We start from the raw sequence: 57671 nt of genomic DNA on the forward strand, positions 1-57671 counted from the left end.
GCCGAGCTTCAGGCCGTGCTCCTCGCCGGCGGCGAGGATCGCGTTCTTCAAGGCGTCAGTGCTCCACTCGGCGTTGATCAGGTTGGCACGGGCCGTGACGAGCAGGGCGTCGGAGCCTTCCTTCATCGCCTTGTTCCAGGACGCCTCGTCGTCCACCGGCGCGTCGAGGAAGAGGAAGTCGACGTTGGCCGTGATGTCGGAGAGGACCGTGACACGGGTCTGCGCGTGCGGGGCGATCGCGGCGAACTGCTCCGCGTCGAAGGACTCCGGGGCCCAGGGGGCGAACGGGGCCTTCAGCCAGGGGCCGCACGCTTCGGTGAACGCCTTCACGTCCATCTTGCGGATGTGCTCGGCGTTGATGTGCTCGCACTTCTTCAGGTCGAAGCGCGCCGGGTTGGCGTTCACGTCCTCGATGTCGAACGCGGCCACCATCTCCTCGACGGAGAAGATGTCGCGGTCCTCGGAGATCGACCAGCCGAGCAGCGACAGGTAGTTGAGCAGCCCCTCCGGCACGAAGCCGCGCTCCCGGTAGAGGTTGAGGGACGCCTGCGGGTCGCGCTTGGAGAGCTTCTTGTTGCCCTCGCCCATGACGTACGGGAGGTGGCCGAAGGCGGGGACGTCCTTGGCGATGCCCAGCTCGATGAGCGCCTTGTAGAGGGCGATCTGGCGGGGGGTGGAGGAGAGCAGGTCCTCGCCGCGCAAGACGTGGGTGATCTCCATCAGCGCGTCGTCGACCGGGTTGACCAGCGTGTAGAGCGGGGCGCCATTGGCGCGGACGATGCCGTAGTCCGGCACGTTCTCCGGCTGGAAGGTCAGCTCGCCACGGACCAGGTCGGTGAAGGTGAGCACCTCGTCGGGCATCCGGAAGCGGACGATGGAGGTGCGGCCCTCGTTCTCGTACGCGGCGATCTGCTCCGCCGTGAGGTCGCGGCAGTGGCCGTCGTAGCCGGACGGCTTCCCGGCGGCGCGGGCGGCGTCGCGGCGGGCATCGAGCTCCTCGGTGGTGCAGTAGCAGTGGTACGCGTAGCCGCCCGCGAGGAGCTTCTCGGCGACGTCCTTGTAGATGTCCATGCGCTGCGACTGGCGGTACGGGGCGTGCGGGCCGCCGACCTCGGGCCCCTCGTCCCAGTCGAAGCCGAGCCAGCGCATCGAGTCCAGGAGCTGGTCGTAGGACTCCTCGGAGTCGCGGGCGGCGTCGGTGTCCTCGATGCGGAAGACCAGGGTGCCGCCGTGGTGCCGGGCGAAGGCCCAGTTGAACAGGGCGGTGCGGACCAGGCCCACGTGGGGGTTGCCGGTCGGGGAGGGACAGAAACGTACACGTACAGGTGCGTTAGCCACGCTTGATCACCTTGTTGGTGAGAGTGCCGATGCCTTCGATGGTGACGGCGACCTCGTCGCCGACATGGAGGGGGCCGACCCCCCCGGGGGTGCCGGTGAGGATCACGTCGCCCGGAAGCAGCGTCATCGCTTCCGTGATGTGGACGACCAGGTCCTCGATCGAGCGGATCATCTCGCTCGTACGGCCGAGTTGCCGTTGCTCGCCGTTGACCGTGGCCTGGATGGTCAGGTCGCGGGGATCGAGGTCGGTCTCCACCCAGGGGCCGAGGGGGCAGGAGGTGTCGAAGCCCTTGGCCCGGGCCCACTGCTTCTCACGCCTCTGGGCGTCGCGCGCGGTGACGTCGTTGGCGCATGTGTAGCCGAAGATGACGTCCTTCACGCGCTCGCGCGGCACTTCGCGGCACATGCGGCCGATGACCACGGCCAGTTCGGCCTCGTGGTGGAGCTCGTTCGAGAAGGAGGGGTACTCGATGGCGTCGCCGGAACCGATCACCGAGGTGGTGGGCTTGAAGAAGGCGACGGGGACGTCCGGTACCTCGTTGCCGAGCTCCTTGGCGTGCTCCGCGTAATTGCGGCCGATGGCCACGACCTTGTTGGGGAGCACCGGAGGAAGGAGGCGGACCTTGCTCAGCGGGACCTTGGTGCCGGAGAGCTCGAACTCGGCGTACGGGATGCCCTTGATGATGTCGAGGACGAGCCCGTCGGGACCGTCGCCCTCGACGGCGCCGAAGGCGACATTGCCGTCGATGGAGAACCTGGCGATGCGCACGGGATGCTGTCGCCCCTCACTTGCTGGCTGACTGAAGACTGACGCTCCAGGCTAACGCCTCGCCTGCGCGATTCGCCGTGAAGGAGCGTCGTCCGGCGCACGGCCACAAGGCGGCGCGTGCGGTCGCGGGGCGACCGGAAACCCGTGCGGTGGAGCCACCGGGACCGGTCGGCCGACGCGGCGGGCGGGCGGCGCGGACGGACGCGCCTGGCGGGTGGCGAGCGGCGGGCAGTGAGCAGCGGTCGGTGGTTCAGCGGCCGGTGGGCCCGGGTGAGGGGCGGCCGTGCGTACTACTCGGCGGCCGCGGCCTGCACCGGGGCCACCATGAGGATGGTGCGGCGGGGGTTGGCGGTCTGGGAGGGCAGTTCGACGCGGTGCTCCGGTCGTTCCGGCGTCCGCAGCTCGGCGGCGTTCCCGAGGTGCGCCAGCGTGGTGCGGCGGGGGTTGGCGATGTTGCGGAACGTCTTCGTCGTCTTCATCTGTCGCTGCCGGCCCTGTCGGTACGGGCGCCGCCCGGAGGGGCGCCGGTTGTCGGATGTGCCATCCCTGTAAAACGCCAGGCTAAACATCGAATTCCCTTGGAAAGCCCGGATGAGACGGCGAACATCATGTGAGTTTGCTCACCACTCAGGGGATAAATGACTTAATTCGGGCACGTCTTCACGCCGGATAAAACAGGCATTTAGCAACTGAATCGTCCATTCCGCTCCTGATCATGCCGACTGGGACACCCCGCGCCGCCCGTCCATTGGTGATCAATGTTCCGTTTTGTCCATGATCAGCGTCCACCAGTGGTTACCCCTCAGTCACAACGGGTCACCTGCGTCCCGCCCTGGCACAGGGCCCTTGTTGGAGATCCGGCACTGTGCTGGAATTCCACGCACCGCCGCGGGTTCACAGGCCGGCGCGCAGGGGCGCAAGCAGCGCCGAGTGGCGGCGGAAAGGGGGAAGAGCGCCGGTCACTCACGACCGACAGGGGCGGACACCTCGCCCCATGACGCCGACACCGTCCCACCCGCCTCGCGCGGAGGGGCGCCTGGTCCAGAGGTTGCGACGCTAGTGCAGGGACGTTTCAAGAGGGATGGCACCGGGTCTCCCCAGGCCCGCCAGGGCCGAGGGGAAGCCGCGGCGGAGCCGGAGCCGCACGGCGGGACCGACCGCGGCTCCTCGCCCCAGCACGCCCAGGGCCCCGGACCCGCCAGAGCCGACGACGGAAGCGACCGCCGTCCCGGCGCCACGACGGACGGCAGTGGCGGCGGGACGGACACGTCGGCCAAGTCCCGCGAGCCCGTCGGCGCGGGCTCGCGCATGGCCCTTCGCAACTGGCGCATCAGCACGCGCCTCGTCTCGCTGCTCGCGCTCCCCGTGGTCGCGGCGACCACGCTCGGTGGTCTGCGGATCAACGAGTCCATGAACGACATGCAGCAGCTGGACCACATGCAGCTGCTCACGAAGCTGACGATGCAGGCGACCTCGCTCGCCCAGGCGCTCCAGGCGGAGCGCGACAGCTCGGCAGGTCCGCTGTCCCATGGCGGGACCGCCAGCAACTACAAGGTCAGCGTCCCCCGCGACAAGACCGACAAGGCGCAGGCCGCCTTCCTCGACGCGACGGCCTCCATCGGCGACCCCTCCGGTGACGAGGCCCTCGAAGGCATCTACGCCAGCGTCAACCAGATCGCCGGTCAGCTGGGCCAGATCCGCGACATCCGCAAGACGGCGTACGCCAAGGGCACGCCGAGCCTCCAGACCATCGACCAGTACAGCCAGCTGATCACCTCGCTGCTGAGCCTTTCGCAGGACATGGCCCAGGCCACAAGCAACTCGGAGATGATCAAGCGGACCCGGGCGCTGGCGGCCTTCTCCTCCGCCAAGGAGTACGCCTCGATCCAGCGGGCCGTCATCGCCGCGGCCCTGCCCGTCGGCGACAAGGAACCGCACCTCGACGAGAACGACCAGCAGTTCGGCCGCGCGGCGCTGGACAAGGAGGAGGCGGCACGCCGTTCGTTCGCGGCGGTCTACGCGGCCACCGGCAACAACCCCGCCGAGCTGACCGCCACGCTGGACGAAGGCAACCCGGAGATCAAGGCCGCGAACGCCTACGCGGAGAAGGTGCTGAAGAGCCCCACGGGCATGAGCGGCACGGCGCGCCGTTCCTACATGGACTGGTACGACCAGAGCTCCACCAAGATCAATGCCATGACGACCATCGAGGCCACCCTCCTCAGTGACATGGAGAGCAAGGCCCGCGAGCTGCGCGACGAGTCGAAGCGCGAGGCGATCGTCAGCGGTGCGCTCATCCTGCTGGTGCTCGGCGTCTCGCTGGTCGGCGCCTTCGTCGTCGCCCGGTCGATGATCCGTTCGCTGCGGCGGCTCCAGGACACCGCTACGCGTGTCGCACAGGACCGGCTGCCCGAGATCGTCAAGCAGCTGTCCGAGGCCGACCCGCAGGACGTCGACACCTCGGTCGAGTCCGTCGGCGTGCACTCCCGGGACGAGATCGGCCAGGTGGCCGCGGCCTTCGACGACGTGCACCGCGAGGCGGTCCGGCTCGCCGCCGAGCAGGCGCTCCTCCGGGGCAACGTCAACGCGATGTTCACCAACCTCTCGCGCCGCAGCCAGGGCCTCATCCAGCGTCAGCTCTCGCTCATCTCCGAGCTGGAGTCGCGCGAGGCCGACCCCGACCAGCTTTCCTCGCTCTTCAAGCTCGACCACCTCGCGACCCGTATGCGCCGCAACGGCGAGAACCTTCTCGTCCTCGCGGGCGAGGAGCCGGGCCGCCGGTGGACGCGTCCCGTCCCGCTGGTCGACGTGCTGCGCGCCGCCGCCTCCGAGGTGGAGCAGTACGAGCGCATCGAACTGGCCGCGGTGCCCGCGACCGAGGTCGCGGGACGGGTCGTCAACGACCTCGTGCATCTGCTCGCCGAGCTGCTGGAGAACGCGACGTCGTTCTCCTCCCCGCAGACGAAGGTCCGGGTCACCGGTCACGCGCTGCCCGACGGCCGGGTGCTGGTCGAGATCCACGACACCGGCATCGGCCTCTCCCCCGAGGACCTGGCCGCGATCAACGAGCGGCTGGCCTCGCCGCCCACCGTGGACGTCTCCGTCTCCCGCCGCATGGGTCTGTTCGTGGTCGGCCGCCTGTCACTGCGCCACGGCATCCGGATCCAGCTGCGGCCCTCGGACTCCGGCGGCACGACCGCGCTCGTCATGCTGCCCGTCGAGGTGGCCCATGGTGGCAGCCGCCCGGCCCCCGGTCAGGGACCGGGGCAGCAGCCCGTCGCCCCTGGCGGCGCGCTGGGCGCGGGCGGCGGTCCGGGCGCGGCGGGCGGTTCCCGTCCCGGCCCGGGCGGCGCTCCGGCGGCCCCGGCAGGCCGGCCCGAAACGGGCCAGGGCGGCGCGCGCGGGCAGGTCGGCGCGGGCTCCGGTCCGCGTGCGGCGCTGCCCACGCGGGACGGCGGTGCCCGCCGCTCGCCGGACGAGCAGGGCCGGAAGAACGCCGGATTCCCGTCCGAGGGCGGTCCGCAGGACACCCCGCGCCCGGCGCCGCGTCAGGGCGGCGGTCTCGCGGGCGCCTTCGGCAACGCGGCCCGGCTCGGCGCCCGCGGCCAGGGCGGTGACACCGGACGTACGGAGCCGAGCGGGCCCGACCTGTTCAACGAGAACCGCCGTGACCGGGGCCACCAGGACGCGCGCGGCCCGCAGGGCCGGCCGGATCTGGCCGCGTGGCAGCCGCCCCAGGCCCCGCAGCCTCAGCAGGCTCCGCAGGACCCGTTCGGCCGGGCCGGCAGTCCGGCGGAGCCCGGTCGTCAGCTGCCGCCGGTCGGCGGCCCGCGTGCCGAACTGCCCGGTGGCAACCCCCTGCCGCAGCGCCCGCAGCAGGCCGGCTGGGGCACCGGGGATCCGTCGCCGCTGGACACCCCGCGCGGTCACCAGGACCCCGAGACCACCGGCCGGTTCCCGCTGCCGGGGAGCGTGCCGCTCGCGCATCGGACGCCGCTGGACGACGACCGGCAGGGGCCCGGCTCCACCGCCGAGTTCGCGCGCCCCGACTTCTCGGCCCCCGCCCCGCAGGGCGAGGGTCCGCAGGGCCGGTCGCCGCTGGACGGGCCGTCGCAAGGCCCCGCCGACACCGCGCAGTTCGCCCGGCCCGACTTCGCACAGCAGCAGGACCCCGCGAGCACCGGCCAGTTCGCCCGCCCGGACCTCGCACAGCAGCAGGACCCCGCCGGCACCGCGCAGTTCGCCCGGCCCGACTTCGCACAGCAGCAGGACCCGGCCAGCACCGGCCAGTTCGCCCGCCCGGACCTCGCACAGCAGCAGGACCCCGCCGGCACCGCGCAGTTCGCCCGGCCCGACTTCGCACAGCAGCAGGACCCGGCCAGCACCGGCCAGTTCGCCCGCCCGGACTTCGGCCGACAGCAGCCCGCCCCGGTGCGTGACCAGGGCCTGTCGGCGCCGCGTCAGCGGGGCCGGGACGACGAGGACTTCGGTGCCCCGCGTCCGCCCGCCGCGCCCACCACCGCCGGTGACGGGCAGTACCGTCCGGTTCCGCCGTCGCAGCCGCAGCCCGACTCGCTGCCGCCCGTGGCCGGTCGGGGCGACGGCCGTACGCCGCTGTACGACACCCTGGAGACGAACTGGTTCCACGGCCCGCAGCAGGGCGGCCAGCAGCCGCCCGCCGGGCCGCAGGGCCCTGCCTCCCCGGGGCCCGCGGAGCAGGAGGAGCCCGCGGCTCCCGTCGCTCCGGGGCACGCGGGAGACGACCCGGGTTCCCCCACAAGCTCCTGGCGCCCCTCGCCGAACGACGAACTCGTACGGCAGGCGGAGCGGGCCAAGAATCCCGCAGCAGGCGGAGTCACCACTTCCGGCCTGCCTCGCCGGGTCCCCCGCGCGAACCTGGTGCCGGGCACCGCCCAGCAGCAGAACCACCAGTCGGGTCCGCAGGTGTCGCGTGCGCCCGACGATGTGCGCGGGCGGTTGACCAATCTCCGCCGGGGCATCCAGCAGGGTCGGCAGGCAAACAACCAGTCGACCGGCAGTTTTCCACTCGGCCCCACTCACCAGCAGGAGCGTTAGTTGAGCCCGATGAGTCAGGCCGCGCAGAATCTGAACTGGTTGATCACCAACTTCGTGGACAACACCCCCGGGGTGTCGCACACGGTGGTGGTCTCCGCCGACGGACTCCTGCTGGCCATGTCCGAAGGTTTCCCTCGTGACCGTGCCGATCAGCTCGCGGCCGTCGCCTCCGGTCTGACCTCGCTGACCGCGGGTGCCTCCCGGATCTTCGAGGGCGGCGCGGTCAGCCAGACCGTGGTGGAGATGGAACGGGGCTTCCTCTTCCTGATGTCCATCTCGGACGGCTCTTCGCTGGCCGTGCTCGCGCACCCGGAGGCCGACATCGGTCTGGTCGGCTACGAGATGGCCCTCCTGGTCGACCGCGCCGGCACCGTCCTCACCCCGGACCTCCGAGCCGAACTACAAGGGAGCCTGCTCCAATAGGCGGCGACGAACCGGCATCGACCCGATCCGCCAGGAAAACGCCCTCAGACCCTCGCCCGTCCGGCCGCCTAGAGCCCCCACCGGCCCTTCAGACGGCAAGCCGACACTCTGCTGTCACGCCCGGAGGATTCATGACCCCGCCACCCGCCTCATCCGACCCGTACGGCGCACTGCACCACGCGTCGTACGACGGAGAAGGCGACCAGCCGCTGGTCCGCCCGTATGCCATGACCGGCGGCCGGACCCGGCCCCGCTACCAGCTCGCCATAGAGGCACTGGTCTCCACCACGGCCGACCCCGCGCACATGGCGACGCTGCTCCCGGAGCACCAGCGGATCTGCCACCTGTGCCGTGAGGTCAAGTCGGTGGCCGAGGTCTCGGCCCTGCTGTCGATGCCGCTCGGCGTGGCCCGGATCCTCGTCGCGGACCTGGCGGAAGCCGGCATGGTGGCCATCCACCAGCCGGGCAACGGAGAGGCCGGCGGCACGCCGGACGTGACACTGCTCGAAAGGGTGCTCAGTGGACTTCGCAAGCTCTAGCGGCGGAGCGGCCCGGGCCACTACCTCGGCGAAGATCGTGGTGGCGGGCGGCTTCGGCGTGGGTAAGACCACGTTCGTCGGTGCCGTTTCGGAGATCAACCCGCTGCGTACGGAAGCCGTGATGACCTCGGCGTCCGCGGGCATCGACGACCTGACGCACACGGGCGGCAAGACGACGACGACCGTCGCGATGGACTTCGGCCGGATCACGCTGGACCAGGACCTGATCCTGTACCTCTTCGGTACGCCCGGACAGGACCGCTTCTGGTTCATGTGGGACGACCTCGTCCGCGGCGCCATCGGCGCCGTCGTCCTCGTCGACACCCGCCGCCTCGCCGACTGCTTCCCCGCCGTCGACTACTTCGAGAACAGCGGCCTCCCGTTCATCATCGCCCTCAACGGCTTCGACGGACACCAGCCCTACACCCCCGACGAGGTCCGCGAAGCACTCCAGATCGGACCCGACACCCCGATCATCACGACGGACGCCCGGCACCGCGCCGACGCCAAGAGCGGACTGATCACCCTCGTCGAGCACGCGCTGATGGCACGGCTCAAGTAGGTACAAGTCGTTAGAGCGGTACGGTAGTTGCACTGAGCGCCCCGCGGGGGGCGGGACTGTGTCCTTAGACACGATCCGCCCCCGCCTTCATAACGTTTCGACAGAGAATTGCCGCGTATTCAGCACCCGATGCGGTCAATCGGTGCCGCTGCGCTCACATGAGCCTCGCCTTTTGGCGGGGCTCGCTCTGTATGCCCGTTTTATCCGAGGCTTGGACCACTCGGAATGGCTGATTCCGAGTGTTTGGAACGCGACCGCTCCCCGTGCTGGAATTCGACGGACTTCTGAGTAGTACGGCCCTGAACGAAATACGGCACACCGTAGGTGCCGACGCCGAGAGGTTGTTGTTCGAGTGAGGCGAAGCAAGGATGGCTCCGCGGCGCAGCCTGAGCGGGGCAATTTCACCCCGCCGTCGCGCGCCGCCGCATCGCCAGCCGATGCGACCAGGGAGACGGGGCCGGGCGGCAGCACCAGCCGACTGGCCCCGCGCAACTGGCGGGTGCCCACCCGGCTGAACGCCATCCTCCTCGTTCCGGTGCTGGTCGGCCTGGTCATGGGCGGCTTCCAGGTGAAGGGGTCGGTCGACACCTGGCAGGAGGCCCAGGACGCCGAGAAGACCGCGCTGATCGTCCGCGCGGCCTCCGAGTACGGCCAGGCGCTGCTCGACGAGCGCGACCTCTCCGCCCGTCCGCTCCTGTCGAACGAACGCGACGACGCCACGATCGACCGGGTCCGGGCCGCCACCGACGCCGCCGCGGCCGAGTTCGACGAGGCCGTGAAGGACATGCCCGCCAAGAAGGGGCTGGAGCGGCGTCTGCAGCTGTTCCGGCTGGAGGAGCCCAAGCTCCCCGAACTGCGCAAGGCCGCCTACGCCGCGGGCATGGACCCGGTGAGGACGGAAGAGGGCTACGTCCAGGTGCAGCACTCCCTGATGGAGTTCGCCAACGAACTGGGCCTGGGCACCGAGAACGTCACCAGCTACGGCCGCACGGTCTACGCGATCCAGCTGGCCCAGGCCGCAGAATCGCTTCAGCGCTCCATCGGCATGCATCTGCTGGTGCGGCCGAGCCGCAAGAGCGCCACCTTCGACGCCCAGGTGAAGGCGTTCGGCTCGTACAACTACCTGGAGCGGATCGCGCTCGACGAGTTCGCTTCCGGTGGTACGGAGGCCGACGCGAAGCGGCTGCAGCAGGTCATGACCGCCCAGTCGGCCGCCGGGGCGAAGGAGCTGAGGAAGGCCGAGGAGCGGGCCGAGGCCGCGGGCACCCCCTTCGTCGACCCGCCGAGCGTCGACGGCTCGGTCTTCGACGGCATGGCCCAGCAGATCGCGCGGGGCGCGTCTCCCGAGAAGCTGGCCGCGAAGGGCATCACGCCGGAGACCTGGATGGTGGCCGCCACCGCCAAGTTCGACGGCTACGCCACGATCGAGAAGGAACTCGTCGACAAGGCGGTGGCCGAGGCGGCGGGCATCTCGTCCGACGCCCGCAACGACGCGATCGTCGACGCCGCCGTCGTGGTCGTCGCCCTGCTGGCCGCCTTCTTCCTGGCCGGGCTGATGGCACGGCAGATGAGCCGTTCGATGCGCGAGCTGCGCACGGCCGCCTTCCAGATCGCCGAGCAGCGGCTGCCGATGCTGGTCGACCAGTTGTCCAGGAACGATCCGGGGCTGGTCGACACCCGTGTCCGGCCGCTCCCGATCGACAGCCACGACGAGATCGGCGAGGTCGCCCGCGCCTTCGACCAGGTGCACCGCGAGGCGGTCCGGCTGGCGGCCGAGCAGGCCATGCTGCGGGGCAACGTCAACGCGATCTTCACCAACCTCTCGCGCCGCAACCAATCGCTGATCGAGGGCCAGCTGACCCTCATCACCGACCTGGAGAACAACGAGGCCGACCCGGACCAGTTGGAGAACCTGTTCCGGCTGGACCACCTGGCCACCCGCATGCGCCGCAACGGCGAGAACCTCCTCGTCCTCGCCGGCGAGGAGCCCGGCCGCCGCTGGAACCAGCCGGTCCCGCTGGTCGACGTGGTGCGGGCCGCCTGCTCCGAGGTGGAGTCGTACGAGCGCATCGAGGTGTCCGGCGTAACGGAGACCGAGATCCACGGCGAGGCCGTCACGGACCTCGTGCATCTGCTGGCCGAGCTGCTGGAGAACGCCACCACGTTCTCCTCCCCGCAGACCAAGGTGCGGGTGACCGCGACGCGGCTGCCCGACAACCGCGTGATGATCGAGATCCACGACAAGGGCATCGGGCTCACCCCCGAGGACTTCGCCGACATCAACCACCGGCTGGCCAACCCGCCGGTGGTGGACGCCGCGGTGTCGCAGCGGATGGGCCTGTTCGTAGTGGGTCGGCTGTCCGACCGGCACGGCATCCGCGTCCAGCTGCGCCCCTCGGGCGAGCAGGCCGGCACCACCTCGCTGGTCATGCTGCCGGACGCCATCACTCACGGCGGAGGCGGCGAACAGGCTGAGGGACAGGGCGACTTCACCGTCTCCTCGATCATTCCCGAGCAGGAGGAGGCCGAACAGCCCGCGTCCCGGCCCCAGATGCGCACCGCGGCGGAGCTCGGCTTCGACGACTCCCGTTACGAGCAGCCGTCGGCCGGTGCCATGCCGCTGGACCCGGTGGGCCGTTCGCTGCTGCGCGAGGAGCGCCGGGCGGCGCTGGGCTCTCCGACGGCCGGTGAGCAGCCGCGGTTCGCCCAGGAACCGCACGCGGCGGGTCGGCCCGTCGACGGCGCGTACGCGCGGAGCGGGTACCCGGAGACAGGGTTCGCCGGGGACAACGGCTACGCGGACAACGGCTACTCCCAGGAGCCGTACGGGCAGGCGCAGTACGGTCAGGGGCCGGACGCTCAGAAGTCGCATGCTCACGAGTCGTACGCTCAGGATCCGGGACGGCGGCACCACTCCCCGGAGGAGTACGGGCACGAGCAGTACGGGCGGGAGCAGTACGGCCCGGCCCCGTACGAGGGCGGCTACGCGCCGCACCCCGGTGGCGACGGCTCGGCCGGACAGCCCGGTGCCATCCCCCCGGGCGGCTACCAGGAACCGGCCTATCCGGAAGCGGCATATGCGCCCGGCGATTCCTCCGGGCCGGCGCACGAGGAGGCGTTCGCCACCGGCCCGCAGCAGGAGGAGTGGGCGGACCGGGAGGGCTACCCGCAGACGCACGAGCCCTCGCCCCGAGCGGAAGCGGAATCTGCCCCGAGCGCCCCCGCCGAGGCGCCGGAAAGCGTAGGCTTCAACCGTCCGGGACCCACCCCGAACTCCGGCCACGAGCTGACCGAAGCCGGTCTGCCGCGCCGGGGCAGTCAGCAGCACTGGCAGCCCACCGGCCGCGGAAACAACCGGTCGCTCGCCGCGCAACAGCCACAGCGGCAGGACGAACTGCCGCCGCGGCAGTCGCCCCCGCGGCAGGACGAGAACGGCTCCGACGACTGGCATTCGACGAACGACGAACGCTGGGAGCGGGCCGAGAAGCTCCGCGAGCCGAAGGCGGGCGGGGTCACCCCGTCCGGACTTCCCCGGCGGGTACCCAAGGCCAATCTGGTCGAGGGTACGGCGGAGCAGACACCGCAGGGCGGCCCACAGGTCTCCCGCGCACCCGAGGACGTCCGCGGCAGGTTGCTCAACCTGCGGCGGGGCGTACTGCGGGGACGTAACGCGGGTTCGGACACAAGTAACACCTACAACCAGGAGCGTTAGTGTGAGCCCGATGAGCCAGGCGGCGCAGAATCTGAACTGGTTGATCACCAACTTCGTGGACAACACCCCCGGGGTGTCGCACACGGTGGTGGTCTCCGCCGACGGACTCCTGCTGGCCATGTCGGAGGGATTTCCGCGTGACCGTGCCGATCAGCTCGCGGCCGTCGCCTCCGGTCTGACCTCGCTGACCGCGGGTGCCTCCCGGATCTTCGAGGGCGGCGCCGTGAACCAGACGGTGGTGGAGATGGAGCGCGGTTTCCTCTTCATCATGTCCATCTCCGACGGATCCTCGCTGGCCGTGCTCGCGCACCCGGAGGCCGATATCGGTCTGGTCGGCTACGAGATGGCCCTTCTCGTCGACCGTGCGGGCACCGTCCTCACGCCGGATCTCCGAGCCGAGCTGCAAGGAAGTCTTCTCAACTAGCAAAAGGAAGTCTTCTTAACTGATAAACGGACAGTGCGTTTCGCGCCACCGGGCCATAAGGTGCGGTGGCGCGGCCCCACTGGATTGGGACCGGCAGGCGGAGGAGGAATCGTGACAACACCCCCAGACGGGCACCGGTACAACGGCGGCCAGGACGTGCCGGGTGAGCACGGGAGCAATCCCTTCAACTTCCCCTCCGCGCCCAGCGGACAGGGCACACAGCAGCAGTTCCGGCCCTACCCCCATCAGTGGCCTCAGCAGCCGCACAGCGGTCCGCAGGAGCCCGCGTGGCCTGCGCAGCGGCCGTACCGCGACGCCCCGCCGCGGCAGGCCCCCGAGCCGGCCGCCCCCACCGCGCACAATCCGCTCGTCCGTCCGTACGCCATGACCGGCGGCCGGACCCGACCGCGCTACCAACTCGCGATTGAGGCGTTGGTCAGTACCACGGCCGATCCGTCCCGGCTGCAAGGGCAGTTGCCCGAGCACCAGCGGATCTGCCGGTTGTGCTTCGAGATCAAGTCGGTCGCCGAGATTTCGGCACTGCTCTCGATACCCCTCGGCGTTGCCCGGATCCTCGTAGCCGACCTGGCAGAGGCCGGACTCGTCGCTATCCATCAGCCCGGCGGCGACGAGTCCGCCGGCGGCCAGCCAGATGTGACACTGCTCGAAAGGGTGCTCAGTGGACTTCGCAAGCTCTAGCGGCGGAGCAGCCCGCTCCACTACCTCGGCGAAGATCGTGGTGGCAGGGGGCTTCGGCGTGGGTAAGACCACGTTCGTCGGTGCCGTTTCGGAGATCAACCCGCTGCGCACCGAAGCCGTGATGACGTCCGCGTCCGCGGGCATCGACGACCTGACGCACACCGGGGACAAGACCACCACGACGGTGGCGATGGACTTCGGCCGGATCACGCTGGACCAGGACCTGATCCTGTACCTCTTCGGTACGCCCGGACAGGACCGCTTCTGGTTCATGTGGGACGACCTGGTCCGCGGCGCCATCGGCGCCGTCGTCCTCGTCGACACCCGCCGCCTCGCCGACTGCTTCCCCGCCGTCGACTACTTCGAGAACAGCGGCCTCCCCTTCGTCATCGCCCTCAACGGCTTCGACGGACACCAGCCCTACACCCCCGACGAGGTCCGCGAAGCACTCCAGATCGGACCCGACACCCCGATCCTGACCACGGACGCCCGGCACCGCGCCGACGCCAAGAGCGCGCTGATCACCCTCGTCGAGCACGCGCTGATGGCACGCCTGCGCTGAGGACCAGCCCCTCCCGGTGGCGCCCACGGGCGTCACCGGGAAACGAGGCCCGGGAAGAGAGGTCCGTACGACGTGACGATGCCCCGCACCCACCGGAAGACCGGGAGTGCGGGGCATCAGCGCGTCGTGGTGTCCGTCAGCCCTGCCAGGAGTGCGGGGCGCGGAAGCCCGGGGTGCGCTCCAGACGGCGCCACCCGGCGGTGCTGCGGCCGCGGTGGGCGGGGGTGGCGGCGGGCTGCGCGGCGGCGCGGGCGAGCAGGACGGCGGTTATCGCGGCCAGTTCCTCGGGGTCGGCGATGCCCTTCTCGACGCGCAGCACGGATGCTGTGGCAGTGCTCATGGGTGGTTTCTCCGTCTTCTCGACAGGTCTTCTGGGCAGGTCTTCGCGGACTCGGCGGCTTCGCGGTGCTCCCGCGAAGCCGGCCGCGGACTACTGCGGGGGGTTGCCGTGCTTGCGGGACGGCAGATCGGCGTGCTTCGTGCGGAGCATGGCGAGCGAGGCGATCAGCACCTCGCGGGTCTCGGCGGGGTCGATGACGTCGTCGACCAGGCCGCGCTCCGCCGCGTAATACGGGTGCATCAGTTCGGCCTTGTACTCCTTGACCATGCGTGTCCGCATGGCCTCCGGGTCCGCGGCCTCGGCGATCTGCCGGCGGAAGATCACGTTGGCCGCGCCCTCCGCGCCCATCACGGCGATCTCGTTGGTCGGCCAGGCGTACGTCAGGTCGGCACCGATGGACTGGCTGTCCATCACGATGTAGGCACCGCCGTACGCCTTGCGCAGGATCAGCGAGATCCTCGGCACGGTGGCGTTGCAGTACGCGTAGAGCAGCTTCGCGCCGTGCCGAATGATTCCACCGTGCTCCTGGTCCACACCCGGAAGGAAACCGGGGACGTCCAAAAGAGTGATGATGGGAATGTTGAACGCATCGCACATCTGGACGAAACGGGCCGCCTTCTCGGACGCCTCGATGTCCAGGACACCGGCCAGGACCTGCGGCTGGTTGGCCACGATCCCGACGACAGAGCCGTCCATGCGGGCGAGGGCGCACACGATGTTGCGGGCCCAGCGCTCGTGGATCTCCAGGTAGTCGCCGTCGTCGACGAGTTCCTCGATGACCTTGTGCATGTCGTACGGGCGATTGCCGTCCGCGGGGACCAGGTCCAGCAGGACGTCACCGCGCCGGTCGGCCGGGTCGTCGGAGGCGACCGTCGGCGGGTTCTCGCGGTTGTTCTGCGGGAGGAGCGAGAGGAGGTAGCGGACCTCCGCGATGCAGGTCTCCTCGTCGTCGTACGCGAAGTGGCACACGCCCGACGTCTCGGCGTGCACGTCCGCGCCGCCGAGGCCGTTCTGGGTGATCTCCTCGCCCGTGACCGCCTTCACGACATCCGGGCCGGTGATGAACATCTGCGAGGTGTCCCGCACCATGAACACGAAGTCCGTGAGCGCCGGAGAGTAGGCGGCGCCGCCCGCGCACGGGCCGAGCATCACGCTGATCTGCGGGATGACGCCCGACGCCTTGGTGTTGCGCTGGAAGATCCCGCCGTACCCGGCGAGCGCGCTGACGCCCTCCTGGATACGGGCGCCCGCGCCGTCGTTCAGCGACACCAGCGGGGCGCCCGCCGCGATGGCCATGTCCATGATCTTGTGGATCTTGGTGGCGTGGGCCTCGCCCAGGGCGCCGCCGAAGATCCGGAAGTCGTGCGCGTAGACGAAGACCGTACGGCCGTCGACCGTGCCCCATCCGGTGATCACACCGTCCGTGTGGGGCTTCTTCTGCTCCAGGCCGAAGCCGGTCGCCCGGTGCCGGCGCAGCTGCTCGACCTCCCGGAACGAACCCGGGTCGACCAGCAGCTCGATGCGCTCACGCGCCGTCAGCTTGCCCTTGGCGCGCTGCGCCTCGGTCGCCCGGTCACTCGGTCCGCGACGGGCCTGCTCACGCAGCGCCAGCAGCTCGGCCACACGGCCGCGGGTGTCGCTCGGCTCGCCCGGGATTTCGTCCACAACGGTCATGCACCGACCCTACGAACCCCGGCAAGCAAATCCTGCCGTCGACTCCGTACAGTCTCCCGACCCGATTCCTGGCGGAGCCGCACAGTGCGAACGCGCCATGCAAGCGAAGTACCAGCTTCTGACGGTCGGCTGTTGTGCAGTCCCCACAAAGTTCCCCTGTGGTCTGCCGCACACTCCTGTCAGCCTCACGGGGTGCTCCGGTCGGGCGTTCCGCACGAGGGTACGCCCCCCGGGCGGACCGCGGTCCGCGGTGTCCGGGGCCTTCGGGACAGCGGGGGACGGCCAGGACTGCCAGGGCCTTCGGGACGGCGGGGCGAGCGACGCCGTCGGCACGGAGCGGAGCGCTCACTCCCCCGCGTACAGCCTCCGCAGGTCGACCAGAACCACTTCGCCCCGCGCCTCCGCCTTCCGCAGCTCGTCCGTGAATCCGGCGCCGCTGTAGCAGGCGAGCCGTACGGCGGAGGTGTCGGTCCCGCGGGCCGCGAGCAGCGCCGCGATGTGCCGCAGCCGGTCCAGGTGCCCTTCCCCCATGACCTGGTCCCACTTCGCCTCGCCCAGGGAGAGCAGGACGCCGTTGTCCTGCCCCACGGCCCCGCGCACGACGACGTCGACCTCGTGACCGGTACGCGCCCCCGGATCGGCGACCGTCCCGTACGAGACATCGATCGGCATGCCCCCGAACGTCTCCGGTGCCGCGAAGTGCGTCACCCATTCGCGGCAGATCTGCTCGAAGTGCGGCCCGACCACCGCCGACCGGAACCGGGCGCGCGAGCTCTCCCAGACCGGCTCGGCGAGTCCCCGGTCGAGCAGGGGGAGCTTGGTCCGGGAAATGACGTGATCGAACGCGATGAGCGGTTCGCCGATGCGGTACACACTCCGGTTCCTCCGGAAGGCGTCCACTTCACGGCGTACGAGACCGCAGTCCTGGAGCACCGTGAGCGGATGCGTGATGTCCCCCGCCGTCCGGCCCAGACAGCCGGCGATCCCGCCCGCCGTGGCGTTTCCTGCGGCCAGGGCCCCGAAGACTGAGTGATAGAGCGCCCGGTCCCGCAGATCCGCCTCGTCGGCCAGCAGGTACCTGGCCTCACGGTAGAGCGGCGAGCGCGGCGACAGGGCGGTACGGCACACCCACGCGTCGAAGTCGTCGATCCCGTCCGGGACGTCGTCGCGTACGAACTCACGGCGGTAGGCGGGAGTCCCGCCCACCACACTGTGCACGAGCAGCGCGAGCCGGGGATCGTCGATGCCCCAGAAGGCTGCGGCCTGCCGGAAGTCGAGCGGCTGGACGATCAGTTCGAGGCTCGCCCTCCCCCTGAGCGGCGACGTGCCGCTGAGCAACCCGCCCATGAACGCGAGCGAACTGCCGCACAGCAGAAGCCTGGTCCGGGACTCCAGCCGCTCGGGCCGCCGCGGACCGTAGGCCACCTGGACGATGGACGGCAGCGACGGCGTGGCGCGGGCGAGGTACGGGAACTCGTCGATCACCACCGGCACCGGCCGCTCCCGCCCCAGCGCGAGCAACGCGTCCACGCCCTGCTCCCACCAGTCGAACCTCAGCGCCCCGGCCGCCCCCGTGTACTGGCCCAGCTCCTCCCCGAACCGCCGCAGCGATTCCGCCTCCGTCGCCTCGTACGCGCAGAAATAGAAACCGCCGGCAGCCCGTGCGAGCGAGTCCAGCAAGAACGACTTCCCTTGCCGACGCCGCCCCGACACCACGCCGAGTGTCGCCTCGGGCCCGGGATCGGCAGCGAACGCGGTGAGCTCGCTCCATTCCCAGTCCCGGTCGAACATGTCGGACGGTTTCACGAACGTGCGGGATGCGGCGGAGCCGCGAAGTCTCCCGGTCACAGGGCTACCACCTAGAGCGCGGTTTACAGAATCACACTTCCCAGAAGTACGTTTCCGTTAACGACGCCGCTCACCTCGGGACACGGGCCCGCACCGCACCGCCGCACCGCGAACTCGCACCACACCACCTTGCCGGGGTTCCGCTCCCCCACTCCCCACTTGTCCGCGAGCGCCGCCACCAACAGCAGCCCCCGCCCGCCTTCCGTATCAGGGGCTGGGGCCGCACCGACCGGGCACACCTTCCCGTCGCCGCTGTCATGGACCTCGACGCGCAGGATGTCATCCGCCGGTTCCAGCCGCATGCTCACCTGGTACCCGCACCCGGGCGGGACGCCGTGCAGCAGGGCGTTGGTGACGAGTTCACTCACACAGAGCAACACGTCGTCGGCACGGGACTCGCACGCCCAGTCGGTGAGCACCTTGCGCACGAACTGCCGTACGAGCGGCACGGATCGCCGCTCGCGACTGTGGAACGACGTGCAGGAGTAGGGGAGTTGATTTGACTCATTCACACCATCAAGGTCACACAACGTCACTAGCTTTGTTCAGCGTGTGAGGCCGTACGTCGCACACGTACGGCCTCTGACGGGTCGCTACGGGTTTCACAACGGGGAGAGGCAATCCATGCACTCGGCGAAGAGGAACAAGCGGATCACGTCCTGGCATCTGATCGGCGCCCAGTTGGCGACGTTCCGCAAGGCGGCACGGATGACACAGGCGGCGCTGGCAGACCGGTGCTGCGTGGGCGAGGAGACAATCGCGTCGATCGAACAGGGGCGCAGACCACTCCAGGCGGACTTCGCGGTCCAGTTGGACGAACTGCTGGAGACGAAGGGGGTGTTGCAGGTCGCGGTGGCGAGGGTGCCGAAGAAGGAGCGGTTCCCGGCGTTCGTGCAGGACTACATCGACTACGAACAGGACGCGCTGACACTGCTGTCGTATCAGAACCAGTTGGTGCCAGGGCTGCTCCAGACCGAGGAATACGCCCACTTCCTCTACTCCTGTAAGTACCCGCCGCTCGAAGAGGACCAAGTGGAGGAGTGGGTGGCTGCCCGCCTTGATCGGCAGCGGCTCCTGCAACGCAAGCCCCGCCCCATGCTGCACTTCATCCTGGAGGAGAGCATCCTCCGCAGCGAGATCGGAGACCCCGTCACATTGCGAGGGCAGATCAAGCACCTGCGCCGCTGCATGGAACTTCCCTTCCTGGGACTCCAGATCATGCCGATGAAGCTGCCGAAGCACGTCGGGCTCGACGGTCCGATGGTCCTGTTGGAGACTCCCGATCACGACCATCTCGCGTATGTAGAAGGGCAACTGACCAGCTACTTGCACGACGACCCCGACGACGTCAGCGTGCTTCAGCAGATTTATGGGATGCTTCGTTCGCAGGCGCTCTCCGTCGACAAGAGCGCATGCCTACTGGACGAACTGCTTGGAGAGAAATGACCCGCGCAGCACACCCGGCACCCCGCACCACCGCCCTGGCCTGGTTCAAGTCCAGCCACAGCGGCCCCCAGGGCGGAGACTGCGTCGAAGTCGCCTACGACTGGCGCAAGTCCAGCCACAGCAGTAGCCAGGGCGGCGAGTGCGTCGAGGTGGCCGCCCACCCCGCGGCCGTCCACATCCGCGACTCCAAGGTCGCGGGCGGCCCCGTCCTCACCGTCCAGCCCACCACCTGGACCGCCTTCATCACCGCCACCATCTGACAACTCACCGGCCTCGACCCGCTGTTCGGGCCGAGGTACCGGTGAATGTGCAGGAACGTCCCGTCAGTCGCTGAGCCCCAGCCGCAGCGCGAAGACCCCGATGACGGTGCCGGTGACACGATCGAGGATCCTGCGAGCCCGCGGCTTCTGCAGCCACGTGCTCAGCGCGGTCGCGGAGACGATTGCAGCGGGGTGTCGCGGACATCGAGGTATGTGCCGTCGATCGCGACGGTCAGTAAGCCCTTGAAACGGGCGCCGACGGTACGGATCGCTGTGGCCGGCCCGCGCAGCAGGTCGAACAGGGCACGCATGGGGCGGACACCGAGACGGGTCCGGGCGTGCCAGAGTGCCGTGCCGGTGACCTCCGCGAGCGGTATCGCCTCCAGCGCGGCGGTGAGCTTGCGCCAGACGGCCAGGTAGCCGCAGTCCTCGAACAGAGCTGCGGCCAGCAGCAGGTACACCACCACCCGGGCCGGGATCTTCCACAGTCGTTGCTGGAGGGCACGGTCTCGATGATGGCCGCGTCGACCATCTCGAACGGGACGATCTGGGTGAGTTCCCCCAGGTACCCGGGGGCGAACAGGCCCTTGGCAACCCTGATTTCACGCGTGATGACACACTGATCTGACAGCCGAGCCTCCGGTGCCGTGAACGGTTGTCTTAGTCGACTGCTAGTTCTACCAGGGCCCCGCTTCTCACGTCCGAAGTCGCCGCAGATCAGAGCGCGCTTGCCAACGCCCCCAGAGCCGTAACTTCACGGCCACGGGCTTTAGGTCCACACGCCGCGGCCGGGCTCTGCTCGCGCGAACGTCAGAATCTGCACAAGCACGGCACGCATCTGCTGGATGTCTCGTCCGGCACATGGAGTTCCTCCAGGTCTCGGAGTCCTCTCGTGCTCTCACTCAGAACGTTCCTGAGTCACGGCACCGCCGATTCCGCCGCCGTCGCCTCTCCCCTCTGGGGCGCCGCCCTGGGGCCGAGTGTCTTTGCCGCAGCCCCGGCCACCTGTGAACTCGCGCTGGAGAACCGTTCGTTGCACGGCAAGGGCAATGCCCACGTCACCGGACACGAACAGGGCACCGGCCGCTGGATGCTGCTGTGGGCCGATGGGAGTCCCCCGCCACGCCCCAGGTGCGAGCGCGCTACTGACCGTCGTACGTCCTGTAACCGGTTGCCATGAGCCATTGACTCGGCGGCTCGCGAGTCAATGGTGAGTGGTCGGTGGCGGCCTGTTCCTGGGGCCGCGCGGCAAGTTCCATGGTTGGCGTCAACTCGCTGGACGGGCCGCTCTTCGCGAGTGCGCGCTGGGCCGTCTTGCTACCGGCCGCCTCCGCCGCCCACCTGATCACGCTGCGCGAGGACACGGGACACCCGATCCGGCCAGGCATCAACATCGCTCTGAGGAACCTCACGCTGGCCCCAAGGAGACCAACGGCCGAGGGAACAGCCACTCGCGCCCGTCGACACGGGAGACATTGGCGCGTTCCACCTCACTTTTTCCGGGCCACCCTTTCGTCGCGAAGCCCTCAGAGAGCGATAGGACGATAGGCGAAAGCTGCTTCGACCACCTGCTCTGGCGAGAGGGGCGGATCGGAGTAAAAGATCAAATCAGATACGTTCGGATCAGGCACCTGCTCACACAGAAGTTCGAGCATCTGGTCACCCTCATCCTCGGTCCCGCGCGCTTCCATGATCGCCGCCACCAGCTGCACAAGTTCACCCCTGGACATCATCGCCGGTCACCCCGGTCCCTTCACTTTTGATGATAGTCAAAATCAAGCACTTCCTGATGAAATCTAGGCGTCACAATTATTATGTTACTCATATCATACACCCCTCCGCCGTGCTGAATAGGGGTCACATGATGCAGAACATACCTGTTGTTCTTACCGACATTCTGCCCGCGGCCAACAAACGGAGCTCGCCCTTCCCGCATATTCGACTGATTAGCTTGACTAAATTGAGAGGCCAACCCAGAGTCCGATGCAACGGCCCGCCAAAAAGCCTCGCGAAAATCGCCAAAATTCTTAAAATCCTGCCCTTCCAGCTGACGCGCTATTTGACCAGGGATCTTACCCGCATTACCGTGACTCCCCTTCAGCCACTTCCCAGAAATATCACGGCGCCCACCCCCTCCCCTCGTAGGGCCGCGAGAGTTTCGAAATTGCGTTGCCGACTTCGAACTGACTAGCTCTCGGTGCGAAAAGAGTGCAGCGGCAGCACTCGGAACGAGATATGCATCGCTCGATGTGTCGTACCCCTGGTCGGCCATCCAGTTGTCGTACTGCGCGCCGTAATCACATCCAGGAGCACCGGGCTCCCCAGCACCTCTACAGTCACTGTCAAATATCCATCCAAAATATTCTGCAGCACGGGGAGCGTTCCCGATCGCGCCATAAAACACCTCTCCAACCCCGTAATAAAATCCCTCCAAAAATGAAGGCACTCCATCATTTCTACGGATTTCCTTACGCTGCGCACCTCCACTATGCGTCCCACCACTGCTCTTACTGCTACCACCACCGCCACCACCAATACCGAAATTACTATTGCTTATATGGCTGCTGCGGCTGTCGTAACTGTGGTTGTCGAAGTCGCCTACCGGAACCCTCAAACCTGTGGGGTCACTGGATGTGACCGGGGTGTTGTTGGCGTAGCTGTAGCCGTTGAGGGACTGGTGCTGGTCGAGCGACAGGACGGGGTCGACGCTGATGAACTGGCCGATGCCGGGGTCGTATTCGCGGGCGCCGATGTGGGTGAGGCCGGTGGTGTTGTCGGCGGGCTTGCCGAGGAACGCCTTGTCGTCGGGCCAGGTGGTGGGGTTCGTGCCTCGGGGGGCGCCGAAGGGGGTGCTGTAGCGCTTTGTGACCTCCTGAGTGGTGGCATCCGTGGCGATGCTGCTGGTGCCGTGGTGGTCTGCTGCGAGGAAGCTGAGCTTGCTGCCAGCGGTACCGAGCGTCGCGGTGCGGACCGCGATGGTCTGACCTGCGGCGCTGTAGTAGCGGGTGCCGGACACCGTCTTCGTCGTGCCCTTGGTGGTGAGGCGCACCTCTGTGGCGCCGAGGTACAGGACCGTGTCGCCGTCTCCGGTCGCGCGACGGATGAGGAGTTCGCCGTCGGCGTCGTAGAGGTAGGTGGTGCCGAGAGCGGGTTTGGTGCCGGCCGCTGGTTCGGTGGTGGAGGCGAGTTCGCCTTCGGTGTTCCAGGTCAGGGTCTGGGCGGCTTGGGTGCCGGGGCGGCCCGTCGTATTGCCTGCCTTGTCATATATGTACGAGGCAGTCCGGGCACCTGTCGTCTTGACGAGTGGGTGAGGCTGTCCGTTCGATGTCTTGTATTCGTAGGAGGTGGTGGCGTCCCCAGCACCTGTGTGAGCGGTCTCGGTTTCGCGTTGGCCGGAGTCGTTGTAGGTGTAGCTGGTCCAGTACGGGGCGGCGCCGTCGAGGTTGGCGGTGGTGCGGCCACTCGTCGCGCAGTCGGAGGTCTTGGGGGTCCAGGCTTCGGTCAGACGACGGTTGGTGTCGTACGCGAAACACTGGTTGTCGGCCTTGGCCGTGCCACCGAGAGTGGTGGGGTCGAAGATGGACTGGACATTGCCTGCGTCGTCCTGGGTGAAGTTGAGGTCCTGCAGCATGTACGGATGGGTCTGGTCCGTGACGGAGCTGCGGGTGAGCCGGCCGGTGCCCGGCTCGTATTTGTTGGTGATGTAGGTGTTCTTGGCACCAGCGCCCAGGGCGAGTTGCTCGACCTGACCGATGGCCGAGTAGGTGACGCCGAGGAGATACGTGGTGGTGCCGGAAAGCTCTGTGGTCAGACCCGCGGAGTTGTACTTCGGCTGGACGGTCTCCGTGGGCAGCCCGGCGACTCCTGGCTCCTTGGTGTTGTTGATCGTGCCGTCGAGCCGGTAGTCCGTGCTGAGGGTGGTCGTGGCCGGGACCGCTCCGGAGGTGACCAGTGGATCATCAGTCGGCAACGCGATGTCGGTGCTGGTCACCCGTCCGAGAGTGTCGTAGGCCGTGATCCTCTTGGTGTACGCCTTGCCGGTAGTGCCCCCGACATACCGGGTGGATGCGTCGGGCCGGCCCTTGAGGAGGCTGTCGTAGCTCCAGTGGGCAAGTTTGTCGGCATCCGTCTTCGCGGTCTGCCAAAGGTCCGTCTTGCGGCCGAGTTCGTCGTAGCCGTACAGCAGTTTCGCGTTGCGTGCATCGGTGGTGGACTCGATCTGGTCGAGTTCGGTGTACTCCGTTGTGGTCGTACCCTTGTCCGGATCGGTCAAGACGCTCTGGCGGCCGAACAGGTCGTACTCGTAGGTCCACTTCGCGCCGTCGATACCGGTGACCTGCGACTGCTTGCCGTCGCGTGTGTACTCGTGCTTCACCCGGGTGTAGGCGGTGCCCGTCATGGCGCCGTAGTCGGTGTCGTTCGGCCGGCTGCCGGCGTAGGTGCGGGTCTCGGCTGTGCGGCCGAGCGCGTCGGTGATGACGCGGGTGGCATTGCCGCCGTCGACGGCTGTGGTGGCCGTCGAGTCACCGGTGTAGCTGGTGGTGGTCGACCACCGGTCTTCGCCGAACACCGTGAACGTGGTCGTCGTCGGACGCGCCGCGGCATCGTACGTCGTCCGGGTCAGGGCCGGGGTGTGGGCGTAGGAGGCCCGGGCGTACTCCCCGTTCGGTGCCTTCAGGTTGTCGTAGATGTCCGCGTAGGTCTCGTAGGCGAGGCCGCGTGAGTCGTACCGGGTATCGGTGAGGACGCGGCCGCCGAGGGGTGATTCGGTCTGAGTCTGAAGGGGCCGCAGGAGGGCGTCGGTGATGGCGTAACTGGTCTGGTAGCTCTTGCCGTCCGCCTTGAGCGTGGAGACCGAGGTCCACGGCTGGCTGCCGCGGGCGAAGTTGTAGGCGTACGTGGCTGTCGGGGTGTCGATGCCCTTGGTGCGGTTGGGGGCCCAGGTGTCCGTGACACGGCCGAGGGCGTCGTAGGCGTTCTCGGTCTTCTTGAGGTTGGCGTCGAGAGTACTGGTGACCGAACCACGCGCCGGATCGACGTAGGTGTATGTCTTGTGGATCTGCCCGTTCGAGGTGAGCTTGGGCGCGGCGACGATGGTGGATGTGAGCGGTCCGACAGCAGCGGGATAGTACGTCGTGGTGGTGGTATTGCCCTTGGCGTCGGTGATGCCGAGGGGACGCCCGAGGGCATCGAACGTGGTCCTGGTGGCCGTCTGCCAGCCGCCGCTGAGGACGGGAGTGCGGTCACTCGTGCCCGCCGCCGCCGGGTAGGCCTGGGCCCTGCCGGTCCAGGTGGCGAGGCCACGGGTCGGTGTCTGGGAGGCGGACCAGCCAGTGGCGGTTGCGTTGTCGTAGACGGCGGCGGTGTCGGAGAGCACATCGCCACGCTTCTTGGAGTCCGGCGGAAGATTCAGCTTGTCGTCGGTGATGGCGGTGCCGGTGGAGTCCAGGCATGCGGACGCCACGGTCCGGGTGCGGGAGACAAGGTTGGTGATGCCCTTGTCGGGGTTGCGGGCGTACCAGGTGCGGGTACAGGTCTCGTCCCCGCTCTTCGCCATGTCTCCCATGGCATCGGTCTGGGTGACCACGCCGTAGGCGCTGTCGTACGTGTAGGCGGTAGAGGTTCGGCGCCAGGTGCTGGTGACCGGCAGATAGGTGCTTTCGTAGCTGCGGGCGGTACGAGTGAAGAATGCCTTGGTGTTGGCGTAGGAACGCTGCTGGCTGGCGGTCTCCTTGGCCCAGATGTCGTGGAACTTGACGGAGACGGGCTGCTCGCCGTTGTACGTGAGTTCCTCTCGCAGGAACCCCGCGTACTGGTCGTGGTCGGTGACGTCCGGTGCGTCCAGGCCGGCTACGTCGATGCCCGGAACGACGACGTTACGAGTGGTTCCGTCCGCGCGTTTGTCACCGTGCATGCCCTGCGCATAGAGACGGACAGTCTTGGACCGGGGGTGGTCGGTGTCTCCCGTGTAGGTGGTGACGGTGCGGTAGCCGCGCCAGCTGGACCAGGTGCGCTCGTCCTCGGGTGTGAAGGGGTCCTTGTTGTAGTGCCAGCCGGGACTCTCGTATGTGTAGGAGTTCTCGACCGCCGGGTTCTGGCCGGCCGGGTCGGACGTGGAGACTGCGACGACGTTGTACTTGTGGAACCAGTCGAGCTTCGGGTCGCCTCCGTTGATGGGCCAGTACACCGGATAGCAGGACAGGTTGTTGTCGTCCTCGGCCTTGGGCATCCTGCTGCCGCGGACGCACTGCGGATCCGAGAGCGTGACAGTGGTGATGGCGCCTGTCTCGGTGGTGATGGTGTTGATACGGGGACGGGTCAGCGGAAGGATGTCGTCGCCGTCCGAGTCCACGCGGTTGGGCCGCATGTGGTAGCCGAATTCCACCGGCGGCACGGTGATGGTGCCACCGTTCTTACCGGTGCGCTGGAGGGATTTGAGAGTCAGCGTCTTGTCGGAGGGGTTGCCGATGTCCGCGCCGTCGAGGAACTGGTAGGTCATGGCGTAGCTGTCGACCGGCTTGTAGGCGTCGGGCTCGGCAGCCGTGGACCAGACGCTGGTGTTGATGCCGGTGAGCATCTTGCGGGTGAAGAACGTCGGCCCGGTGGGCAGGCAGTCGGTCTCACCGGCCGCGCAGATGGCGTCGAAGGGCACATCGGGCCAGTTCTTCGCGGTGTCCTCGGTCAACGAGGAGCAGTCCGCGGCAGTGCAGCGTTCCTTGTATGTGAATTCGATCCTGCCGGAGGCGTTGCCGGTGAACAGGGCATCGGAGCGCTGTCCGTACTTGATCTCATCGAGGTATCCGCCGCGGGTGTAGGCGGCGAGCTTCGTCTTGTCACCGTTCTTGGCATAGTGGTTGGTCTCCGCCTTGTACCAGTAGGTGGAGGCGTTGCCATGAACGTCGGTGACCAGGTCGAGGTTCCAGCGCCATGCCTGCGTCTTGGCGCGGCCGGAGAAGCTGGTGGCGGAGGAGTATCCGGGTTCTCCGGAATCGTCGCCGAAGACCGGGACGGTCCAGACCGAATTGGTGCGCTCGGTGCCGGCCCCTGGAAGCTTGTTCAGGCCGAAGGTGTAGGTGGTGCCATCCCCTGTGATGACCTTCCAGTACTCCCCCTTCCCGTCCCCTTTGCCGCTGACGATGTCGTCGCCGTCGTCACCGTTGTCGGCGCCGGTCTCGTGAACGACCTGGGAGGCATCGTCGTTCTTCAGACGCCAGACGCCCTTCGCGTCGTCCTTGACGAGTTCGGTTGCCTTGCCGTTGAGGACAAGAGAAGCGTTCTCGTACTTCCAGCACTGGTCCGACTTGTCGTCCTGGCCGTCGTCGTCGCAGGTGCCGTACTTGCGCTCGATGTAGGAGGAGGTGAGGTCGAATCCTTCACCGAGCATGGACCCCTGATTGTTGGTGTTCGCGGTACGGCCGTCGACGCTGCCGGAGTCGTAGGACAGCGAGAACGACGGGGCTCCGCCTGCCGCGGCGGGCGGCACAGTGATCGGGTAGGACCAGGTGAACGCCCCGGATGAACCGCCCGCTTCCCAACTGGAGGACGCATCGAGCGGGGTCGCCTTGTAGTCGCCGTTACCGGAAGCCGGAGTGGCGGCAGTCGCCGTCACGGCGAACACGCCCGCGTCGGGCTTGCCGCTCTTCGTCAACGACATGCGGGGCAAGGCAGCTTGTGCTGTGACAGTCTGTTGCGTGGCGTTGTTCCGGGAAAGTACGGGTGTCTGGGTACGACACTCGGGCTTCTGCGGGGTGGTGAGTGCGCAGGCGGGCAGGGTGACGAGCCCGAGGCGGGCACCCCAGTCGCCTCCGATCGCATCGGCGAAGGTCGAGTAGTCGACAGTGATCCCGGCACGACCCGGGTTCTCGGCGGCAGCGGTGAACACAACACCGGTGACGCCCACGCTGCGGGACGCCTTCTGGTCGAGCACGCTCACCGTGGCCGTGCCCCTGGCCACTGCGGTTGCGCTTCCGTCGGGCGCTGCGGCCCTCATCCGGCCGGGCGCGATAACGGCGAACGGAAACGTACCGGCATCAGCGGATATCTTCTGCGTGTTCTGCGAGGCCTTCGGCCAGTGGGTCGCACGCTCGCTGCGTGCCCGCGTTGCCTGCTTTTCGTTGGTGGCCTTGTTCTTCGCCGCTCGGTCACGCGCCGCTTTCGCCCCGAGCGCGGAGACGGTCTTGACCTTGCTCACACGCGGTGCGGGAACATCCGGCCGTCCCAGTGGCTCCGAAGCCGCGGCCAGCGGTGTGAGGCCGACCGGTACCGACAGGGCAAGGACCAACGCTCCGATCACAGGGATACGGGTTCTCGGGGCCCCGGAGGCGGAACAGGGCCGGCCACCGAGCTTCAGGAACGCGAAAAGGTTTCGTGATATGTCGGACACGTCTTCTCTCCAGGGGCGGCTTCCCCTTTCGCAGGAAGGGGAAGCGGTGTGGCAGAGCAGGGGGTGAAGCCGGCACGGACGGGCCGAGAGGCCGTTGGTCCCGCTCCCTGTCCGGCGAGAGGCAGCGGGACGCGTGGGTCAGGTACCGACGACTTCGGAGACCTGGTCGCTGTCGCTCAGGGCACCGGACCAGAGACGGATGTCGCCGATCCGACCGGGCAGATAGTTGCCCCAAGCCCCGAGATATCCCTTGCCGACCGAGAACTCACCAGTGCCAACACTTGCGGTGTACGCCACGGCGTCACTCTGAAGATCGGAGGTGAGGTACAGCTGGATGGTGCCTTCCTGAGCGTTGTACACGCCGGTGAGCCGGGTCTCGGTATCCAGCACCGCGTCGTCCGTGCTTTCCACGGATGCTCCAGTGCCCTCTGCGGTCAGACGGCCGAAGTGCCACCGGCCGACGGGAACAGGCGTGGTCTTGATGTTGCCGCTCTCATCGAGCACGGGATCACCGTTCTCGTCGTACTGCGGTTCCTGGCCCGTTCCGGTCTTCTCGAACCACAAGCTCCATGACGACCCGGTGGCCGTGCGCTGGCCGAGGATCTGCGCTTTGTAGCCGTTGGGCTTCGTCAACATCTTGGCGGCGTCCACCACCGCCTGCGTGGTCACGGTGAAGGATCCCGAGTCATCGACCAGGGGGCCGGGGGCTGATCCGGCGCCCGTGGTGCCATCGAGTACCAGTTCGTCGTCGACCACTGAGGCTCCCGCAGAGAGGGTCAGGTCGCCGCTGTAGCCGGACAGGGTGTCGATCAGAGAGGTGCCTTGTGCTCCGGCCGGATTCCACGCGGCGACGAGCTCGGCCGAGGGCTTGCCGTAGGCATCGAACAGGGAGCTCTCCTCTGTCACCTGCATGTCGGTCAGCGACTCCTGCCAGACGGCTACTTCGTCGATGACACCGGGAAAGTAGTCCGTATATGTGCCCGACCAGTGCGCGCGGCCGATCTGCACGGGCCCGTTGGCGGCCCATGGAGTCGTAAAGGATGTCGTTCCCTGAAGCCGACCATTCACGTAGAGGCTGATCGTGTTGTCGACCGCATTGAAGACTCCAGCCAGATGTGTCCAGACATTCGGCACAGCCGGGTTCTTGGAGTCGACTTTCTGGTATGTCCACGTTCCGTCAGCAGGGGCGTCCGCGCTGGCCTCGCGGAAGAACCACTTCTGGGAGGCGTGGTCGTATCCCAATGTGAACGGGCTGCGGTTGACACCGTTTTGGCCCGCGATCACGGCGTTACGGGTCGGCGTGTCCATCCGGACCCACGCGGCCACTGTGTAGGAGGCACGTGTGTCGAGAACCGGGCCGGCAGTAGTCGCGTAAGCACTGCTGCCGTTCATCTTGAGTCCGTAGTCGGTGCGCTTGACCGCCGGGGACGTGTCCGTCACCGGGGTTACGGTGATCTCACCGCGACGTCCCTTGTCGGTTCGAACGGCGTCGCCGACCAGCGCGGCATTGTCCTGAAGTGCCGGGTCCGTGGTGGACGTGTCGACCGCGTCGCCGGACGCTTCGGCGAAGTCCCAGCGGCCCACGGGCCCGTCGCCCTCCTTGACGAGGAATTCGACGGCGTTGGCGGCGCCGGGACCGTAGTCGTCCTTCGCTTCCACCTGCAGGGTCATCGTGCCCGATGTCGGCGGCACCGGCGCGATCGTCGTAGTGGCTCCCGCCTTGTACGCGGACCAGCCCGAATCGAAGGTCCCGCTGGAGAGCCTGTAGCGGTATCCGGTGTTCACATCGCCCGTCGCCGGGCCAAGAGTGAACGAGCCGGGCTTGCCCGGCTTGCCGTGCGGCACGCAGTCGTTGGCCGTGCAGGGCGTGTAGGAGTCCGCGTCGACGTGGTTGAACGTGATTGTCGGGGGCTTGGGTGCCTTGCTGTCGACCTTGAAGTAGCACCATCCCGTAGTGGAGGCGTTGGAGGGGCCGGCAAGCCGGTCCGATCCGTAGTACGACCGGGTCCACGCGCGCATCCGTAGGAGTGTGTTCTCCGGCAGCGTCGGGGCCGTCGCCGTGACCTTCACGTTGTCGCCGACGTATCCCGTACTCGGCCTCTCCATCTCACTCATGGCGTTGGCCCAGGTGCCGTCAGGCTGCTTCTTGTCGACATCCATGGCGATCCGCAGCCGGGCACCGGACTCTCCTCCGGCCTCGGTCTGGGGAGTGGCGGTGAGGTCCGGGGTCGGGTCGGTGACAATCGCCGGCGCCGTCTCGACGGTCGTGCAGGACTGTCCCTTGCCGACGACCAGGCCGATATTGGTGGGCTTGGCGGGCTTGCCGACGTATTCGACGCTCAAGACGGCGTCGTCGTCGAACCGCTTCCAAGAAATGGTGTCGGATTCACTCTTCGCCATCAGCATCAACGTCAGGCGGGAGATCTTGCCCGAAGCGAAGTTCCGTACGGTCGGGGTCAGATTCTCATCCGTCTCCGCTGGATTGTCATGAAACTCGATGGGGGCACGAGGCTGTGAAGGACTGCAATTACTACCCCGGCCGGCCGATACGTTGCGATCCCCCATCTGGTCCAGCTTCGCAGGGCCCGGCCACTTCGACGACGACGAGATATTGTTCGTCCGCTCCAGGTCGACCCACCTCGCATCGCACGAGAACGACCACGTCTCGGTGACCCGGAACCTGGCATCCAGAACGTGCTTCCCCTTCAGTTTCCCAGGGTCGAACTCGAAGTACATTCGGTTGACGTAGCCGTTCCCGCAGTAGTAGGTGACTCCACCGATCACTGCGGACCCGCACTTGCCGACGCTCATTCCGTTGTCGCCACCGGAAAAGTTCCAAAAAACATCGCCATCGGAAGAGAGAACGGTGCGTTCCGACTCGCTCAACTCCACCGACGGGTCGATGTAGATCGGAAAGTCACTCGCTTGGGAGGATGACAACAAGTCCGCATCCGGCTTGACCGTCACCGATCCGTCGGCCACCTCCAAGTCCAGAACCGAAGAGGCGTCACCGTTGCCGGGACCGGCCAACGGGTCCCCCTCACCATCAGGGCCCGCTGCCACCGGGGGCTCCATGGCACCGGTCTGCTCGGAATCGGCGAGATAGAGGGAGCGCTGAGCGGCAGGCGTGCCCTCACTCGACCCCGCGGAGTTCCACATCCGCGCTGCGGGCGAACGGAATACCGGCCGCCCGTTGCCGTCCAGCGCATCGACACCTCCGCCGACACTGGGCCGTACCGTCAAGCCCCTTGCCGCTAGGCGGTACTCGATGGCGTCCAGCGCCGGATTCGCCGCAGCGTCGGGCGTCTTCACCTCCAGCACCTGACGAAAGCCCTCCACCGTCGCGGTGAGGATGAGATTCACGTCAGGCAACACGTTCTCGTAGATCGCGCGTTCGCCATCAAGGCGGGGAGTGGGCAGGTCTCCGGGCCACCCCAACGAAACCGACTCCTCGCCATCTGCGATGGTGACCAGGTCCTCACCGGCACCACCTGACGAGAACGCCAGGTCAACTACCGCGGCTTTCGGCCCAACGGATCCGTCAGGCTTCTTCGCGAGAGTCGCATCAGGCTCTGCCCAGCCACCGCCCTCTGCAGCGACACGCACCGGCACAATCGACTTCTCCAACGTGAAGGTCACCCCGTCGGGGTTCGCGAACACGGTCTCCCGCTCGGTGCGCTCCTCCACAACTTCTACACGTTCACCTGACTCGGCGGCAGCTGCCGAAGCTCTCGCCTCCGGCGAGGCCGACTTCCCCACCAGTGCGCCGATGGGCGCAGGGGCGGCGGCTGCCTGCCCGGTCAGGGCGGTAATCGAGCCTGCCACCGCAGCCGCAACGGCCAGTGCACACACACCGTTACGCGCTCCACGCCATACCCCACCAGCCACAGAACCCGCCCCCATTGCGCACATGGCTTCCACGAAGTCGGCCAAATATCAGCCCGGGAGTCGACGCGGTCAAGTGTGATCCACGACACCAAAGCAATGCATTGCTGTAGCGAAGAAGCTGCGACTTGGATCAATACTCACCAATCCCCCCACATGGTGGAGACAGGGCATAAGTTACCGAAGACCGATGAACACCAGGCGAGAGAGGTGTAATGAGCAGCCATGAGGGCACAGCCTTCATCGAACTCGCTACGTTGCACCGCGTGGCGTTCCTCAATGTGAATCATTTTTTTCCTCCACGCCGGTACCGGCTTGGCTGCTCGTGAGGCCCCATCCGGAACGTCAATCACTGCGATGCCATCTGTCAATTGACCGCTGGCGTCCCGCGTTGGGCCGAGCACAGCGGCGCAACTCTGTGTAACCGTAGATTTCAAGCCGGACGTAATTCAGCCACCCCGATCCGCATCACTCGGTTCGACGCCTTTCCGCCGCTGCGACGATGGTGCACATGTGACTGCTGTCCTGAAGGCCGGCAGCTCTGAACACTCCGCCAGAGGACTGTTATCAGCACCGGAACGCGGCTACGGGCCGATCGAGTCGATCTTCTCGACGGTGAAACTCCGGACCAAGGTCACCCGCGACGCCGGCAGCCCGGCCGCCGCCCTCGCCATGGGCGACATTCCGGGGTTGACCGCCCCGCCGGTGACCAGGACAGTGGTGCGCACTTGCGGACACCGCCGGGCCCCACCCCGTACGACCGGCTACGCCCGCACCCCCACACGTCTCGGGAGTCCTCTCGTGATCTCACGCAGAACGTTCCTGACCTACGGCGCCGCGGCCTCCGCGACGGCTCTCGCCTCTCCCCTCTGGGCCGGCGCACTCGGGTCGAGTGCCTTCGCCACGGCTCCGGCGACCTGTGAACTTGCCCTGGAGAACCGGTCGTTGCGCGGCAGGGTCAACGCCTACGTCACCGGGCACGAGCAGGGAACCGGCCGCTGGGTGCTGCTGCGGGCCGACGGGAGTGTCTACCGGCCCGACTCACCCGCCGCCCCGCAGACGCCGTTGCCCGTCGACTGCGCGATCCCGTTGAACGCGGCGGGCGGGCCGCCCGCCGTGCTGACGCTGCCGCAGATGTACGGCTCGCGCGTGTACTTCGTGCGGGACGACACGTTGGACTTCTTCCTCAACCCCGGCCCGGCCCTGGTCGAACCGGCGTTCGCGACGCCCACCGACCCCAACTACGGGCGCACCTGGTCCTTCTGCGAGTTCACATTCAACCCACAGCAGCTGTACGCGAACATCAGCTACGTCGACCTGGTCACCGCGCTGCCCATCGGCCTGACCCTGGAGGGCGATGCCACCCACACCGTGGCCCCGCTCCCGGACGGCGCGGTCGAGCGGATCGCGGACGGGCTCGCCGCCCAGGCCGCCGTCGACGGGCAGCCCTGGGACAAGCTGGTGATCCGGGACGCGGGCGGCGGGGTGCTGCGGGTGATCTCGCCGCAGAACCTCATGGCCCCGTTCTTCGACCGGCCGGACGAGATGCCGTTCCGGGACGCGTTCACGGCGTACATCGACCAGGTCTGGGAGAAGTACCGCTCCACCGACCTGCGGATCGACCTCCAGGGCGGCCGGGGCGTCCGGACCGGCCGGGTCACCGGTGACGTCCTGACGTTCGACGGCGGGCACGCCTTCACCAAACCGGTCTCCAGGGACGTCTTCACCTGCGACCACGGGCCGTTCGCCAACGACCCGGGCGCCCCGGACGACAAGAAGGCGCTGCTGGCCCGGCTCGCGGCCGGGTTCAACCGTTCCCTCATGCTCACCCACCCCGACCAGCCCAACGGCATCCCTGCGGCGGACTGCTACCAGGGCCCCGTCGCGAACCACTGGGCGCGCGTCGTCCACGCCAACAGTCCGATCGGCTACGCCTTCCCCTACGACGACGTGCGCCCCGACGGCGAACCCGACGTCTCGGGCGCCGCGAACGACGGCAATCCGCGCCGCTTCACGGTGAGCGTGGGGGCCTGAGACTCCCCGCACTTCGACCGGAGCGCCGCCGTCAGGTGCTCGTGAGGACGACGAGCTGCCGGGTCGCCCGTGTCATCGCCACATAGCGGTCCACCGCTCCTTCGATTCCCTCACCGAACGCCTCCGGGTCGACGAGGACGACCAGGTCGAACTCCAGCCCCTTCGACAGCTCCGGGGTCAGCGACCGGACGCGGGGCAGCGACCTGACGTGGGGCGTCGGCCGAAAGGCGGGATCGCCGATGACGCAGGCGATTCCGTCGGCGTGCTCCGCGAGCCAGGCGTCGAGGACGGTGTGCAGGTCCGAGACCGGTCCGTGGACGACGGGGACGCCGCCGCTGCGGATGGAGGTCGGCACGTTGGCGTCGGGGAGCGCGGCCCGGATGACCGGCTCGGCCTGCGCCATGATCTCCTTCGGTGTCCGGTAGTTGATGCTCAGGGACGCCAGGTCGATCCGGTCGAACCCGACGCGCTCCAGCCGTTCTGGCCACGACTCCGTGAACCCGTGCCTGGCCTGGGCGCGGTCCCCGACGATGGTGAAACTCCGGGACGGGCAGCGCAGCAGCAGCATCTGCCATTCGGCGTCGGTCAGTTCCTGCGCCTCGTCCACGACGACGTGCGCGAACGGACCGGCGAGCGGGTCGGGTTCGGTGCCGGACGGGACGGTCCCGTAGGCCAGGGTGTCCCGCATGTCCTGGCCGTGCAGCATCGTCACCGCGCCCTCGCCGTCGTCGTCGGCCTGGAGGATGGTGTCGATCACCCTGGCCATGTGCTCGCGCTCGGCGGCGAGAGCGGCTTTGTGCCGTTGCCCCCGCCGCGACGCCTCCGGGTCGCCGAGCCGCTGCCGTGCCGCGTCCAGGAACGGCAGGTCGGACGCCGTCCAGGCCCGCGCGTCCGCGCGCTGCAACAGCCGGACCTCGTCCGGGGCGAGCCAGGGGGCGCACATCCTCAGGTAGGCGGGTACGGACCACAGATCCGCGACGAGGTCGGCCGCTTCGAGTAGCGGCCACGCGCGGTCGAAGGCCGTGAGCAGTTCCCTGTTCCGCAGCAGCGACGTGCGGAGCAGTTGCTCCGGTGTGTCGCCCTCGTGCTTGTCCAGCAGGATCGTGAGCAGTTCCTCCCAGACCTGGTCGCGCGCCTCGTTGTGCGGAGTACCGGGTTCGGCCGCTTCGAACGCCGCTGCCCAGTCGACGGCGGTCAGGGGGATGTCGGACCAGTGGGTGGTGACCGTCATCGTCTCGGTGGGCGGCTCCTCGTAGAACCGGACGGCCGCCTCGATCGCCTTCACCAGGTCCGCGGACGACTTCAGGCGGGCCACCTCCGGGTCGGTCTCGGTCCCTGCCTCGGCTCCCTCGGCGACGAGGTCCCGCAGGGTGCAGGTCCGTACGCCCTCCTCCCCGAGGCTGGGCAGGACGTCGGAGACGTAGCCCAGGTAGGGCTGGTGCGGGCCGACGAACAGCACCCCGCCCCGGCGGTGACCGAGGCGCGGGTCGGAGTGGAGGAGGTAGGCGGAGCGGTGCAGGGCGACGACGGTCTTCCCCGTCCCCGGACCACCGTCGACGACGAGGGCGCCGCGCGATCCCGCCCGGATGATGGCGTCCTGGTCGGCCTGGATGGTGCCCAGCACGTCCCGCATCCGCGCCGACCGGTTGCCGCCCAGACTCGCGATGAACGCGGACTGGTCGTCGAGCGCGGCGTTCCCCGCGGACCCGTCCGACGTGAACACCTCGTCCCAGTAGTCGCTGATCCGGCCGCCGGTCCAGCGGTACCGGCGGCGGCTCGCCAGTCCCATCGGGTTGCCATGGGTGGCTCCGAAGAACGGCTCGGCCGCCGGGGAACGCCAGTCGACCAGCAGCCTGCGCCCCGAGTCGTCCGTCAGGCCGAGCCGTCCGACGTACACGGGTTCGGCGCCGTCCGCGCCGACCATGCGGCCGAGGCACAGGTCCAGGCCGAAGCGGCGCAGCGTGCGCAGGCGGGCGGTCAGTCGGTGGATCTCCGCGTCGCGGTCCATCGCCTGCCGCCCCAGACCGCCGGGCGCCCTGCGTTCGGCGTCGAGGCGTGCGGACAGCTCGGCGATCAGTTCGTCCAGGCACTGCGCGATGGTCGCGAAGTGCCGCTCGTCGCCGGAGATCAGCGCCGGGTCGGCCTTGGGGGCGAGGCGGTCGGGAAGGTCGAAAGCGCTGGTGGTCAGGGGCTTCATTTCATCAACTCCGTTGTGCGGCGGCTCGGACCGTTTGCGGCCGTGACTCCGGCGTACGGCCGCTCGCGGCTGTGGCGCGCGGGGTCAGGGCGGTCCCGAGCGCGGCGGACAGGGACTCGGTGGTCGGGGCTGGACCGTCGTGTACCGCGCCGATGCCCAGCTCGGCCACCCGGCCGGCGACGTACGGCTGGTCGGCTCCCTGCGGTACGACGACCGGGGGCGCACCGGCCCAGGTGGCCGTGGTCGTGGTGCCCGCGCCGCACCTCCGCGCCCCGTTCCCGCAGCCGCACCGTCAGTCCCAGCAGCGGCTCGACGCCCCCGCGCGAGTCGAAGGCCGACAACAACACACGCACCCGCATTCCGTGCTCCCATTTCCGCAGAACCCGACCCAGGGCGGAGATTGTGCGGCACGTTGGGGGCCTTGCCGCAAGGCCCCCAGTGCGCTATACGTTGAGAGTGGCAAGGAGCGGGTGCTTCCCCTTGGCCACCCTCGTGCGAACCTCGACCGCCCTGCCGGTCCAGTGGTTCCGCGCCAACTCCCCTCACACACCGAAGCGTTCGATCAACGTCCTGAGCGTTTCGAAGGCGGGTTTCGGGGCGTAGTCGTCGGTGGCGACCGAAGCGGTGGAACAACCCCGGATTCCCACTGTCGGCGTCGCGCAGTCCGGACCTTCGGATTCCCGAACGCCGAGTGCTCGGATCTCCGCCCCTCGACAAAAGGATGTCGACCCCCGGCATGGAGCCGCTGGGGGCCGACGTCACGCGCGCTGTGCGCGTGTGGTGTGCTGCGCTGCCGTACGGTCAGCAGCCGCCGCAGTTGTAGTACGTGACGTCCCAGTGGTTGCCCTCGTCGGCGTAGATGTTGCCGGAGCCCGCCTTGTACTGCGGGGCTCCGTCACCGCGCACCCCTATGTAGGTGAAGGTGTTCTTGACGTAGTTCGTCAGGCAGGTCGACTTGGCGAAGTCGAGCTTGTAGCCGTTCCAGTGCGAGTACGTGCCGCCGGCGTGCCCGGTCTCGGTGCCGCCGGTGATGTTCAGCGCGCAGCCCGTGGCGCTCTTGAGGGTCTGGGCGCCCTGGGCGGTGGCCAGGTTGAGCTGGTCGAACGAGGTGCAGGTGGAGACGTTGCGGTTGGAGCAGCCGCCGGAGGACGACCACGTGATCCCGGAGGAGCTGAATCGGGCGGTGGCCTGGGAGTGGGTGAGCTTGGTGACGGCGTGCGCCTGGGTGGCACCGCCGCCGAGGACACCGATGCCGGGTGCGAAGAGGACGCCCAGGACGAGGGCGAAGGCGGTCAGGACGGGGCGCAGTGTCATACGGGACACCATGGGGGACTCCTCCTGGTCATGACAAAACAAGGGGCAGGGAGATGGTGCCCGACTTCTACGCGCGTCGCCAGGGGGCGGCAGGAGCGGGCCGGCCGGATCACCGCGTCCGATCCGGCACTCACACCAAGACGCATGTTGAAGCTTGAACAAGATAGCGGTACAGTCATCCTCGTTGAAGGTTAAACAACACCTCGCCGCTCGCTCACGTCCCCGAGGAGAAGTCATGGCCATGTTCAGCCGCAAGAAGAACGACACCCCGTCCGCCGCCACCGCCCCCGACGTGGACCCGGCCCTGGCCGCCCTGACCGGCGAGTACACGATCGACCCGACCCACAGCAGCATCGGCTTCACCGTGCGGCACGCCATGGTCACCAACGTGCGCGGCACCTTCGGCGCGTACGAGGGCAAGCTGGACCTCAACGGTCACCACCCCGCGCACTCCTCCGCCGCGATCGACGTCAAGATCGCCAGCATCGACACCGGCATCGCCGACCGCGACGGCCACCTGGTGAGCGGCGACTTCTTCGACGTCGAGACGTTCCCGCTCATGACGTTCCGCTCCACGCACGCCGAGCATCTGGGCGGCGACACGTACCGCATCACCGGCGACCTCACGATCAAGGACGTCACGCGTCCGCTCGCCATCGACCTGCAGTTCAACGGCTCCGCCATCGATGTCTACGGCAACGAGCGCGTCGGTTTCGAGGGCAGCGCCGACATCCTGCGCTCCGACTGGGGCCTGACCTGGAACGCGGCGCTGGAGACCGGTGGCGTGATGGTCAGCGACAAGGTCAAGCTCACCTTCGACATCTCCGCGATCAAGAACGCCCCCCAGGGCTGACGCCCGGTCACACGCGTCCCGGCCCGTCACCGGCATCCCGCCGACCGCCGCCCCCGTCGCTCCCACTGCTCCCGCCGGTACCTTCGTGCTCGGCCCCGATGTCGGTGGCGGTGTCGGTGCCGTCCCCGGGCCGTTCCCCCGCCGACTGCCCGGCCTGCTCCCCGACCGTCTGCTCCGACCAGATCACCTTGCCCGTCTCGGTGTAGCGCGTGCCCCAGCGTTCGGCGATCTGGGCGACGAGGAACAGGCCACGGCCGCCCTCGTCGGTCGTCGCCGCGTAACGCAGGTGCGGTGAGGTGTTGCTGGTGTCGGACACCTCACAGATCAGGCTGCGGTCGTGCAACAGCCGCACCTCGATCGGTCCGGTGCCGTAGCGCACGGCGTTGGTGACGAGTTCGCTCAGGATCAGTTCGGTGGTGAACGCCTCCTCGTCCAGGCCCCGGTCGGCGAGCCATTCGGCGACGTTCCTGCGGACTCCGGCCACGGCCGCCGGATCGGTGGCCACGTCCCACTGCGCGACCTGGTCGGGATCGAGGACGCGGGTGCGGGCCACGAGCAGCACGACATCGTCGGTCGGCGGGTCGGGCAGCATCGCCTCGAGCACGTCGTCGCAGGTCTCCCCCGGTGTGCGGTCGCGGCCGACGAGCGTGTCGCGCAGCAGCTCCAGCCCGGCGTCGATGTCCCGGCCGCGGTGCTCGACGAGACCGTCGGTGAAGAAGACCAGCCGGCTGCCCTCCGGCACATGGAACTCGGTCGCCTCGAACGGCATCCCGCCGATGCCGAGGGGCAGACCCGCCGGGCCCTGGGGGAACTCGACGGTGCCGTCGGGAAGGACCAGCGCGGGACCGGGGTGCCCGGCTCGGGCCACCGAGCAGTTCCCCGACACGGCGTCGTAGATCGCGTACAGGCAGGTCGCGCCGCTGATCTCGGCACCGCGGTCGTCGGCCGCCTCGACCAGGTCGATCCGGCTGACGACCTCGTCCAGGTGTCCGAGGAGTTCGTCGGGGGCCAGGTCCAGGGCGGAGAAGTTGTGGATGCTGGTCCGCAGCCGCCCCATGGTGGCGGCGGCGTGCAGACCGTGTCCGACCACGTCGCCCACGATCAGCGCGACCCGGGAACCGGGCAGCGGGATCACGTCGAACCAGTCGCCGCCCACCTCGGCCCGCGCCGGCAGATAGCGGTGGGCGATCTCCAGGGCGTTCTGCTCGGGCAGGCCGCGCGGCAGCAGGCTGCGCTGCAGCGCCACCGCCATCTCGTGTTCACGGGTGTACCGACGGGCGTTGTCCACGTTGACCGCCGCCCGGGCGACCAGTTCCTCGGCGAAGGACTGGTCGTCGTCGTCGAACGGTTCGGAGTCGCTGAACCGCCAGAAGTTCGCCAGGCCCAGGATGACGCCGCGCGCGTGCAGCGGCACGGAGAGGACCGCCCGGAACCCGAACCGACGAAGGTTCTCGGCCCGTTCGGGATTCCAGTTCCGCCACCCCAGCCGGGAGATCACCTCGGGCCCCAGCCCGGATTCCGCGATGTCCACCCGCACGGCCGCGGTCCTGCTGGGGAGCAGGCCGACCAGGTGGCCTACCGGGTACAGGGGCTGGCTCGGGTCCGTGGAAGCGATGGCGGTACGGCGCATGTCCAGCGGGACGACGGCACCGACGGTGGGCCCCTCCCCGGGCGGTGTGGGGTCGGCGAGGTCGACGGTGGTGACGTCGGCGAATCCGGGGGTCGCGACATCGGCCAGCTCCTGGGCCGTCCGGGCCACGTCGAGAGTGGTGCCGATCCGGGTGCCGGCCTCGTAGAGGAGCATCAGCCGTTCCCTGACGAGGGCCGCGCGGCCGGTGACAGCGCTCAGTTCGGTGGTGTCGCGCAGTGTCACCACCGAGCCGGAGAGGCCACCGTCCTCGTCGGTGTGCCGCACGTTGACGGCCAGCAGTCGGTTGCCGCTGCGCAGCACCTGGTCCGTGACGACCTCGCCGCCGATGAGGAGCGCGGTGGCGTCCGGGTCCAGCCCCAGGTCCGTCACTGCTCTGCCCTCCGCGTCCGCAGGCAGGTCGAGGAGCCTGCGCGCCTCGTCGTTCGCCAGGGTGAGCCGCTGGTCGGGGTCGACGATGAGGACACCCTCGCGTACGGCGTGCAGCACCGCGTCGTGGTGTTCGTACATACGGGTCATCTCGGCGGGTTCGAGCCCGTGCGTCTGCCGGCGCAGTCGTCTGCTGAGGAGAGCCGCGCCGATCGTGGTGAGTGCGGCGGCCACCACCGCCGCGGCGGCGCTGAGCGAGAGGGACCGGTCGGCCACGCTGTTCACCGACTTGTCGGTGAGTCCGACGGACACCAGGCCGGCGACCGAGCCGTCCGCGCGGGTGACGGGTACCACCGAGTTGACCGAGGGCCCCTCGCTGCCGCTGAACGTCCGGGTGAAGCCCGGCCCGGTCAACGCCTCCTCGTACGGGCCGATGAGGTGCTTGCCGATCAGCGCGGGATCGGGATGGGTGTAGCGGATGCCCTGGGGGCTTGCCACGACGACGTTGTCGACGTGCGCCTTCTTGCGGACCTCCTCCGCGCGCGGCTGCAGGAGCGCCGTGGGGTTCCTGCTGTCCAGCGCCGCCGCTGTGCCCGGCGAGGAGGCGAACGTCTGGGCCACGCTCAGGGTGCGCATCCGGGCCTCTTGCAGGCTGCCCTGGCGGCCCTGCACCACCAGTGCGACCGCGCCGCCGACGACGAGCAGGAGCACGAGCGCGAGCACGAGGCAGAAGACCTGACCGGCGACCGTGCGCACGCTGAACAGGGAGCGCAGCTCACTGGCCGGGGAGCGATGCGTCATGGCCCGGCCGGGTGGCGCGGGAACTCGGTCCGAACGCCTCTCCTCGTACCGAGGTGGTCGCCGGACGAGGCGTCCCAGTCTCGCCCGGAGTCGCCCGATACCCGACATGGATTCACGCATCGCACCTGCCTGAGAGATCAACGGTCGGCGGCTCAGAATCCGCCGCCATCGAAGCCGCCACCCCCTCCGAAGTCGCCGCCGCCCCCGAAATCTCCGCCGTCGAAGCCGGACGGGTCGAAGTCGGAGCCGGAGAAGTCCCCGCCGTCCCAGCCGCCGCCGGGGCCGAAGTCACCGCCGCCGTACTCCGCGGCGTACGCCGGGCTCGACAGCATGGAGCCGAGCATGGTGCCGACCAGCAGACCGGGGAGCAGTCCGCCGCCGAAGTAGCCGCCCGCCCAGGGGCCGTAGGCGGGGCCCGCCTCCCAGTACGGGCGGCGGCGGCCGTCGTCCGTCTCGACCGTGCGGCTCAGCGGCTCCTCGCCCTCGCGCAGCCGGACCCCGTCCGCCGCGCAGACCGGGACCTCGCGGGCCGTGCCCCCGGAGGGGGACCACCGGACATCGGTGACCGAGGGGCCGTGGCGCGGGTCGAAGAAGCACGGCGGGCGCCGCGCGGGCGGTTCGCGGCCGGTGCGGCGGGCCTCCAGCACGGCGAGGGAGAAGCGGCCGTCCTCCAGCGCGCGCGTCACCGCGCGCACGTCGGAGGGGTGGCGAGCGCGGGCCATGCGGACCTTCGCGGTCTCGTAGGAGTCGAGGGCCCGTTCGTAGTCGGCGCGCATGGCGTCGTCGGCGCCGGGCTCGGCCGGGCGGAAGTCGAGACGCTCCAGGGTTTCGCCGTACGCGGTGATGTCCTCGTCGACGACCACCCGGAGCTTGTCGAGGGCGGCCCGCTCCTCCTCCGCGCGGCGCCCGCGGGTGCGCCGGGCGATCACGTAGGCCATGCCGCCGCCCAGGACCAGGACCGCGCCGAGCACGATCAGTCCGGCGGCGGGCGAGGCGACGCCGCTCGCGGTGGAGCCGCCCCAGGAGGCGGGGGCGGTGCCCCGGGCCTGTTCGACGGCCCGGTCGACGAAGGCGTTCAGCTGGGTCGCGGCGTCGGTGTCCGTCCCGGGAGTCTTCACGGCTGCGGTGAGGTTGTGGACCGCCCGGCTGGACATGACCTGCGGATCGGCGCCCGCGGCGAACCCGTCGCCGAGCCGGACCGCGTAGACGCCGGTGATGCCGGTGTCGGTGCGCAGGGTGGGCAGCAGGGTCCGTTCCGGGAACGCCGCGGTGCGTGGCAGGACCGCCACGAACACGGGTTTGTCGGCGTCCTTGATCTTCCGCGCCAGGGCCGCCGCCCGACTCGGGGAGAGCTGGTCGGCGGCGGCCGGGTCGACGTACACCGGGCTCTTGCGCAGCGCTCGCGCGACGTCCTCGACGGTCGACGCACCGACGGCCGCGGGCGCCCCGGCGATCCTCGTGCCCCCTGAGTCCCCGGGGCCCGGGACCGGTGCCCGGGGGCCCAGGCCCGGGGCACCCGGGACTGCCGGGCCATGCGCCGTGGCGGGCGGGGCGGCCCGGACGACGGGGGCGGTCGTGGCGGCGGGGATGGCCGTGGCGGCAGGCGGGACGGCCCGGGCGTGCGCCGGCGCGGGCAGGGCCGACGACAGCATCAGCAGGAGCAACCCCGCCAGCCAGATCAGGAACGTCCTGTTCCGCATACTTCGACGCTAACCCGGACGGGCGAACCGTGCTCCGCCGCACGCCGCCCCGCGCCGGGCCGCCCCGCCGGGGCGGCCCCTTCGACCCGTGCTACTCCGTGGGCTCGATACCGGCCCGCAGCAGCCCGTACGTGTACGCGTCCTCCAGCGCCTGCCAGGACGCCGCGATGACGTTCTCCGCCACGCCGACCGTCGACCACTCGCCGCTGCCGTCGCTGGTGGTGATGAGGACGCGCGTGGTGGACTCCGTGCCGGTGCGGCCTTCGAGGATGCGGACCTTGTAGTCGACCAGTTCCAGCTTGGCGAGCTGCGGGTGGATCCGCTCCAGCGCCACGCGCAGCGCCCGGTCGAGGGCGTTGACCGGGCCGTTGCCCTCGGCGGTGGCGACGATCCGCTCGCCCTTGGCCCAGAGCTTCACGGTCGCCTCGTTGGCGTGCGTGCCGTCGGGGCGGTTCTCGACGATGGCGCGCCAGGACTCGGTGCGGAAGTAGCCGCGGCGGCGGCCCTCGGCCTCGGCGCGCAGCAGCAGTTCGAAGGAGGCGTCGGCCGCTTCGTACGTGTAGCCCCTGAGCTCGCGCTCCTTGACGCGCTCGACGACCCGGCCGACGAGTTCGCGGTCGCCGCCGAGGTCGATGCCGAGCTCCTTGCCCTTGAGCTCGATGGAGGCGCGGCCCGCCATGTCGGAGACCAGCATCCGCATGGTGTTGCCGACCAGCGCGGGGTCAATGTGCTGGTAGAGGTCCGGGTCGACCTTGATGGCGGAGGCGTGCAGACCGGCCTTGTGGGCGAAGGCGGAGACACCGACGTAGGGCTGGTGGGTGGACGGGGCCAGGTTGACGACCTCGGCGATCGCGTGCGAGACACGGGTCATGTCGGCGAGCGCGCCCTCGGGCAGCACGGTCTTGCCGTACTTGAGTTCCAGCGCGGCGACGACGGGGAAGAGGTTGGCGTTGCCGACGCGCTCGCCGTAGCCGTTGGCGGTGCACTGGACGTGGGTGGCGCCCGCGTCGACGGCGGCCAGGGTGTTGGCGACGGCGCAGCCCGTGTCGTCCTGGGCGTGGATGCCGAGCCGGGCGCCGGTGTCGGCGAGCACGGTGGAGACGACGGCCTGGACCTGGGCGGGAAGCATGCCGCCGTTGGTGTCGCAGAGGATGACGACGTCCGCACCGGCCTCGGCGGCGGCGCGGACCACCGACTTGGCGTACTCGGGGTCGGCGCGGTAGCCGTCGAAGAAGTGCTCGCAGTCCACGAAGACCCGGCGGCCCTGCGCGCGCAGGTGGGAGACGGTGTCGCGGACCATCTCCAGGTTCTCTTCGAGGGTGGTGCGCAGGGCGAGTTCCACATGGCGGTCGTGGGACTTGGCGACCAGGGTGATCACCTGGGCGCCGGAGTCCAGCAGCGCCTTGACCTGGGGGTCCTCCGCGGCCTTGCCGCCCGGCCTGCGGGTCGCGCCGAAGGCGACCAGCTGGGCGTTCTTGAACTCGATCTCCTGCCGGGCGCGGGCGAAGAACTCGGTGTCACGGGGGTTGGCGCCGGGCCAGCCGCCCTCGATGAAACCCACGCCGAAGTCGTCCAGGTACCGGGCGATCGTGAGCTTGTCCGCGACCGTCAGGTTGATGCCTTCACGCTGGGCCCCGTCGCGCAGCGTGGTGTCGAAGACATGGAAGCCGTCGTCGGCGGCCTTGGCCGTGGGCTTGGTGGTCATGCTGGTCTGACTCCTGTCGGATGAGTGGATCCGGACGATCTGGCTCCACTTGCCCCCATCATCCCGCGCGCCTCGCCCCGGCCTTGGTAAGGGCCGGAAAACGAAAAAACCCCTCGCGGGTGCGAGAGGTCTGCGCGCGGGTCTGGGGCACGGTGGCCGTGCCGCACGGGTGGTGCGGGACGGTCACTGCGGACCGGCGCGCCTGTTGCCAATAATCATGACGAACGAGGGCACGAAAGCAGTGTCGCACAGGGCCGCCTCCGTGCCGTGAGGTGTCTCAGGATGCGGGCGTGACGCTCGTGGTCCCGGAGGGCTCCGCCCGTTCCCGCTCGGACCTTCCGGCGCCGACCCGCCCCAGGTCGATGTCCCGGGTCTCCCGCATCGTGAGATAGACGACCAGGGAGATGGCCGCGCAGCCGGCCACGTACCAGTAGAAGCCGGACTCCGCCCCCGCCTTCTTGAACCAGAGGGCCACGTATTCGGCGGTGCCGCCGAAGAGCGCGTTGGCGAGGGCGTACGGGAGCGCCACGCCGAGGGCGCGGACCCCGGTCGGGAAGAGTTCGGCCTTCACACAGGCATTGATGGAGGTGTAGCCGGTGACGACGACCAGGGCGAGGAGAGCCAGGCCGAAGGCGGGCCAGAAGGTTCCGGCGTTCCGGAGCAGCGTCATGATCGGCACGGTCAGGAAGGTGGAGCCGATCGCGAAGGCGATCAGCAGCGGACGGCGGCCGATCCGGTCGGAGAGCAGTCCGGCGAGCGGCTGGAGGCACATGAAGACGAAGAGGGCGCAGAAGCTGACGAGCGAGGCGGTGGACTTCTCCATCCCCGCGCTCCTGGAGAGGAACTTGGTCAGGTAGGTCGTGTACGTGTAGTACGCGACGGTGCCGCCCATGGTCAGGGCCATCACCAGGAATGCCTCGCGCCTGTGCCGCCACAGCGCCTTCAGGGTGCCCCGGTCCTTCTGCTCGGCGGCGCCCGACTCCGCGTACACCTCGGTCTCCAGCATCGAGCGGCGCAGGTAGAAGACGACCGCGGCGCCGAGCGCGCCGATGATGAACGGGATGCGCCAGCCCCAGCTGTGCAGGGCGGCCTCGGACATGGTGCGCTGCATGACGATCTGGAGGCCGAGGCCGACGAGTTGCCCGGCGGTCATGGACACGTACTGGAAGCTGGAGGCGAAGCCGCGCCGGCCGGGGGCGGACGCCTCGGTGAGGTAGGTGGCGCTGGCCGCGTACTCGCCGCCCACGGAGAGGCCCTGGAGGAGCCGGGCCAGCAGCAGCACGGCGACCCCGCCGTATCCCGCGGTGTCGTACGTCGGTGCGGCGGCGATGAGGATCGCGGAGGCCGACATGAGGGTGACGGTCAGGGTGAGCGCGGCCTTGCGGCCCCTGCGGTCACCGATCCGGCCGAGCAGCCAGCCGCCGACCGGTCTCATGAAGAAGCCCACGGCGAAGATGCCCATGGTGTTCATGAGGTTGGCGGTCTCGTTGCCCTCGGGGAAGAACGAATCCGCGAAGTAGACGGCGAAGGTCGCGTACACGAACCAGTCGAACCACTCGACCATGTTGCCGGCGGATCCGACCCAGATCTTCTTCCACTGCTCTCGTCCCATGGTCCGCCACCGTGCCCGAACGGCCGGGAGCGCAACAAGGGCGCAACAGGCAACGATCACACGTACTTACGTACGTTTCGTTCACGAAGGAGCCTGTGACTGCGGGATAATGAGCGATTCTTCGATGAACTCACGTACGTATTCGACGACGTGGGGTCGCGCCACGCCGGGCAGACCGACCGCGACATGGACGCTGAAACCGTCGAGCAGGGCACGCGTCCGGGTGGCGAACCGTTCGGCGTCGACGGTACGGAACTCCCCTCGGGAGGCGCCCTCCGCGAGCAGCGCCACCAAGTCGCGGTGCCAGGCGTCCTCGATCGCGGACTGCCGGGCGCGGGCGTCGTCGTCGGCGGTCTGCGAGCGGTTCCAGACCTCCAGCCAGAGCGTCCAGTGCGGGTCGCGGGGGCCGTCGGGGAGGTACAGGCCGATGTACGCGTCGAGCCGTTCGCGTACCGTCCCGGGCCCGGCCAGCAGGGTGCGCCGCCGCGCGCCGAGCCGGCCCTCGCTCCACTCCAGGGTGCGGAGCAGCAGTTCGTCCTTGGTACGGAAGTAGTAGAGGAGGTGGCCGCTGCTCATGCCGACCTCACGGCCCAGCCCGGCCATGGTGAGGCCGTCGAGGCCCCGTTCGGCGATGGTGGCCATGGCGGCGGCCAGGACCTCCTCGCGGGGCGGGGCGGTGTTGCGACGGCGTGGAGCGGAGGGCACGGTTCGGACCTTCGGCTGCTGGTGTCGGGTGGCCTCGGTCCGCCGGACCTTCGGCCGCTGCTGGACGGTTCAGACCTTCGGCTGCTGCTGGGTGATGCAGTGGATGCCTCCGCCGCCCGCGAAAATCGTACGCGCGTCGACGAGGGTGAGGGTGCGGTCGGGGAACAGGTCGCGGAAGATCGCCGCCGCCTCCTCGTCACGCGGGTCGTCGAAGGCGCAGAGGACCACGCCGCCGTTGCAGAGGTAGTGGTTGATGTAGGAGTAGTCGACCCACTCCCCGTCGGCCTTCAGCACGGTGGGCGCGGCGACCTCCACGACGTCCAGGGCACGGCCCCGGGCGTCGGTGGCGGCCCGCAGGAGGCGGACGGTCTCGCGGGTGATCTCGTGGTCGGGGTGGGCCGGGTCCGGCTGGACGTGGACGACGACGGTGCCGGGGCGGGCGAAGGCGGCGACGATGTCGACGTGGCCGAGGGTGCCGTAGGTGCCGTAGTCGCCGGACAGTCCGCGCGGCAGCCAGATGGCCTTCTCGGTGCCGAGCCGGGCGTGGATCTCGGCCTCGACCTGCTCGCGGGTCCAGCCGGGGTTGCGCTCCGGGCCGAGCTGGACGGTCTCGGTGAGCAGGACGGTGCCCTCGCCGTCGACGTGGAGGGCGCCGCCCTCGTTGACGAGCGGGGAGCCGTGCACGGGGACGTCGGCGAGTCCGGCGACGGCGCGGGCGATGTGCTGATCGTGTTCCCAGCGGGCCCAGCCCTGGGCGCCCCAGCCGTTGAACGTCCAGTCGACGGCGGCCAGCCGACGTCCGTCGGTGACGAAGGTGGGGCCGATGTCGCGCATCCAGGCGTCGTCGAGCGGGCGGACCACCAGGTCGATGTCCGGGCCCAGGAGCGCGCGGGCGCTGCCCTCCTGGCCGGGGCCGACGACCATGGTGACGGGTTCGAAGCGGCGGACGGCGTGGGCGACGGCGGCCCAGGCTCTGCGGGCCTCGTCCAGTTCGGCGTCGGTGTCGAAGGTCGGGTTGGGGCCCGGCCAGGCCATCCAGGTGCGTTCGTGCGGGGCCCACTCGGGCGGCATACGGAAGGTCACTGCGGGGTCCTCAGAGGAAGTAGAGGCGGTTGAGGGAGACGGATTCGGAGGGCTCGGAGCGCAGCGGATCGCCGTCCAGGGTGACCAGACCGCTGCGGGCGTCCACCGCGACTTCTCCGGTACGGGAGTTGTGGACGAGGTCGCCGGGGCCGATGCCGCGGGTACCGCGCACTGCGACACGGCGTCGGCGCGTGGGCATCAGGTCCGCCCCGAGCTGGGTCGCGGCCTGCGAGACGAACGCGACCGAGAGGTCGGCGGCCGTTGCCCCGTACGCGCCGAACTGCGGTCCGAGGATCAGGGGTTCGCAGGTGTCGGTGGCGGCGTTCGGGTCGCCCGTGACTCCGTACGCCGGGAACCCGGCCTTCAGGACGAGCTGCGGTTTCGCACCGAAGAACTCGGGGCGCCACAGCACGATGTCGGCGAGTTTCCCCGTCTCGATGGAGCCGATCTCGTGCGAGAGGCCGTGAGCGATGGCGGGGTTGATGGTGAGTTTGGCGATGTAGCGCAGGACGCGTCCGTTGTCGTCCGCCGGGCCGTCGCCCTCCATCGGACCGAGCTCGGCCTTCATCTTCCCGGCCATCGCGAACGTGCGGCGGACCGTTTCACCGGCGCGTCCCATACCCTGCGCGTCGGACGAGGTGATGCCGATCGCTCCCAGGTCGTGCAGCACGTCCTCGGCGCCCATCGTTCCGGCGCGGATGCGGTCGCGGGCCATGGCGGCGTCGCCCGGCAGGTCCGTCTTGAGGTCGTGTACGGAGACGATCATCCCGTAGTGCTCGGCGACCGCGTCCCGGCCGAAAGGCAGCGTCGGGTTGGTGGACGAGCCGATGACGTTCTCGACGCCGGCCATCTTGAGGACGTTGGGGACGTGTCCGCCGCCGCAGCCCTCGATGTGGAAGGCGTGGATCGTGCGGCCTTCGAGGACGCGCAGCGTGTCCTCGACCGACAGGCACTCGTTCAGCCCGTCGCTGTGCAGGGCGACCTGGACGTCGTATTCCTCGGCGACCCGCAGTGCGGTGTCCAGCGCCCGGGTGTGGGCGCCCATGTCCTCATGGACCTTGAAGCCGCAGGCACCACCCTCGGCAAGGGCCTCGACCAGCGGAGCCTGGTGGGAGGACGAACCGCGCCCCAGGAAGCCGATGTTGACCGGCCAGGCGTCGAAGGCGTTGAACGCGTGGCGCAGCGCCCAGGGCGAGTTGACGCCGACGCCCCAGACCGGGCCGAACTCCTGGCCGATGATCGTGGTGACGCCGGAGGCGAGCGATGCCTCCATGATCCGCGGCGAGAGCAGGTGGACGTGCGTGTCGACGGCGCCCGCCGTGGCGATCATCCCCTCCCCGGAGACGATGGTGGTGCCCGTGCCGACGACGACGTCGACGCCGTCGAGGGTGTCCGGATTGCCCGCCCGTCCGATCGCCGCGATACGTCCCTCGCGGATGCCGATCGACACCTTGCGGATGCCCTGCACGGCATCGACGACCAGGACGTTGCTGATGACGACGTCGCAGGTGTCGCGGACGGCCGCCGCCTTGAGGTGCAGCCCGTCGCGGGCGGTCTTGCCGAATCCGGCGAGGAACTCCTCGCCGTACCGCTGTGCGTCGGACTCGACGCGCACGGTCAGCCCGGAGTCACCGAGCCGGACCAGGTCCCCGGCGCGCGGGCCGTGCACGGAGGCGTACTCGTGGGGATCGATGCTCATCGCTCAGCTCCCAGATATCCGCAGGCCGCGGCGCGCCGCAGGGCCTCTTCCCGCGCGCCGGGCGCATCGAGCGGGCCGTCGACCAGGCCCGCGAAACCGATCGCGATCCGGTCGCCGCCGATGGGTACGAGACCCACCTCGACCGACTCCCCCGGCCCGAAGCGGACGGAGGACCCGGCGGGGACGCCCAGGCGCATCCCGTACGCGGCCGAACGGTCGAAGTCGAGCCGCGGGTTGGCCTCGAAGAAGTGGTAGTGCGAGGTCACGGAGACCGGCACGGTGGCGGTGTTGTGGACGCTCAGCCGCACGGCGGGTTCCGGCTCCGGCACGGCGGGGCCGGGCAGGACCGCCCCGGGCGCACGGTCGCCGAGGCTCCCGCCCAGCGGTGCGGAGACCACGGCGAGCCGCGAACCGTCGTCGAAGACGGCCTCCACATGGACCTCGGTGACGACATCGGCGACCCCCGGCAGGACATCGTCGGGCCCGAGCACGCGGCGGGCCGCCTCGATGGCCTCCGCGAGCCTGCGCCCGTCGCGGGCCGCCTCGCAGACCGTGTCCGCGATCAGCGCGGTCGCCTCGGGCACATTCAGCTTCAGCCCTCGGGCACGGCGGGCCCGGGCCAGTTCGGCCGCGCCGAAGAGCAGCAGCCGGTCGCGTTCCGTAGGAGTCAGTCGCACGTCTCCACACCTCCCGGTTAGAGCAGCACTCTAACTCGCGGTTAGAGCGTTGCTCCAACACGGGCGGGTGTCGCCCCGTCACAGCCGGGCTCCGCGCGTCCGAAGAGGGGCGTCCGGGCGGCGGGGGTGCGGCGTCGGCGCCGTCGGCGCGGCCGGGGAGCCGGGGAGCCGGGGAGCCGCCGGATCGAGCGAGGACAGGGCGCTTCGGTCGCGGAGGTGCTCGAACGACTGCCCGACCGTCAGTGGTCCTGGGCGCTGGAGGAGTTCGAGTCGACTCTCCTCCCGTCCGGAAGGTCCACCCGTCCACAACGTCCGGCACGGCACCTCGTCGCGTCGCCCTCGCACCTCTGGCACGAGGGCGACGCCCCTTCCGGGCAAACCTCGCCGGTCACGGCAATACGACTAGGGCGTGTTTCGAAACTCCCGTCTGGCCCGCGGCACTTTCGAAAAACGCCCTAGCCGAGCGGGTGCATCCAGCCGTGGGCGTCCTCGACGACACCGCGCTGGATGTCGAGCAGACGCTCACGCAGCTTCAGAGTGACCTCGCCGGGGCCGCCGTCGCCCTGGGTCCACTCGCCGGCCTCGCACTTGACGGTGCCGACGGGGGTGATGACGGCGGCGGTGCCGCAGGCGAAGACCTCCGTGAGGGTGCCGTTCGCGGAGTCCTCGCGCCACTGGTCGATGGAGACGCGGCCCTCCTCGGACTCGTAACCGAGGTCGCGGGCGACCGTGAGCAGCGAGTCGCGGGTGACACCTGCCAGGAGCGAACCGGTCAGGGCCGGAGTGACGATCTTGTTCCCGTACACGAAGTACAGGTTCATGCCACCGAGTTCCTCGACCCACTTGTGCTCGACCGCGTCGAGGTAGGCGACCTGGTCGCAGCCCTTCGCGCTCGCCTCGGCCTGGGCGAGGAGGGAGGCGGCGTAGTTGCCGCCGGTCTTGGCGTCGCCCATGCCGCCGGGGACGGCCCGCACCCGGTTCTCGGAGAGCCAGATGGAGACCGGCTCGACGCCGCCGGGGAAGTAGGCGCCGGCCGGTGAGGCGATGACGACGAAGAGGTACTCGTTGGCGGGCTTCACCCCGAGACCGACCTCGCTCGCGATCATGAACGGGCGCAGGTAGAGCGACTCCTCGCCACCGTGCGCGGGGACCCATGCCTTGTCCTGCTGGACGAGCAGGTCGCACGCCTCGATGAACGTCTCGACGGGCAGCTCCGGCATGGCCAGCCGGCGCGCCGACGCCTGGAACCGGCGGGCGTTCGCGTCGGGGCGGAACGTGGCGACGGAGCCGTCGGGCCGACGGTACGCCTTGAGCCCCTCGAAGATCTCCTGGGCGTAGTGGAGCACGGTGGTCGCGGGGTCGAGGGAGAGCGGGCCGTAGGGGACGAGCTGGCCGTCGTGCCAGCCGCGGCCCTCGGTCCACCGGATCGTCACCATGTGATCGGTGAAGTACCGGCCGAATCCCGGCTTGGCCAAAATCGCCTCGCGCTCCGCGTCGGACAGCGGGGTCGAGGAGGGCTTGAGCTCGATCGTGGGCGTCGTCATGAGTGCGTGTCCTTCACCTGTCGTGTGTGTGGGACCGCACTCGCGCCGCTCCTGCCGGGCGGGCGCCGGAACGCCCGGATCCGGACCGGCCGGCACATGCGGGGTGGTGCCGCGGGTCCTGTGGTGCGCCTGTCCGCCGAGGTGTCGTCCCTCGCCGTGGCCGTGGATCAGCCATGTCCGGTCCTTCACCCGGCAGTCGCGCGCACACCGGTTCCCGCTCCTCGCTCCACCCTCCATGTGCCGGTCGGTCCGGCCGCGGGTCGCGGCCCCGTTCGATTATGGCTCCCGGGGGGCCGCGCACGAAATGACACGAATGCGGTCCTGTGTTCTGTGGTGGCACCCGGGACCGCACAGAAGAAGCCGCCGGGCGCTGTCTGCGACCCGGCGGCTTCGATACGGAGTCGTCGGGTCAGCTCGCTACGCGTACCACGAGTGCGTCGCCGATCTGGTCGGTGGTACGGGGCGACCCGCCGTCGCGCTCCGCGAGGTCCGCGGAGACGGCGTCCTCGATGCGGGCGGCCTCGGCCTCGTGACCGAGGTGGCGCAGCAGGAGGGCGACGGAGAGGATCGTGGCCGTCGGGTCGGCCTTGCCCTGGCCCGCGATGTCGGGCGCGGAGCCGTGGACCGGTTCGAACATCGACGGGAAGTCCCCCGTCGGGTTGATGTTGCCGGAGGCGGCCAGGCCGATTCCACCGGTCACGGCGGCGGCGAGGTCGGTGAGGATGTCACCGAAGAGGTTGTCGGTGACGATGACGTCGAAGCGCTCCGGCTGGGTGACGAAGAAGATCGTCGCCGCATCGACGTGCAGGTAGTCGGTGGTGACCTCGGGGTACTCGGTCGCGACCTTGTCGAAGATGTTCTTCCACATGTGGCCCGCGTACACCAGGACGTTGTTCTTGTGAACCAGCGTCAGCTTCTTGCGCGGACGGGCATTGGCCCGCTCGAACGCGTCACGGACGACGCGCTCGACACCATAGGCGGTGTTGACGCTGACCTCGGTGGCGACCTCGTGCTCCGTACCGGTGCGCAGCGAACCGCCGTTGCCGGTGTACGGACCCTCGGTGCCCTCGCGGACCACGACGAAGTCGATGTCCGGACGGCCCGCCAGCGGGGTCGCGGTGTTGGGGAACAGCTTCGACGGACGCAGGTTGACGAAGTGGTCGAAGGCGAACCGCAGCTTCAGCAGGAGCCCGCGCTCCAGGACACCGGACGGCACGGAGGGATCTCCGATCGCGCCGAGCAGGATGGCGTCGTGGCCCCCCAGGGCTTCGAGCTCCGCGTCCGGCAGGGTTTCGCCGGTACGGTGCCAGCGCCGGGCACCGAGGTCGTACTCCTTGGTCTCCAGCTTCACATCCTGGGGGAGAACGGCCCTGAGGACCTTGAGGCCCTGGGCCACGACCTCCTGGCCGATGCCGTCACCGGGGATCACTGCGAGATTGATGCTGCGAGACATGTCCGCACCCTACTGCGCGTCCCACACCATGACATGACGCGTCCACCATATGGACGAGCGGGCGGCCGCCACGCGGTCGGGGCCGCGCGGAGACGGCCGGGAGCGCGAAACGGCCGCGGGGACGCGGTGACCCTGGAACGGTCAGGACAGTGAGCGGGTCGGCGTGAGTCGGTGAGTGGTCACGGGCCTGACCGGTCGGCGCGAGCGGTCGCGGGCGGGTCGGCCCGGCGCCGAGGGCCGGGACCGGCTCGGCGTCAGTGGCCCGTGGAGCCGCCGTTGTCCCTGCGGTCGAGGGCGCGCTGGAGGGCGGCTGCGGCGTTGCGACGCTCCGACTCGGTCGGGCGGTGGGGGCGACGGACGCGGCGGACGGTCGTCTCGGCCATGATGGATCGACTCCTTGAGATCGCGAGGACTTCGAGATCGAAAAACCGTGAACGTGATGTCGAGACCGGGATTTCGAGGCGCCGGAAGGGGCGGGGAGTCGGCGCCGCAGGGGTTGCCTGCGCGGGGCGCGCGCACTCACGACCGCCGGTCGCTGGATCGAGCGAGACGTTCGGCTCCTACAAAGTTAGGACAGCTCGGCCGGTCTGTCTCCACAAGTACTCGGACTTCCTACTATTTGAGACGGAGAACACTCACCCATCCTCGGCTGCCCGCCCGTCTCACCGGCTCACAGCACGTCGCCGTCGCGCCAGTCGAAGACCAGCGCCCCGTCATCGGCGGTCGGTTCCCCGGGGCGGCCGGTGGGCAGTCCCGGGGAGGAAACGGGCAGCGCCCCGCCCGCCACGCCCCTGACGTACGTGGTGCCCTCCTCCTCCGGCAACCGCTCGATCCCGCCACGCCCCTGCACGGCGATCCGCCCCGGCCACACCCGCCAGCCGCGCCCGGCGTACATCGCCGCCCCGGCCTCCGACGCGGACAGGGCCGCGAACGCGTACGCCCCGTCCACGACCTGCTCCAGGGCCGCCATCACCCGCCCGCCGAGCCCCTCCCGGCGCCGGTCGGCCCGTACGGCCACGGCCTCCACGTAACCGACGCGGTACGAGCGGCCCGCGAGGACCACCCGGCGCTGGACGACGCTGCCATGTGCGAGCAGCCCGCTGCCGTCCCGTGCGTACGCGTGGACGCCCCCGAGACCGTGATCCCAGTCCTCGTCGCTGAAGTCGCCGTCGAACGCGGTGTCCAGGAAGGCCCGGATCTCGTCCAGAGCGGCCGGGGTGAGCTGATGGGTGTGCGCGGTGCGCAGGGCGGGGGCGGTCGGCTCGGTCATGGTCCTCAGCCTGCCACGCGGGGAATCCGACGGGCACGGAGCAAGCGCCCGGTGAGCGCTGCCTATGCGCGTCGCCCGGGCGTTTCGCCGGACACCGACCTTCGGTGCGCGCATGATCGGTCCGGCGGCTCCCTGGTCCGGACCATTGTCCGCCCGTCACCCTGCCCGCATGTCCGACGTCACAGCCCCGTTCAGGCTCTGACGGCGCGAAAGGGAGCGCAAGGGAAACCGCCCCCCGGCCGGCAGGGGAACCGGTCGGGAGGCGGAGTTCGGGCGGGGCGCCGGTGGGGCGGCGCCCCGCGAGGGCGTCAGCCCTGGTGGGGGTAGGTGTACTCGGTCGGCGGGACCAGCGTCTCCTTGATGGCCCGGGTCAGGGTCCAGCGCTGCAGGTTCTGCGGGGCGCCCGCCTTGTCGTTGGTGCCCGAGGCGCGGCCGCCGCCGAACGGCTGCTGGCCGACGACGGCACCGGTCGACTTGTCGTTGATGTAGAAGTTGCCCGCGGCGTACCGCAGCTTCTCCATCGTGTACGCGGCCGCGGCGCGGTCGTTCGCGATGACGGAACCGGTCAGCGCGTAGTCGGAGACCGACTCCATCTGCTCCAGCATCGCGTCGTACTGGTCGTCCTCGTAGACGTGCACGGCGAGGATCGGGCCGAAGTACTCGGTCGTGAAGACCTCGTTCGAAGGGTCGGCGCACTCGATGACGGTCGGGCGGACGAAGTAGCCCACCGAGTCGTCGTACGTGCCGCCCGCGATGATCGTGCAGGACGGGTCGGCCGCGGCGCGGTCGATGGCCGCCTTGTTCTTGGCGAACGCGCGCTCGTCGATGACGGCGCCGATGAAGTGCGACAGGTCGGTGACGTCACCCATGGAGATGGAGTCGACCTCGGCGGCGAACTTCTCCTTGAAACCGGAGTTCCAGATGGAGGCCGGGACGTACGCGCGGGAGGAGGCCGAGCACTTCTGGCCCTGGAACTCGAAGGAGCCGCGGGTCAGCGCGGTCTTCAGGACGCCGTGGTCGGCCGACGGGTGGGCGACGACGAAGTCCTTGCCACCGGTCTCGCCGACGAGCCGCGGGTAGGTGCGGTAGTTGGCGATGTTGTTGCCGACCGTCCTCCACAGGTGCTGGAAGGTGGGGGTCGAGCCGGTGAAGTGGATCCCGGCAAGGTCGCGGTGGTTCAGGGCCACATCGGAGACGGCGAGGCCGTCGCCCGTCACCAGGTTGATGACGCCCTCGGGCAGGCCCGCCTCCTCCAGGAGCCGCATCAGCAGCACGGCGGCGTGGGTCTGCGTCGGGGACGGCTTCCACACCACGACGTTGCCCATGAGGGCGGGGGCGGTGGGCAGGTTGCCCGCGATGGCCGTGAAGTTGAACGGCGTGATCGCGTAGACGAAACCCTCCAGCGGGCGGTGGTCCATGCGGTTCCACACGCCCGGGGAGTTGGCCGGGGGCTGCTCGGCCAGGATCTGGCGCGCGTAGTGCACGTTGAAGCGCCAGAAGTCGACGAGCTCGCAGGGGGTGTCGATCTCCGCCTGCTGAGCGGTCTTGGACTGGCCGAGCATCGTGGAGGCGGCCATCGTCTCGCGCCAGGGACCTGCGAGCAGCTCGGCGGCGCGCAGGATGATCGCGGCGCGGTCGTCGAAGGAGGTCGCACGCCAGCCCGGGGCGGCGGCCAGCGCGGCGTCGATCGCGTCCTGGGCGTCCTGCTGCGTGGCGTTGGCGTACGTGCCGATGACGGCCTTGTGGTTGTGGGGCTGCACGACGTCGAAGCGCTCGCCGCCACCCATCCGCTTCTCGCCACCGATCGTCATCGGAAGCTCGATCGGGTTCTGGCTGAGCTCCTTGAGCTTCGCCTCCAGGCGGGCGCGCTCCGGGGAGCCCGGGGCGTAGGTGTGGACCGGCTCGTTGACCGGCGCGGGGACCTGGGTCACAGCGTCCATGAGTGCCTTGTCTCCTCGTGTCGTGATGGGGGGCCGGGGTCGGCCTGGCGGGTCAGCTCTTGGTGAGGACGGAACGGCCGAAGAACAGCAGGTTCGCCGGCTTCTCCGCGAGACGGCGCATGAAGTAGCCGTACCAGTCGGTTCCGTACGCGGTGTACACGCGCATGCGGTGGCCCTCGGCGGCGAGCCGGACGTGCTCCTCGCTGCGGATGCCGTACAGCATCTGGAACTCGTACTCGTCCAGTTTGCGCCCTGCCTTGCGGCCCAGCTCCTGGGCGATGGCGATCAGCCGGGGATCGTGCGACCCGATCATCGGGTAGCCCTCGCCCTCCATCAGGGTCCTCAGGACGCGGACGTACGCCTTGTCGATCTCGGCCTTGTCCTGGTACGCGACGGAGGCGGGCTCCTTGTAGGCGCCCTTCACGAGGCGGACGCGGCTGCCGGCGGCGGCCAGGCGGCGGGCGTCCTCCTCGGTGCGGAACAGGTACGACTGGATCACGCAGCCGGTCTGTGGAAAGTCCTTCCGCAGCTCCTCGTGGATGGCGAACATCGAGTCGAGGGTGGTGTGGTCCTCCGCGTCCAGGGTGACCGTGGTGCCGATCGCGGCGGCGGCCTCGACGACCGGGCGGACGTTGGCGAGCGCCAGCTCGTGGCCGCCTTCCAGGGACTGCCCGAACATGGACAGCTTCACGGACATCTCGGCCCGGGTGCCCAGCTCCAGGTCCTCGAGCCGGTCGATCAGCTCCAGATAGGCGTCGCGGGCGGTGGCGGCCTGCTGGGGGGTGGTGATGTCCTCGCCGACCACGTCGAGGGTGACTTCGAGGCCCTTGGCGGCGGCGTCCTTGATGACCGGGACGACCTGGTCGACGTTCTCACCCGCGATGAATCGGTCGACGACCTGCTTCGTGCCGGGCGCGGCCGAGATGAAACGGCGCATCTTGTCGCTGCGGGACGCGGCGAGAATCACGGGACCCAGCACGGGGCACCTCCACGGAAAGTACGAACGAAAGCCGTACCGGTTGGGGGAAGGACCGCGGTACAGCACGGAGAACCACCGTGAAATCTAAGGATCTCTCCGATCCTGGGCCATCGACAGCTGTCACGCATCCGTCGCCCAGATCTCAGAC

39 protein-coding genes and 3 pseudogenes (1 of these 42 running past the window's edge) are annotated in these 57671 nt (G+C 69.2%); 13 read left to right on the forward strand and 29 right to left on the reverse strand.

The window, feature by feature from the left end:
* The 3 genes from gltX to ACGF2V_RS16365 form a co-directional block, all read right to left on the reverse strand.
* Positions 1-1338, reverse strand: partial view of a glutamate--tRNA ligase gene (gltX, locus tag ACGF2V_RS16355; protein WP_362618844.1) — the 5' portion only. The gene continues 138 nt to the left of window position 1, outside the view; 1338 of the gene's 1476 nt are visible here — the first part of the coding sequence; it begins with the start codon at positions 1336-1338; the stop codon falls past the left edge of the window.
* Complete coding sequence (locus ACGF2V_RS16360) at positions 1331-2107, reverse strand: fumarylacetoacetate hydrolase family protein (protein WP_362618847.1); 777 nt, start codon at positions 2105-2107, stop codon at positions 1331-1333. Before ACGF2V_RS16360 ends, gltX begins: the two co-directional genes overlap by 8 nt.
* Before the next feature lie 290 nt (positions 2108-2397).
* Positions 2398-2586, reverse strand: coding sequence for a hypothetical protein (locus ACGF2V_RS16365; protein ID WP_362618850.1), 189 nt, complete (start codon positions 2584-2586; stop codon positions 2398-2400).
* 580 nt (positions 2587-3166) lie between these two features.
* Between ACGF2V_RS16365 and ACGF2V_RS16370 the strand changes: the two genes are divergently transcribed.
* The 8 genes from ACGF2V_RS16370 to ACGF2V_RS16405 all read left to right on the forward strand — a co-directional run bounded on the left by ACGF2V_RS16370 (position 3167) and on the right by ACGF2V_RS16405 (position 14104).
* Entirely contained in the window at positions 3167-7183 is a 4017-nt protein-coding gene (locus ACGF2V_RS16370) for a nitrate- and nitrite sensing domain-containing protein (protein WP_392912368.1), read from the forward strand.
* A 9-nt stretch (positions 7184-7192) separates the two neighbouring features.
* Positions 7193-7606, forward strand: a complete 414-nt coding sequence (locus tag ACGF2V_RS16375) for a roadblock/LC7 domain-containing protein (RefSeq protein ID WP_362021331.1) — start codon at positions 7193-7195, stop codon at positions 7604-7606.
* Positions 7607-7737: 131 nt separating this feature from the next.
* Positions 7738-8145, forward strand: a complete 408-nt coding sequence (locus tag ACGF2V_RS16380; protein ID WP_362618856.1) for a DUF742 domain-containing protein — start codon at positions 7738-7740, stop codon at positions 8143-8145.
* The gene (locus ACGF2V_RS16385; RefSeq protein ID WP_073784781.1) at positions 8126-8707 is read left to right on the forward strand and encodes an ATP/GTP-binding protein; all 582 of its coding nucleotides are present in this window, start codon (positions 8126-8128) and stop codon (positions 8705-8707) included. The genes ACGF2V_RS16380 and ACGF2V_RS16385 overlap by 20 nt, the downstream gene beginning before the upstream one ends.
* Positions 8708-9059: 352 nt before the next feature.
* Positions 9060-12419, forward strand: a complete 3360-nt coding sequence (locus ACGF2V_RS16390) for a nitrate- and nitrite sensing domain-containing protein (protein WP_362707933.1) — start codon at positions 9060-9062, stop codon at positions 12417-12419.
* Between the two features lie 10 nt (positions 12420-12429).
* Complete coding sequence (locus tag ACGF2V_RS16395) at positions 12430-12843, forward strand: roadblock/LC7 domain-containing protein (protein ID WP_026057603.1); 414 nt, start codon at positions 12430-12432, stop codon at positions 12841-12843.
* Between the two features lie 111 nt (positions 12844-12954).
* Positions 12955-13542 carry a DUF742 domain-containing protein gene (locus ACGF2V_RS16400; protein WP_362618863.1) on the forward strand — a complete coding sequence of 196 codons (588 nt, stop codon included), beginning with the start codon at positions 12955-12957 and terminating at the stop codon, positions 13540-13542.
* Positions 13523-14104 (forward strand): ATP/GTP-binding protein, encoded by a 582-nt coding sequence (locus ACGF2V_RS16405; RefSeq protein ID WP_014048542.1) that lies wholly within the window; start codon positions 13523-13525, stop codon positions 14102-14104. The genes ACGF2V_RS16400 and ACGF2V_RS16405 overlap by 20 nt, the downstream gene beginning before the upstream one ends.
* Before the next feature lie 136 nt (positions 14105-14240).
* Here ACGF2V_RS16405 and ACGF2V_RS16410 read toward each other — a convergent pair whose 3' ends face one another.
* The 4 genes from ACGF2V_RS16410 to ACGF2V_RS16425 all read right to left on the reverse strand — a co-directional run bounded on the left by ACGF2V_RS16410 (position 14241) and on the right by ACGF2V_RS16425 (position 18478).
* Positions 14241-14444 carry an acyl-CoA carboxylase subunit epsilon gene (locus tag ACGF2V_RS16410; protein WP_362618865.1) on the reverse strand — a complete coding sequence of 68 codons (204 nt, stop codon included), beginning with the start codon at positions 14442-14444 and terminating at the stop codon, positions 14241-14243.
* A gap of 90 nt (positions 14445-14534) precedes the next feature.
* Complete coding sequence (locus ACGF2V_RS16415; protein ID WP_362618867.1) at positions 14535-16118, reverse strand: acyl-CoA carboxylase subunit beta; 1584 nt, start codon at positions 16116-16118, stop codon at positions 14535-14537.
* A 345-nt stretch (positions 16119-16463) separates the two neighbouring features.
* Entirely contained in the window at positions 16464-17909 is a 1446-nt protein-coding gene (locus ACGF2V_RS16420; RefSeq protein ID WP_362708001.1) for an ATP-binding protein, read from the reverse strand.
* 80 nt (positions 17910-17989) lie between these two features.
* Positions 17990-18478, reverse strand: a complete 489-nt coding sequence (locus ACGF2V_RS16425; protein ID WP_362707930.1) for an ATP-binding protein — start codon at positions 18476-18478, stop codon at positions 17990-17992.
* Between the two features lie 112 nt (positions 18479-18590).
* Between ACGF2V_RS16425 and ACGF2V_RS16430 the strand changes: the two genes are divergently transcribed.
* On the forward strand, positions 18591-19412 hold the full coding sequence (locus tag ACGF2V_RS16430) for a helix-turn-helix transcriptional regulator (RefSeq protein WP_362707927.1): 822 nt from the start codon (positions 18591-18593) through the stop codon (positions 19410-19412).
* The gene (locus ACGF2V_RS16435) at positions 19409-19672 is read left to right on the forward strand and encodes a DUF397 domain-containing protein (protein ID WP_362707925.1); all 264 of its coding nucleotides are present in this window, start codon (positions 19409-19411) and stop codon (positions 19670-19672) included. The genes ACGF2V_RS16430 and ACGF2V_RS16435 overlap by 4 nt, the downstream gene beginning before the upstream one ends.
* Positions 19673-19833: 161 nt before the next feature.
* Here ACGF2V_RS16435 and ACGF2V_RS16440 read toward each other — a convergent pair.
* Positions 19834-20163, reverse strand: a pseudogene (locus tag ACGF2V_RS16440) (transposase domain-containing protein); the annotation flags it as partial.
* 401 nt (positions 20164-20564) lie between these two features.
* On the opposite strand from ACGF2V_RS16440, the pseudogene ACGF2V_RS16445 reads away from it, so the two are divergent.
* A pseudogene (locus ACGF2V_RS16445) lies at positions 20565-20786 on the forward strand (sugar hydrolase); the annotation flags it as partial.
* A gap of 412 nt (positions 20787-21198) precedes the next feature.
* Here the strand turns inward: ACGF2V_RS16445 and ACGF2V_RS16450 are convergent.
* The 4 genes from ACGF2V_RS16450 to ACGF2V_RS16465 all read right to left on the reverse strand — a co-directional run bounded on the left by ACGF2V_RS16450 (position 21199) and on the right by ACGF2V_RS16465 (position 32668).
* Positions 21199-21384, reverse strand: a complete 186-nt coding sequence (locus ACGF2V_RS16450) for a hypothetical protein (RefSeq protein WP_362707923.1) — start codon at positions 21382-21384, stop codon at positions 21199-21201.
* Positions 21385-21425: 41 nt separating this feature from the next.
* The gene (locus tag ACGF2V_RS16455; protein ID WP_362707921.1) at positions 21426-27863 is read right to left on the reverse strand and encodes an RHS repeat-associated core domain-containing protein; all 6438 of its coding nucleotides are present in this window, start codon (positions 27861-27863) and stop codon (positions 21426-21428) included.
* Between the two features lie 330 nt (positions 27864-28193).
* Positions 28194-31742 carry a LamG domain-containing protein gene (locus ACGF2V_RS16460; protein ID WP_362707919.1) on the reverse strand — a complete coding sequence of 1183 codons (3549 nt, stop codon included), beginning with the start codon at positions 31740-31742 and terminating at the stop codon, positions 28194-28196.
* Positions 31743-32524: 782 nt separating this feature from the next.
* Positions 32525-32668 carry a hypothetical protein gene (locus ACGF2V_RS16465; RefSeq protein ID WP_362707917.1) on the reverse strand — a complete coding sequence of 48 codons (144 nt, stop codon included), beginning with the start codon at positions 32666-32668 and terminating at the stop codon, positions 32525-32527.
* Positions 32669-32741: 73 nt separating this feature from the next.
* Here ACGF2V_RS16465 and ACGF2V_RS16470 point away from each other — a divergent pair, with 73 nt between their 5' ends.
* Positions 32742-33974 carry a glycoside hydrolase family 64 protein gene (locus ACGF2V_RS16470; protein WP_362707915.1) on the forward strand — a complete coding sequence of 411 codons (1233 nt, stop codon included), beginning with the start codon at positions 32742-32744 and terminating at the stop codon, positions 33972-33974.
* 31 nt (positions 33975-34005) lie between these two features.
* Here ACGF2V_RS16470 and helR read toward each other — a convergent pair whose 3' ends face one another.
* The 3 genes and pseudogenes from helR to ACGF2V_RS16485 all read right to left on the reverse strand — a co-directional run bounded on the left by helR (position 34006) and on the right by ACGF2V_RS16485 (position 37497).
* Positions 34006-36171 carry an RNA polymerase recycling motor ATPase HelR gene (gene helR / locus ACGF2V_RS16475; protein ID WP_362707913.1) on the reverse strand — a complete coding sequence of 722 codons (2166 nt, stop codon included), beginning with the start codon at positions 36169-36171 and terminating at the stop codon, positions 34006-34008.
* A gap of 4 nt (positions 36172-36175) precedes the next feature.
* Positions 36176-36430 (reverse strand): annotated as a pseudogene (locus ACGF2V_RS16480) (nucleotide disphospho-sugar-binding domain-containing protein); the annotation flags it as partial.
* Positions 36431-36972: 542 nt separating this feature from the next.
* Positions 36973-37497: a hypothetical protein gene (locus ACGF2V_RS16485; protein ID WP_362707910.1), complete on the reverse strand. Its 525-nt coding sequence runs from the start codon at positions 37495-37497 to the stop codon at positions 36973-36975.
* 223 nt (positions 37498-37720) lie between these two features.
* On the opposite strand from ACGF2V_RS16485, the gene ACGF2V_RS16490 reads away from it, so the two are divergent.
* Positions 37721-38338, forward strand: coding sequence for a YceI family protein (locus ACGF2V_RS16490; protein WP_362707908.1), 618 nt, complete (start codon positions 37721-37723; stop codon positions 38336-38338).
* Positions 38339-38345: 7 nt separating this feature from the next.
* Here ACGF2V_RS16490 and ACGF2V_RS16495 read toward each other — a convergent pair whose 3' ends face one another.
* The 14 genes from ACGF2V_RS16495 to ACGF2V_RS16560 all read right to left on the reverse strand — a co-directional run bounded on the left by ACGF2V_RS16495 (position 38346) and on the right by ACGF2V_RS16560 (position 57523).
* A complete protein-coding gene (locus tag ACGF2V_RS16495; protein WP_362707906.1) occupies positions 38346-41156 on the reverse strand; it encodes a SpoIIE family protein phosphatase in 2811 nt (936 codons plus the stop codon).
* 152 nt (positions 41157-41308) lie between these two features.
* The gene (locus tag ACGF2V_RS16500) at positions 41309-42856 is read right to left on the reverse strand and encodes a hypothetical protein (protein ID WP_362707904.1); all 1548 of its coding nucleotides are present in this window, start codon (positions 42854-42856) and stop codon (positions 41309-41311) included.
* A gap of 91 nt (positions 42857-42947) precedes the next feature.
* Entirely contained in the window at positions 42948-44561 is a 1614-nt protein-coding gene (gene cimA, locus ACGF2V_RS16505) for a citramalate synthase (RefSeq protein ID WP_362707902.1), read from the reverse strand.
* Positions 44562-44838: 277 nt separating this feature from the next.
* Entirely contained in the window at positions 44839-46173 is a 1335-nt protein-coding gene (locus ACGF2V_RS16510; protein WP_362618897.1) for an MFS transporter, read from the reverse strand.
* A gap of 81 nt (positions 46174-46254) precedes the next feature.
* The gene (locus tag ACGF2V_RS16515) at positions 46255-46878 is read right to left on the reverse strand and encodes a TetR/AcrR family transcriptional regulator (RefSeq protein ID WP_362707898.1); all 624 of its coding nucleotides are present in this window, start codon (positions 46876-46878) and stop codon (positions 46255-46257) included.
* Positions 46879-46947: 69 nt separating this feature from the next.
* Complete coding sequence (locus ACGF2V_RS16520; RefSeq protein ID WP_362618970.1) at positions 46948-47949, reverse strand: agmatine deiminase family protein; 1002 nt, start codon at positions 47947-47949, stop codon at positions 46948-46950.
* A 22-nt stretch (positions 47950-47971) separates the two neighbouring features.
* A complete protein-coding gene (locus ACGF2V_RS16525) occupies positions 47972-49660 on the reverse strand; it encodes an urease subunit alpha (RefSeq protein ID WP_362707896.1) in 1689 nt (562 codons plus the stop codon).
* Positions 49657-50337, reverse strand: coding sequence for an urease subunit gamma (gene ureA, locus ACGF2V_RS16530; RefSeq protein WP_362618904.1), 681 nt, complete (start codon positions 50335-50337; stop codon positions 49657-49659). Before ureA ends, ACGF2V_RS16525 begins: the two co-directional genes overlap by 4 nt.
* A 455-nt stretch (positions 50338-50792) precedes the next feature.
* Complete coding sequence (locus ACGF2V_RS16535) at positions 50793-51881, reverse strand: branched-chain amino acid aminotransferase (protein WP_362618906.1); 1089 nt, start codon at positions 51879-51881, stop codon at positions 50793-50795.
* A 409-nt stretch (positions 51882-52290) separates the two neighbouring features.
* Positions 52291-53334 (reverse strand): 3-isopropylmalate dehydrogenase, encoded by a 1044-nt coding sequence (locus ACGF2V_RS16540; RefSeq protein WP_362618909.1) that lies wholly within the window; start codon positions 53332-53334, stop codon positions 52291-52293.
* A 254-nt stretch (positions 53335-53588) separates the two neighbouring features.
* On the reverse strand, positions 53589-53717 hold the full coding sequence (locus tag ACGF2V_RS16545) for a hypothetical protein (RefSeq protein ID WP_362618912.1): 129 nt from the start codon (positions 53715-53717) through the stop codon (positions 53589-53591).
* A 287-nt stretch (positions 53718-54004) separates the two neighbouring features.
* Positions 54005-54604 (reverse strand): GNAT family N-acetyltransferase, encoded by a 600-nt coding sequence (locus ACGF2V_RS16550; protein WP_362618914.1) that lies wholly within the window; start codon positions 54602-54604, stop codon positions 54005-54007.
* 308 nt (positions 54605-54912) lie between these two features.
* Positions 54913-56544 carry an L-glutamate gamma-semialdehyde dehydrogenase gene (gene pruA, locus ACGF2V_RS16555; protein ID WP_362707893.1) on the reverse strand — a complete coding sequence of 544 codons (1632 nt, stop codon included), beginning with the start codon at positions 56542-56544 and terminating at the stop codon, positions 54913-54915.
* Between the two features lie 52 nt (positions 56545-56596).
* Positions 56597-57523: a proline dehydrogenase family protein gene (locus ACGF2V_RS16560; RefSeq protein WP_362618919.1), complete on the reverse strand. Its 927-nt coding sequence runs from the start codon at positions 57521-57523 to the stop codon at positions 56597-56599.
* Positions 57524-57671 lie beyond the last annotated feature (148 nt).

This window comes from Streptomyces sp. NPDC047982 (genome assembly GCF_043204165.1).
Classification (GTDB): domain Bacteria; phylum Actinomycetota; class Actinomycetes; order Streptomycetales; family Streptomycetaceae; genus Streptomyces.

Bases quoted from the DNA above. Each gene is read 5' to 3' on its own strand.
- ACGF2V_RS16365 (WP_362618850.1), bottom strand. From the start codon at position 2,586: ATGAAGACGACGAAGACGTTCCGCAACATCGCCAACCCCCGCCGCACC.
- ACGF2V_RS16375 (WP_362021331.1), top strand. From the start codon at position 7,193: ATGAGTCAGGCCGCGCAGAATCTGAACTGGTTGATCACCAACTTCGTG.
- ACGF2V_RS16380 (WP_362618856.1), top strand. From the start codon at position 7,738: ATGACCCCGCCACCCGCCTCATCCGACCCGTACGGCGCACTGCACCAC.
- ACGF2V_RS16395 (WP_026057603.1), top strand. From the start codon at position 12,430: ATGAGCCAGGCGGCGCAGAATCTGAACTGGTTGATCACCAACTTCGTG.
- ACGF2V_RS16410 (WP_362618865.1), bottom strand. From the start codon at position 14,444: ATGAGCACTGCCACAGCATCCGTGCTGCGCGTCGAGAAGGGCATCGCC.
- ACGF2V_RS16415 (WP_362618867.1), bottom strand. From the start codon at position 16,118: ATGACCGTTGTGGACGAAATCCCGGGCGAGCCGAGCGACACCCGCGGC.
- ACGF2V_RS16420 (WP_362708001.1), bottom strand. From the start codon at position 17,909: ATGTTCGACCGGGACTGGGAATGGAGCGAGCTCACCGCGTTCGCTGCC.
- ACGF2V_RS16430 (WP_362707927.1), top strand. From the start codon at position 18,591: ATGCACTCGGCGAAGAGGAACAAGCGGATCACGTCCTGGCATCTGATC.
- ACGF2V_RS16435 (WP_362707925.1), top strand. From the start codon at position 19,409: ATGACCCGCGCAGCACACCCGGCACCCCGCACCACCGCCCTGGCCTGG.
- helR (WP_362707913.1), bottom strand. From the start codon at position 36,171: ATGAAGCCCCTGACCACCAGCGCTTTCGACCTTCCCGACCGCCTCGCC.
- ACGF2V_RS16485 (WP_362707910.1), bottom strand. From the start codon at position 37,497: ATGGTGTCCCGTATGACACTGCGCCCCGTCCTGACCGCCTTCGCCCTC.
- ACGF2V_RS16490 (WP_362707908.1), top strand. From the start codon at position 37,721: ATGGCCATGTTCAGCCGCAAGAAGAACGACACCCCGTCCGCCGCCACC.
- ACGF2V_RS16495 (WP_362707906.1), bottom strand. From the start codon at position 41,156: ATGACGCATCGCTCCCCGGCCAGTGAGCTGCGCTCCCTGTTCAGCGTG.
- ACGF2V_RS16500 (WP_362707904.1), bottom strand. From the start codon at position 42,856: ATGCGGAACAGGACGTTCCTGATCTGGCTGGCGGGGTTGCTCCTGCTG.
- cimA (WP_362707902.1), bottom strand. From the start codon at position 44,561: ATGACCACCAAGCCCACGGCCAAGGCCGCCGACGACGGCTTCCATGTC.
- ACGF2V_RS16510 (WP_362618897.1), bottom strand. From the start codon at position 46,173: ATGGGACGAGAGCAGTGGAAGAAGATCTGGGTCGGATCCGCCGGCAAC.
- ACGF2V_RS16520 (WP_362618970.1), bottom strand. From the start codon at position 47,949: ATGCCGCCCGAGTGGGCCCCGCACGAACGCACCTGGATGGCCTGGCCG.
- ACGF2V_RS16525 (WP_362707896.1), bottom strand. From the start codon at position 49,660: ATGAGCATCGATCCCCACGAGTACGCCTCCGTGCACGGCCCGCGCGCC.
- ACGF2V_RS16535 (WP_362618906.1), bottom strand. From the start codon at position 51,881: ATGACGACGCCCACGATCGAGCTCAAGCCCTCCTCGACCCCGCTGTCC.
- ACGF2V_RS16540 (WP_362618909.1), bottom strand. From the start codon at position 53,334: ATGTCTCGCAGCATCAATCTCGCAGTGATCCCCGGTGACGGCATCGGC.
- ACGF2V_RS16545 (WP_362618912.1), bottom strand. From the start codon at position 53,717: ATGGCCGAGACGACCGTCCGCCGCGTCCGTCGCCCCCACCGCCCGACC.
- ACGF2V_RS16550 (WP_362618914.1), bottom strand. From the start codon at position 54,604: ATGACCGAGCCGACCGCCCCCGCCCTGCGCACCGCGCACACCCATCAG.
- pruA (WP_362707893.1), bottom strand. From the start codon at position 56,544: ATGGACGCTGTGACCCAGGTCCCCGCGCCGGTCAACGAGCCGGTCCAC.